This window comes from Micromonospora citrea, assembly GCF_049629545.1.
GTDB classification, from domain to species: Bacteria; Actinomycetota; Actinomycetes; order Mycobacteriales; family Micromonosporaceae; genus Micromonospora; species Micromonospora citrea_A.
In genome coordinates, this window is sequence record NZ_JBNADX010000003.1 from 223619 (window position 1) to 279772 (window position 56154).

49 protein-coding genes, 1 tRNA gene and 3 pseudogenes (2 of these 53 only partly in view) are annotated in these 56154 nt (G+C 73.4%); 32 read left to right on the forward strand and 21 right to left on the reverse strand.

What is annotated here, in order from left to right:
* From ACPFP2_RS05440 to ACPFP2_RS05460, 5 genes and pseudogenes are all read left to right on the forward strand, one after another.
* On the forward strand, positions 1–904 hold the 3' portion of the coding sequence (locus tag ACPFP2_RS05440; RefSeq protein ID WP_424086704.1) for an FAD-dependent oxidoreductase. It extends 338 nt beyond the left edge of the window; 904 of the gene's 1242 nt are visible here — the last part of the coding sequence; its start codon lies beyond the left edge, outside the window; its stop codon occupies positions 902–904.
* Positions 905–1034: 130 nt separating this feature from the next.
* Positions 1035–1108: transfer RNA gene (locus ACPFP2_RS05445), tRNA-Ile, on the forward strand.
* A 278-nt stretch (positions 1109–1386) separates the two neighbouring features.
* A pseudogene (locus ACPFP2_RS05450) lies at positions 1387–1488 on the forward strand (type II toxin-antitoxin system RelE/ParE family toxin); the annotation flags it as partial.
* A 35-nt stretch (positions 1489–1523) separates the two neighbouring features.
* Positions 1524–1799, forward strand: a complete 276-nt coding sequence (locus ACPFP2_RS05455; RefSeq protein WP_424086706.1) for a helix-turn-helix domain-containing protein — start codon at positions 1524–1526, stop codon at positions 1797–1799.
* 246 nt (positions 1800–2045) lie between these two features.
* The gene (locus ACPFP2_RS05460) at positions 2046–2816 is read left to right on the forward strand and encodes an AfsR/SARP family transcriptional regulator (protein ID WP_424086708.1); all 771 of its coding nucleotides are present in this window, start codon (positions 2046–2048) and stop codon (positions 2814–2816) included.
* 12 nt (positions 2817–2828) lie between these two features.
* Here the strand turns inward: ACPFP2_RS05460 and ACPFP2_RS05465 are convergent, their stop codons facing one another.
* Positions 2829–4202 carry an AAA family ATPase gene (locus ACPFP2_RS05465; RefSeq protein WP_424086710.1) on the reverse strand — a complete coding sequence of 458 codons (1374 nt, stop codon included), beginning with the start codon at positions 4200–4202 and terminating at the stop codon, positions 2829–2831.
* 194 nt (positions 4203–4396) lie between these two features.
* On the opposite strand from ACPFP2_RS05465, the gene ACPFP2_RS05470 reads away from it, so the two are divergent.
* From ACPFP2_RS05470 to ACPFP2_RS05490, 5 genes are all read left to right on the forward strand, one after another.
* Positions 4397–4687: a hypothetical protein gene (locus ACPFP2_RS05470; RefSeq protein WP_424086712.1), complete on the forward strand. Its 291-nt coding sequence runs from the start codon at positions 4397–4399 to the stop codon at positions 4685–4687.
* A 49-nt stretch (positions 4688–4736) separates the two neighbouring features.
* On the forward strand, positions 4737–5009 hold the full coding sequence (locus ACPFP2_RS05475) for a hypothetical protein (RefSeq protein ID WP_424086713.1): 273 nt from the start codon (positions 4737–4739) through the stop codon (positions 5007–5009).
* A 64-nt stretch (positions 5010–5073) separates the two neighbouring features.
* Positions 5074–5862, forward strand: coding sequence for an ATP-binding cassette domain-containing protein (locus ACPFP2_RS05480; protein ID WP_424086971.1), 789 nt, complete (start codon positions 5074–5076; stop codon positions 5860–5862).
* Positions 5859–7118: a hypothetical protein gene (locus ACPFP2_RS05485; protein ID WP_424086715.1), complete on the forward strand. Its 1260-nt coding sequence runs from the start codon at positions 5859–5861 to the stop codon at positions 7116–7118. Before ACPFP2_RS05480 ends, ACPFP2_RS05485 begins: the two co-directional genes overlap by 4 nt.
* A complete protein-coding gene (locus tag ACPFP2_RS05490) occupies positions 7111–7794 on the forward strand; it encodes a hypothetical protein (protein WP_424086717.1) in 684 nt (227 codons plus the stop codon). Before ACPFP2_RS05485 ends, ACPFP2_RS05490 begins: the two co-directional genes overlap by 8 nt.
* 104 nt (positions 7795–7898) lie before the next feature.
* On the opposite strand, the gene ACPFP2_RS05495 is transcribed toward ACPFP2_RS05490, so the two are convergent.
* Positions 7899–8084 (reverse strand): hypothetical protein, encoded by a 186-nt coding sequence (locus tag ACPFP2_RS05495; protein ID WP_424086719.1) that lies wholly within the window; start codon positions 8082–8084, stop codon positions 7899–7901.
* A gap of 157 nt (positions 8085–8241) precedes the next feature.
* Here ACPFP2_RS05495 and ACPFP2_RS05500 point away from each other — a divergent pair, with 157 nt between their 5' ends.
* Entirely contained in the window at positions 8242–8805 is a 564-nt protein-coding gene (locus ACPFP2_RS05500; RefSeq protein ID WP_424086721.1) for a DUF402 domain-containing protein, read from the forward strand.
* A 267-nt stretch (positions 8806–9072) separates the two neighbouring features.
* Here ACPFP2_RS05500 and ACPFP2_RS05505 read toward each other — a convergent pair whose 3' ends face one another.
* From ACPFP2_RS05505 to ACPFP2_RS05530, 6 genes and pseudogenes are all read right to left on the reverse strand, one after another.
* On the reverse strand, positions 9073–10245 hold the full coding sequence (locus tag ACPFP2_RS05505; RefSeq protein WP_424086722.1) for a hypothetical protein: 1173 nt from the start codon (positions 10243–10245) through the stop codon (positions 9073–9075).
* A gap of 179 nt (positions 10246–10424) precedes the next feature.
* A complete protein-coding gene (locus ACPFP2_RS05510) occupies positions 10425–10577 on the reverse strand; it encodes a hypothetical protein (protein ID WP_424086987.1) in 153 nt (50 codons plus the stop codon).
* A 187-nt stretch (positions 10578–10764) separates the two neighbouring features.
* Positions 10765–11007: pseudogene (locus ACPFP2_RS05515) on the reverse strand (class I SAM-dependent methyltransferase); the annotation flags it as partial.
* On the reverse strand, positions 10926–11150 hold the full coding sequence (locus tag ACPFP2_RS05520; protein ID WP_424086724.1) for a hypothetical protein: 225 nt from the start codon (positions 11148–11150) through the stop codon (positions 10926–10928). The gene ACPFP2_RS05520 and the pseudogene ACPFP2_RS05515, both read right to left, overlap by 82 nt.
* A gap of 203 nt (positions 11151–11353) precedes the next feature.
* Positions 11354–12058: a Crp/Fnr family transcriptional regulator gene (locus tag ACPFP2_RS05525; RefSeq protein ID WP_424086726.1), complete on the reverse strand. Its 705-nt coding sequence runs from the start codon at positions 12056–12058 to the stop codon at positions 11354–11356.
* A gap of 615 nt (positions 12059–12673) precedes the next feature.
* Entirely contained in the window at positions 12674–13516 is an 843-nt protein-coding gene (locus ACPFP2_RS05530; protein WP_424086728.1) for a hypothetical protein, read from the reverse strand.
* A gap of 842 nt (positions 13517–14358) precedes the next feature.
* Between ACPFP2_RS05530 and ACPFP2_RS05535 the strand changes: the two genes are divergently transcribed.
* Genes ACPFP2_RS05535 through ACPFP2_RS05570 form a run of 8 tightly spaced genes read left to right on the forward strand, consistent with a single transcriptional unit; the run spans position 14359 to position 21889 of the window.
* Complete coding sequence (locus ACPFP2_RS05535) at positions 14359–15297, forward strand: hypothetical protein (protein WP_424086730.1); 939 nt, start codon at positions 14359–14361, stop codon at positions 15295–15297.
* Between the two features lie 28 nt (positions 15298–15325).
* On the forward strand, positions 15326–15577 hold the full coding sequence (locus ACPFP2_RS05540) for a hypothetical protein (RefSeq protein WP_424086732.1): 252 nt from the start codon (positions 15326–15328) through the stop codon (positions 15575–15577).
* Entirely contained in the window at positions 15574–16329 is a 756-nt protein-coding gene (locus tag ACPFP2_RS05545) for a vWA domain-containing protein (protein ID WP_424086734.1), read from the forward strand. Before ACPFP2_RS05540 ends, ACPFP2_RS05545 begins: the two co-directional genes overlap by 4 nt.
* Complete coding sequence (locus ACPFP2_RS05550; RefSeq protein WP_424086736.1) at positions 16326–17105, forward strand: protein phosphatase 2C domain-containing protein; 780 nt, start codon at positions 16326–16328, stop codon at positions 17103–17105. Before ACPFP2_RS05545 ends, ACPFP2_RS05550 begins: the two co-directional genes overlap by 4 nt.
* Positions 17102–18148, forward strand: coding sequence for a hypothetical protein (locus ACPFP2_RS05555; RefSeq protein WP_424086738.1), 1047 nt, complete (start codon positions 17102–17104; stop codon positions 18146–18148). Before ACPFP2_RS05550 ends, ACPFP2_RS05555 begins: the two co-directional genes overlap by 4 nt.
* Positions 18145–18798, forward strand: a complete 654-nt coding sequence (locus ACPFP2_RS05560) for a 4Fe-4S single cluster domain-containing protein (protein ID WP_424086740.1) — start codon at positions 18145–18147, stop codon at positions 18796–18798. The genes ACPFP2_RS05555 and ACPFP2_RS05560 overlap by 4 nt, the downstream gene beginning before the upstream one ends.
* Positions 18795–20021 carry a hypothetical protein gene (locus tag ACPFP2_RS05565; protein ID WP_424086742.1) on the forward strand — a complete coding sequence of 409 codons (1227 nt, stop codon included), beginning with the start codon at positions 18795–18797 and terminating at the stop codon, positions 20019–20021. The genes ACPFP2_RS05560 and ACPFP2_RS05565 overlap by 4 nt, the downstream gene beginning before the upstream one ends.
* The gene (locus ACPFP2_RS05570) at positions 20018–21889 is read left to right on the forward strand and encodes an AAA family ATPase (RefSeq protein ID WP_424086743.1); all 1872 of its coding nucleotides are present in this window, start codon (positions 20018–20020) and stop codon (positions 21887–21889) included. The genes ACPFP2_RS05565 and ACPFP2_RS05570 overlap by 4 nt, the downstream gene beginning before the upstream one ends.
* A 2-nt stretch (positions 21890–21891) precedes the next feature.
* Here ACPFP2_RS05570 and ACPFP2_RS05575 read toward each other — a convergent pair whose 3' ends face one another.
* The 7 genes from ACPFP2_RS05575 to grpE are packed head-to-tail and all read right to left on the reverse strand — an operon-like array spanning position 21892 to position 32362.
* Positions 21892–22158 (reverse strand): hypothetical protein, encoded by a 267-nt coding sequence (locus ACPFP2_RS05575; protein WP_424086745.1) that lies wholly within the window; start codon positions 22156–22158, stop codon positions 21892–21894.
* Positions 22151–23710 carry a TRAFAC clade GTPase domain-containing protein gene (locus ACPFP2_RS05580; RefSeq protein ID WP_424086747.1) on the reverse strand — a complete coding sequence of 520 codons (1560 nt, stop codon included), beginning with the start codon at positions 23708–23710 and terminating at the stop codon, positions 22151–22153. Before ACPFP2_RS05580 ends, ACPFP2_RS05575 begins: the two co-directional genes overlap by 8 nt.
* Positions 23711–23713: 3 nt before the next feature.
* The gene (locus tag ACPFP2_RS05585) at positions 23714–26116 is read right to left on the reverse strand and encodes a GTPase-associated protein 1-related protein (RefSeq protein ID WP_424086749.1); all 2403 of its coding nucleotides are present in this window, start codon (positions 26114–26116) and stop codon (positions 23714–23716) included.
* Entirely contained in the window at positions 26113–27306 is a 1194-nt protein-coding gene (locus tag ACPFP2_RS05590) for a hypothetical protein (RefSeq protein WP_424086751.1), read from the reverse strand. The genes ACPFP2_RS05585 and ACPFP2_RS05590 overlap by 4 nt, the downstream gene beginning before the upstream one ends.
* A gap of 1 nt (position 27307) precedes the next feature.
* Entirely contained in the window at positions 27308–29968 is a 2661-nt protein-coding gene (locus ACPFP2_RS05595) for a hypothetical protein (RefSeq protein WP_424086753.1), read from the reverse strand.
* A 5-nt stretch (positions 29969–29973) separates the two neighbouring features.
* A complete protein-coding gene (locus tag ACPFP2_RS05600) occupies positions 29974–31641 on the reverse strand; it encodes an Hsp70 family protein (RefSeq protein WP_424086755.1) in 1668 nt (555 codons plus the stop codon).
* Between the two features lie 31 nt (positions 31642–31672).
* Positions 31673–32362: a nucleotide exchange factor GrpE gene (grpE, locus tag ACPFP2_RS05605; protein ID WP_424086757.1), complete on the reverse strand. Its 690-nt coding sequence runs from the start codon at positions 32360–32362 to the stop codon at positions 31673–31675.
* Positions 32363–32492: 130 nt separating this feature from the next.
* On the opposite strand from grpE, the gene ACPFP2_RS05610 reads away from it, so the two are divergent.
* The 3 genes and pseudogenes from ACPFP2_RS05610 to ACPFP2_RS05620 all read left to right on the forward strand — a co-directional run.
* Entirely contained in the window at positions 32493–34028 is a 1536-nt protein-coding gene (locus ACPFP2_RS05610; RefSeq protein WP_424086759.1) for a VWA domain-containing protein, read from the forward strand.
* Complete coding sequence (locus ACPFP2_RS05615; protein WP_424086761.1) at positions 34025–35323, forward strand: hypothetical protein; 1299 nt, start codon at positions 34025–34027, stop codon at positions 35321–35323. The genes ACPFP2_RS05610 and ACPFP2_RS05615 overlap by 4 nt, the downstream gene beginning before the upstream one ends.
* Positions 35320–36075: pseudogene (locus ACPFP2_RS05620) on the forward strand (caspase family protein); the annotation flags it as partial. The gene ACPFP2_RS05615 and the pseudogene ACPFP2_RS05620, both read left to right, overlap by 4 nt.
* Before the next feature lie 1215 nt (positions 36076–37290).
* Here the strand turns inward: ACPFP2_RS05620 and ACPFP2_RS05625 are convergent.
* Positions 37291–39327: a hypothetical protein gene (locus ACPFP2_RS05625; RefSeq protein WP_424086763.1), complete on the reverse strand. Its 2037-nt coding sequence runs from the start codon at positions 39325–39327 to the stop codon at positions 37291–37293.
* A gap of 43 nt (positions 39328–39370) precedes the next feature.
* Positions 39371–42103, reverse strand: a complete 2733-nt coding sequence (locus ACPFP2_RS05630) for a CHAT domain-containing protein (protein WP_424086765.1) — start codon at positions 42101–42103, stop codon at positions 39371–39373.
* Positions 42104–42466: 363 nt separating this feature from the next.
* Here ACPFP2_RS05630 and ACPFP2_RS05635 point away from each other — a divergent pair, with 363 nt between their 5' ends.
* The 5 genes from ACPFP2_RS05635 (at position 42467) to ACPFP2_RS05655 (ending at position 46285) form a co-directional block, all read left to right on the forward strand.
* Positions 42467–43204: a lytic polysaccharide monooxygenase gene (locus tag ACPFP2_RS05635; protein WP_424086766.1), complete on the forward strand. Its 738-nt coding sequence runs from the start codon at positions 42467–42469 to the stop codon at positions 43202–43204.
* A 76-nt stretch (positions 43205–43280) separates the two neighbouring features.
* A complete protein-coding gene (locus tag ACPFP2_RS05640; protein WP_424086767.1) occupies positions 43281–43862 on the forward strand; it encodes a DUF305 domain-containing protein in 582 nt (193 codons plus the stop codon).
* Between the two features lie 131 nt (positions 43863–43993).
* Positions 43994–44389: a hypothetical protein gene (locus ACPFP2_RS05645; protein WP_424086769.1), complete on the forward strand. Its 396-nt coding sequence runs from the start codon at positions 43994–43996 to the stop codon at positions 44387–44389.
* A gap of 589 nt (positions 44390–44978) precedes the next feature.
* Complete coding sequence (locus ACPFP2_RS05650) at positions 44979–45248, forward strand: hypothetical protein (RefSeq protein WP_424086770.1); 270 nt, start codon at positions 44979–44981, stop codon at positions 45246–45248.
* Positions 45248–46285, forward strand: coding sequence for a hypothetical protein (locus ACPFP2_RS05655; protein WP_424086772.1), 1038 nt, complete (start codon positions 45248–45250; stop codon positions 46283–46285). Before ACPFP2_RS05650 ends, ACPFP2_RS05655 begins: the two co-directional genes overlap by 1 nt.
* A gap of 260 nt (positions 46286–46545) precedes the next feature.
* Here the strand turns inward: ACPFP2_RS05655 and ACPFP2_RS05660 are convergent, their stop codons facing one another.
* Complete coding sequence (locus ACPFP2_RS05660; protein WP_424086774.1) at positions 46546–47712, reverse strand: acyl-CoA dehydrogenase family protein; 1167 nt, start codon at positions 47710–47712, stop codon at positions 46546–46548.
* Positions 47713–47919: 207 nt separating this feature from the next.
* On the opposite strand from ACPFP2_RS05660, the gene ACPFP2_RS05665 reads away from it, so the two are divergent.
* Genes ACPFP2_RS05665 through ACPFP2_RS05675 form a run of 3 tightly spaced genes read left to right on the forward strand, consistent with a single transcriptional unit; the run spans position 47920 to position 51524 of the window.
* Entirely contained in the window at positions 47920–48612 is a 693-nt protein-coding gene (locus ACPFP2_RS05665; protein ID WP_424086776.1) for a hypothetical protein, read from the forward strand.
* 24 nt (positions 48613–48636) lie between these two features.
* A complete protein-coding gene (locus ACPFP2_RS05670) occupies positions 48637–50874 on the forward strand; it encodes an ATP-binding protein (protein WP_424086778.1) in 2238 nt (745 codons plus the stop codon).
* Positions 50871–51524, forward strand: a complete 654-nt coding sequence (locus ACPFP2_RS05675) for a response regulator (protein ID WP_424086780.1) — start codon at positions 50871–50873, stop codon at positions 51522–51524. Before ACPFP2_RS05670 ends, ACPFP2_RS05675 begins: the two co-directional genes overlap by 4 nt.
* A gap of 51 nt (positions 51525–51575) precedes the next feature.
* Here ACPFP2_RS05675 and ACPFP2_RS05680 read toward each other — a convergent pair whose 3' ends face one another.
* Both ACPFP2_RS05680 and ACPFP2_RS05685 read right to left on the reverse strand, forming a co-directional pair.
* A complete protein-coding gene (locus ACPFP2_RS05680; RefSeq protein ID WP_424086782.1) occupies positions 51576–51866 on the reverse strand; it encodes an ArsR/SmtB family transcription factor in 291 nt (96 codons plus the stop codon).
* A 78-nt stretch (positions 51867–51944) separates the two neighbouring features.
* Positions 51945–54152 carry a carbohydrate-binding module family 20 domain-containing protein gene (locus ACPFP2_RS05685; protein ID WP_424086784.1) on the reverse strand — a complete coding sequence of 736 codons (2208 nt, stop codon included), beginning with the start codon at positions 54150–54152 and terminating at the stop codon, positions 51945–51947.
* A 246-nt stretch (positions 54153–54398) separates the two neighbouring features.
* Between ACPFP2_RS05685 and ACPFP2_RS05690 the strand changes: the two genes are divergently transcribed.
* Complete coding sequence (locus tag ACPFP2_RS05690) at positions 54399–55328, forward strand: LLM class F420-dependent oxidoreductase (protein ID WP_424086786.1); 930 nt, start codon at positions 54399–54401, stop codon at positions 55326–55328.
* A 178-nt stretch (positions 55329–55506) separates the two neighbouring features.
* On the opposite strand, the gene ACPFP2_RS05695 is transcribed toward ACPFP2_RS05690, so the two are convergent.
* Positions 55507–55905, reverse strand: coding sequence for a hypothetical protein (locus ACPFP2_RS05695; RefSeq protein WP_424086788.1), 399 nt, complete (start codon positions 55903–55905; stop codon positions 55507–55509).
* Positions 55906–55942: 37 nt separating this feature from the next.
* Here ACPFP2_RS05695 and ACPFP2_RS05700 point away from each other — a divergent pair, with 37 nt between their 5' ends.
* A protein-coding gene (locus ACPFP2_RS05700; RefSeq protein ID WP_424086790.1) for a hypothetical protein crosses the window boundary here: on the forward strand, positions 55943–56154 show its 5' end (the start). Its footprint extends 550 nt past the window's final position; only the first 212 of its 762 coding nucleotides appear in the window; it begins with the start codon at positions 55943–55945; its stop codon lies off the right edge, out of view.

Sequence of the window (56154 nt, forward strand, 5' to 3'; positions counted from 1 at the left end):
CGTCGGCTCGCTGCTCGACCGGCTGCGCTTCGCCACCCTCGCCGCCGGCTGCGCCACCCTGCCGAAGACCCGGCTGCTCACCGCCCCGGAGACCACCAGCGAAGCCGCGTTGCGCCGGGCCGGGCTCTCCGACGCCATCATCGAGGAACTGCTGCGGCCGTTCCTCTCCGGCGTCCTCATCGACCGGGAGCTGGAGACCTCCAGCCACGTGCTGGCGATGATCCTGCGCTCCTTCGCGCGCGGCCGGATCGGTCTGCCGGCGCGGGGCATGGCCGCGCTGCCCGCCGCCGTCGCCGCCCCGCTGCCGGCCGAACTGATCGCCCTGGACACCCCCGTCGCCGAGGTCGCGCCCCGCCGGGTCCGCACCCAATCCGGTGACATCGCCTGCCGCGCCGTCGTGGTCGCCGTCGACCCGCCGGCGGCGGGCACCCTGCTGCCCACCCTGGCCCGGGTACGCATGCACCGCTACACCACCTACTACCACGCCGCGCCCGAGGCGCCGCTGGACGAGCCGATCCTGCTGCTCGACGGGGACCGCCGGGAACTCGTCGCCAACACCGTGGTCGTCAGCAACGCCGCACCCGGCTACGCGCCCGCCGGACGGCACCTCATCGCCACCTCGGTGGTCGGCATCTCGGCCCCGCCCGAGCCGGTGATCCGGCGTGAGCTGGACCGGCTCTACGGGCGCTCCACTGCGGACTGGGAGCACCTCAGCACCGTCGAGGTCCCCGACGCGCTGCCGGCCGCGCCTCCGCCGCAGGGGCGGCTGCGCAAGCCGGTGGCCCTCGGCGACGGCCTGTTCGTGGCCGGCGACCACCGGGACAGCCCGTCGATCCAGGGCGCGTTGGCCAGCGGCTGGCGTACGGCCGGCGCGGTCCTCGCGCAGTTGCGCGCGCCGGAGTGATCGCGGGGCGTCCCCGGCGGCTGCTGACTGTTATCCTCGCGTAGCCCATCGTGCTGGCACGGGTGATCGTTCGTGCCGATTCGGTGGTGGCCGGTGATCCGTCGCGCGGGTTACGATCCGGCGCGGCATCGGGGCGGTAGCTCAGCCGGTTAGAGCAGGGGACTCATAATCCCTCGGTCGCGGGTTCGAGTCCCGCCCGCCCCACCGCATAACGTGACCTCGCTGTTGACCTGCGCTTCCGTGGTTCGCGGTGACCGAGACTCAGCCTGGTGGGCAAGGGTTTCGCCAGTTTCGCTGGATTGGTCTGACCTGGATCGGTCTGACCGTGGTCGGCTGTGTATAGCCCGAGCTGTAGTTGCCCCGTGACCAACGGGCCAGCCCATCGCTGGGCGGTCAGGACGACAGGTGATGTCCGTGACTGGTTACGGGCCCTGCGTCGGACCGATCCTGCGGCGTACCGGTCCGTGAACGCGGCGATCGACATGCTCGCCGAGACCGGCCCGGGTCTGGGGCGTCCGCTGGTCGATACTCTCCGGGGTTCGAGCATCAGCAACCTCAAGGAACTGCGGCCGAGGTCTGGCCGCGACGTCGCCATCCGGCTTCTGTTCGTCTTTGGCCCTTGGCCGCAGGCGGTGCTGACGCGCTCGATGCGGAACGTGCCCGTACCGAGGCGTGGGTCAGCGCGTTCCGCCTCGCCGAGGAGCGCAAGCGACTCGGTCTCACCCAGCGGCAGGTGGCCGAGCTGACGGGAGTCACGCCCGGCGGGGTGAGCCAGATCGAAAACGGCGACCTGGACGCCAATGAGGTGGCGACCCTCAGCCGATACGCACGAGCACTGGGCGCCCGGATGCGGATCATCTTCGACTACGGCAGCGACCTCCGGCAGATCGCCTGATCTTCGCGAGCCTCAGACGACATGTGGATGGCGAGGCCAGTCGTCCGGCGAAACGCACCGGTCGGCAAGCCGAGGTCATCGAGCACCGTCCGACGCCCGTGATCTGGGCAGATAAGGGCAGCGGATCGCCGGCCGGCCTTGCCCCTGCGCCGGACCGGGGCCCGTGCGGTAGACATCGGGACGTCTCATTTGATGTACTTACGTCACGCTACACGGGGAGCTGCATTGTTTGGCATACTGGGTCCGTTGCTGATTGCGAACGAGGCAGAGCACGCTAAGGTCACTTCTTCAAAAGCTCGCGCCCTCGCTGTCATGCTCCTTCTGGAGACTCGGCAGCAGATTCACCTCGACACATTGACGGAAGCGCTCTGGGACCACGCGATATCCTCCGGTGCTGCGAATTTGCGTAACTATGTCGCCCTGGTTCGACGCGCCCTGAGAAGAGTCGACGAACGATTGGGCGATTCACTATTGACAGTGCCGGGAAACGGCGTGGGGTTGAAAGCGTCCTACCAACTGGATGTCGACCCGGAACTCGTCGATGTGCACAGGTTCCGTTCTCTTGCGGCTCAGGGTCGGCGCGAACTCAACGCGAGAAACGCGAAGGCCGCCATCGAGACACTGGAACGGGCGCTTCGGCTGTGGCGCGGTCCGGCCGGAATCGATGCCGCTGGCTCCAGCCGCCTGCGGCGGCGCCTGGACGCGCTCGACGAACAGCGGATCGGGACCCAGGAATGCCTCATGCTCGCCCAGCTCTCACAGGGCCATGTGTCGTCCATCATCCCCAACGTGCGGGACGTTCTGGCCACTGACCCGCTACGAGAACCGTGCTGGATGCTGCTGATGAAGGCCCTCTACGCAGGAGGCGCCGTCTCCGCGGCGCTCAGTGCCTACCAGCAGGCGAGGAGGGCACTGGGTGAGGAACTCGGCATTGAGCCGTCGTCCGAACTGCAGGAGCTGCACGTCGCTATCCTTCGAGGCGACGAGCCGGCGCCACTGCAATTTGGGATCGCATAGCCGGGGAGACGACTACCCGCGTCTACCGAAAGCCGCTCGGCTGCCGTTCAACTCATCGAGAGCTCGCATGACGTGACCGGCGTCCGCCCGCGCATCTCCGCTCGTGGCAGCCAACAACTCGGCTCGGCGGCCCAACTCAGCGAAGAACGAGGCGGTGACACCGGCGGTTGATTCTACGATCCGGCTGACGTCGGCGTCACTCAGCAGGAGCGATCTTCCGTAGAGGGTCAGCAGGCGGGACCTGCCCGTCTCGTCCGGCGGCGGAACCTCGACCACGAGGTCCACGCGACCAGGGCGCTGCACCAACGCCTCCTCGACCGCCTCCAGCCGGTTGGTGGTCAGCAGGAAGGTGACGTCCGCGTCCTCCGCCACTCCATCCATCATGTTCAAGATCTCGGCCAGGAAAGGGTTGGTCAGCGCCGCGGACGGACGCTCGCGCCCTTGGGCGACCAAGTCCACGTCCTCGAGCACCACGATGGCCGGCGCGAGCGTCCGGGCCATTGTGCACGCCTCACGGATGAACTGCGCGGAGAACCCGGTGACGATCAGGACCGTCGCGGCCGGTGCCCGACCGATCAGGTGTCGCAGCGTGTGCGTCTTGCCGGTGCCTGGCGGCCCGTACAGAACGACGCCCCTCCTGAGCCTGTGACCGGCGGCTTGAAGGCGAGCTCGGTGCTCGGTCGTCCCGACAACGTTTCTGTGCAGGGCTTCCAGCGCACCGGGCGGAAGGATCACGTCGGCCTGGTCGACCTCGGGCCGGTGGTGGAACCGCAGTGGTCCCAGACCGTCGGAGAACTCGTGTGACTCGAAAGAGAGGACCTGGCCACGGAAGATGCTGCGCTCGACCGCCAGGTTGCGGATGGTGTCCAGGAACCGCCTCGCCGCGGTCACGTCGGCGGTGAGCACCTCCAGTTGCACCTGCGGCATACCGGTACGACGCGCCCCGACGCGTAGCAGGACGACGAGGCGGTCGTCCGACGACACGATCAACAGTAGACCGAAGCCGATGCACGTCATGTCCGTTTCGACCCCTACCGGGACCGAAACGTAGTCGACAGCGCCCACATCGAACTGCTGATGACGGCCCGTGGCGTTCACGATGTCCGCCAAGCCGTGGTGCTCGCGGTTGGCGCCGCTTATCCCCAGCAGGTCCGCCCTCCTGCCCCCTTCGTCGAGGTACGCGTCGAGCGCCACCTGGATGTTGGGGTGCTCAAACGCCGGAAACGAATCGGTGACCACCGGGAGTCCATCGGGATCCCTCCCCAGATGCGACTCGAGCCGTCGCCGCAGCGCGGAAGGCTTCTCGGGTGGGGCAAGCCGGGATACCGCGGTCATGAAGGCTCGGAACTGCCGAGCAAAGTCGGCCACGTCGAAGTTGTCCGTCATCACGTGACAGAGGCTACCGGCTGGCTGGACGGAACCGACGGACGCCCATTATCCATCGCTGCCGGACTACGTCACTTTTTGGCGGGTCAAGGGGATGAATCTGAGCTGGATGCCGCCGGGGTGCTCGCCGAATGCGGCCGAAATGCGCGCTGGTGACAGGATTTCTACACCAGCCCCAAGGAACGGAGTCGAGCATGAAGTTACGATCTGTCATCGCGGGAGCGGCGTTGATCGCCGGCGTAGGTATGGCGGCAGCGGCGCCGGCGCAGGCGGCCATCACCCAGAACCAGGACGGCACGACGTGCGTAACCGACCACCGTGAGACCGCCGCATGGACCAACTGCAGCGGTGGAAGTGGGACGTGGAAGATCTACGTCGAGTGCGACTGGCAGGCGGATCACACCGGCGACTGGCACACCGGTGGTGGAAGCGACAGCTACGAGTGCTGGAACGAGGTCCTGGGCGCCAATGTCCGTTGGCGCTGACCACACTTTCGAAGTATCAACCCGACGAGGAGGCACGTTGAAGCGAGCAATGGCACTGGCCAGCATTACCGCAGCCGCATTCCTGTCCTTCGGCGCCCCCGCCGGCGCCGCGGTGACCGAGACGGTCGACGGAACCACCTGCACCAGCGACTATCGGAATACCGCCGGCTGGACGGACTGTCGCGGTGGGGACGGCACGTGGCGCTTGTGGGTCGAGTGCGACTATCAGGGCGACTATACGTCCAGTTGGAAGACCGGCAGCGGGCAGAAGGCCTTCGAGTGCTGGAACAAGGCCACGGGCGCGGGGGTCGACTGGCAGTAGTGTGAACGGATTGAGGTGCGGCCGTTCTCGGTCGCACCTCAATTCAAGACGTCAGCATAAGGAGATCAATCACGTGGCAACGATCGAGACCAGTACGGCCACCATCGAAGCGCGCGAGCTCCGACAAGGGTACGGATCGCGACGCGTCATCGAAGGGCTTGACTTGCAGTTCGGGAAAGGCGTACTGGGTCTGCTCGGTCCGAACGGCGCGGGAAAGACGACTCTCCTGCGGACCTTGGCCACCGTAGTGCCCGCCCAGTCGGGGCAGCTACGCATCTTCGGCTCGACGGTGAATTCCGTTGCGGATGCGCGCCGGGTTCGCCGGGACATCGGCTACCTGCCGCAGGACTTTGGCTACTACGGCTCCTTCACCGTGCGGGAGTTCATCCGATACGCCGCCTGGCTCCGGGAACTGCCCGCTGCGGACACCGCAGCCGCAGTCGATGACGCCCTGGAGATGGTCGACCTCTCCAACCGGGCCACTACCCGCCTCAAGGCGCTCTCCGGCGGCATGTTGCGGCGCTGCGGGATCGCATCGGCCATTGTCGGTACACCGAAGCTCGTGATCCTCGACGAGCCCACCGTCGGCCTGGATCCACTGCAGCGCATGGAGTTCCGCCTCCTGGTCAGGAGGTTGGCCGCCACCTGCGCCGTGGTCGTCAGTACGCATCTGGTCGAGGACGTCGGGATGATGTGCACCGAGGTCGCTGTGATGGTGCAGGGCCGCATCGCCTTCCTCGACACCCCCGACAAGCTCGCCGCAGGCGCGGCTAGTGACGCGGTCGGCGACTCTCCCTTGGAGCGGGGCTACACAACCCTGCTGGCCGCCGCGAACGAGGGGAGCGACCAGTGATCGGAATCCTGCTGATCGAGTTACGTCGGTCGCCGATGCGCTGGTTGGTCGCACCGCTCGTCGTCCTGGGCGCAGCGCTGTTGTTCGGTCTCGACCGGGAGTGGATCGGCGTCTGGCCACAGACGAGTGCCTACGCCCAGCGACCGGTGATGTTCCTCGCGGCCGCGGCCGCAGCCGCAGCCGCGTGGTCGTCAGGTCGCGCCGCTCGTCAGGGGATGACGGACCGCATCTTGACGAGTGCGCGCCGGCCCGAGATGGTGGAGCTGACGCGGATCGCCGCGACTGTGGCGTACGCCATCACCGCCTACGCCGTGGTGGTCCTTGCCGCCATCGTAACCACCGCCCTAGCCACCGACGACATCGTCATCTGGCCGAGCTATCTACTGCTGGGTGCGACGACGATCGTCACCGCGACCGCCATCGGTGATCTGGCTGGCCGCCACCTGCACACCAAGATCGCCGCGCCCATCGCCGGAGCGGGAGTGCTCGTCGCGGTCTTCGCCACCACCTCTCAGCCGGTCTTCTCCTTCGTCGTGCTATCCGGTAAGCCGCAGGTGGAGTTGACTCCGCGCGCACTCGCCGCGCGCACGGTACTGTCGCTCGTCGCCCTGGTCGCCGCCATCTTCTGGTCGCCCGATACACCCATGAGCCGGCAGGGTCGGCCCCGAGCGGCCCGGCGTGTGGGCGCCGCATTCGTCGCGGTGCTCGTCGGTACCCTTGCCGTCGCTGGTGTCGCCGCTGCGGGGCCGGTTTCCCGCCCTCGAGAAGCTCCATCGGAGCCGCGGTGCGCCGGAACCGACGTACGGGTGTGTGTCTGGCCGGAGAACCGCAAGTACCTTCCGCATACCTTGGAACTCGCCGAACGGATCACCGCGGCCACGGCGATGACGCCGAAGCCGGTCACCGCGATCACCTTCGTCGAGGAGGGACTGCACCGCTCGCCCACCGGCCAGGATGACGGGTTCCCGCTCGGCATCACCGACTTCTCGACCGCGTACATGATGACGGTGCAGATGCTCCCGCCGTTCGGGACCTGCAAGTCTTACGACTCGCCACGGACGCAGGCGTGGACGGAAGCGTGGATCCGGGTCATGGATTGGATACTGGTCGGCAGTGCCGGTCCGATCGTCGCGCAGCGCTTGCCTGCCGCCAGATTGGCTGCGGCGACAGACCTGAGAAGCTTGCCCGACGGCCAGCAGAGAGCGACCATCGCGGGGTTCTACCGCACCCTGGAGGGACCATACTGTGATGCCTGACTTGGCGCAGGTCAAGGGCTTCCTAAAGCCTCGTCGGCTCACCATGATCCTGTCCGTGATGGCCGTCGCCGCAGCTCCGGGGGCAATCTGGGGGCAACAGGCTGTTGATGTCCCACAACTGTCGGGCCAGCCCAATGCGCCGCTGCTCGGTGCCCTGCTATTGCCGCTGCCGCTCGCGTGTCTCGTTGTTGCCGCACTGCACAGCGACATGAACGAGATGGAGGTGCGGGCCGCACGCAGCCTGCGTCGTCTCGAGGTCGCACAGATCGTGGCCCTGCTAATGATCGCCAGCACGCTGCTGGTTCTCGCTCTGGCGATCAACGAACAGCATCACGTCGTCCTGTACGCGCTGCGAGGGCTGCTCCTCTGGACGGGAGTCGGGCTTGCGGCGGTGCCGCTCATCGGCCGCCAGGTCGCCTGGGCGGCACCAATGGGGCTCTTCATCGCGATGTCACTGGCTACCCGTGACACGAAGGGCGCTGTCCATATCTGGGCCATCCCCGCCTACCCCGTCGATTCGATCGGGGCGTGGAGCATCTCCATCGCCACCTGCATCATCGGTACCGTTCTCGCAACGGCGGAACCCCACTGGTTGCGGCGTCGGCTTCCAAGGCTGAGCAGAACGCGCCCGACAGAAGCGCAGAGGCGCCCGGTCGCGGCCGAACGGGTGCCATGACGGTGCGCCTGCACCTCCGGGTGGTGAGGACGCGAAGGAGCCGGAACGGGTTGGTCTTTCCGTCCCGCGGACCCGCACCGGCGGATCAGGCGGTCGGATCGGGTTCATCGGGCCCCGCCCGATGCCTGTGGGCTGAACAGACTCAGCGGCAGCGGGTCGCCGGCGATCGTGGCGGTGTGGTTCGCATGGTGGTTGACCTCGGTCACCGACTCCGCCACCAGCAGCCGGCGCTTCATCCGGTCCATTCGCACCCGAAGCGCGGCGACCCCGTGGGTCTGGTCAATGGTCATCGACGTCGCGGGCCAGGCGCTCGACGACCGCCTCTGATCGGTCACCGAGGGGCAGCGGGCACAGCGAACCTGTCATCCGTCGACTGATGCGCGACACTCATCCGCCAACTGATCTGCGACACCTCGGTACGTTGGTCGCGGCAGGTGTGGAAGAACCATGGAGCGGCCAGGTAGCGGCCGAATCCGTGCTGCCCCTAGCGTGCCCCCTGTGGACGAGGGTCAGAACAGCCGGAGCATACGTCTATTCAAGATCAAACGCCCCGGAGGCATCTTCTGGTTCGACCTGGAGCCCGTCCGTCAGGACCGTGACGGGACCTGGCTGCGAGGCCCGGCTGGTTCACGATGGGGTGCTCCGCATGACAGTGGCACTCTTCCGATACCGGTCGTGGTCCTCCTCGGCGCGGGTCGACCCTGGGTGGCGTGGTGGGTCGGCGATCCCGCCGATCGGCGGCTTGAGATCGACGTATGCCTCCCGCCGGAGCGGACCGAAGCAGGCTGGCGGTACATCGATCTCGAACTGGACCCGGTGCTCCACGAGCGAGATTCGCGTGTCGAGATCGAAGACTGGGACGAATACGAGCAGGCGTTCCGCGACGGCTGGATGAGCGTGGATGACGCCGAGCTCGCACGGTCCACAGCCGAAGATCGGGCCGAGGCGCTCCGGCGTCGGGACGAGCCCTGGCAGGAGCGCGGATGGCAGTTGCTCCGTCAACAGCCGTGAGGCGCTCTCGGGCACCGCCAGACTGGTCGCCGTGTGCCGCAGCTCGTGCGGTGTCACGCCGGCGAGGCCGATCGACATCGCAGCGCGGCCGAAGATGCGGCGACGGAAGTGGTTGTTGCCCAGCACCTCGCCGGCCGGTCGTGGTTCCGTCCCTGGTCAGGCCGGAGCCCGCGTTCCGGCTCCTCGCGGCCCTCTGGATCGTCGGCCCGGCGGTCGGGGTCCTGAAGGGCCAGCTGCCTGCCGCCGGCACCGGTCACCCGTCGAGGGTCACCGGATCGCCCGGCGCCGTCGGGTCAGGAGCAGCAGTACGCCGCCAACCACCAGCATGGCGAGACCGGTCCCGGCGGTCAGCCCGGCCTGGGACCCGGTGATCGGCAAGCTGCCGCCACCACCAGCGCCACCACCGTCACCGGGGTCGCCGCCGCTGCCTCCGCCGCTGCTCCTCGCGGCCACCACGACCGCGAACCCGTCCTGGTTGTCGCTGTCGTCCACGTCGACCGCCCGTACGGCGACGGCGTTCGTGGGAAGGTCGCTCCGCGCCGGGCCGGAACGGTCCGACCGCGGGTCGCTCAGGCCCTCCACCCGGACGGTCCCGTTCCGCAACGTGACCGGCGCCTTCGTGGCGGCCGACACCGTCACCAGGTGGTACAGCTCGACGGCGGAGTGGAGTTGGTCGTTCGGGTCGGTGTCCTGGTCGACAGGAACGAGGGCCAGCCGGTCGTAGGTGCAGACCGCCGTACGCCCGGCGTCACCGAGGACGCATTCACCCGGCGGCCTGGTGAACGTCGCGCCCGCGGGCAGGCGCAGCTCGACCTTGACGCCATCGACCGGCTTCCGCCCCTGGTTGGCGATCGTGTAGCGCACCGCGCCCGTCTCGCCCGGATTCAACGTGCCGGTGGATGCGAGGCTGCCGTCGGCAGCGATCCGCACCGACTGCGTCACGTCCGGCGCGATCACCGAGAGGTCGGCTTCAGGGTTGTCCACCACCTCGATCGAGAACCACTTCGTGTTGTCGACCGGATTCGTGTCTTCCGGTCTGACCTCGACCGTCACCTTGATCCGGCCCGCGAGGGGCTCTTCGGCCTGGACGGTGGCGAGGATGGGAAGCTCCACCGTCTCGCCCGGCCCCGGAAGCTGATCCGGCAGCAGTTCGCAGTACCAGCCGGAGGAATCGCCGTCGCAGTCACGCGGCCCGCCGGTCGGCCAGAGCATGATCCTGAAATCGAACCGGTCCAGATCCGACGCGTCGACCCGGACGACGACCCGGGTCGGGGTCGTGTCGCCCCGGTTGCTGATCTTCAGATGGAGCGTCTTCTTCGTGACCCCCAGCGGAATCGTCCCGCCGGCCAGGTCGGCAGTAAGGTCCGCCCCCGCCGGAGCCGCCGAGGCGGACGCGGCGGGCACGCCGACCCCTCCGAGAAGAAGCAGCACGGTGGCCACCGTTCGGGGCAGCCACGGAAGTCCGAACCTCATGACGGAGCCCTCCGGATGTACGGGCGGTGCGATTCTCGGACACTATCGGCACCCGGCCGGGTTCGGTATCCCCGCGTGACCCGTGTCGGAGGGCGCGACCAGTGCCGTATCAGGCTACGTGCGCCCGGTCGTTGCGCGCTGTCGCACTAGGCAGCCTCGAGGACGAAGAACAGGAAGCACAGGATGTACCCCGAGGGGGAGGTCACGAGGTCGGGGAACGCCTCGCGGGCACCGGGGGCGGGAGGTGGTTCGCTCACGACGGCGATCCGGAAGCCGGCTGCGGTGAACTCGTTGGTCATCGCGTGCAGTGGTCGGTGCCAGGCCGTCAGCACGGCGGGCTGGCGTGTACTCGTCGGTCCACTGTTCGGTGGCGAAGTAGTCGCCTTCGGGCCTGATCAGGTGGTAGACGAAGGGATGGTTGACGGCCCCGATGAGCCGGCCGCCGGGTACGAGCACGCGCCGCAACTCGGCGAGCGGTGCCGTCCAGGCCTCGAGGTAGTGAAGGACGAGGCACGCGATGGCATCGTCGAACGCGGCGTCGGGGAACGGCAGCCGATCGGCGCCCGGACCGCCCTGATGCAGGGCCGTGCCGTCGCCGAGCCGCTGCCGGGCCAGGTCCAGCATCTTGACGCTGGGATCGATGCCGGTCACGAGGGCGCCGCGATCGCGTAGTGCCGCGAGCAGGGGGCCGGCTCCGCAGCCCACGTCGAGGATCCGCCGTCCGGCCACGTCTCCGGACAGGTCCAGGACCGCGAGTAGCCGTTGACGAGGTTGGACTCGGTCTCGATGGCGTACGCCTCGGCGAAGCTGTCGTAGTCGTTGGCCAGAGTCGGGCCGGCAGGCCGGGAGGAGTGGTCAAGGTCAGGAGACATGCGGCCAGTCCTGGCAGTTCCGATCGCCTTGCGGGCCGACAGTAATCTTGATCTTTTGCGAAGGCAAGGGCTGGCGAACTGACCACCTCGTGGCAGCGAGCAGTTCGCATCGCGGGTTCGAGTCCCGCCCGCCCCACCGACCGCACCGTCGTGCGAACCGGTGGCTACGCCCACCGTCGCTCGTGCCAGCTCCCGGCGTCGGGTCAGTGCCGATCGCCGTGGGCCGCGAGCGCGCGGAGCCCGGCCAGGTCGAGCACCGCGATCTGACGGTATCCGGTGCGGATCAGTCGCTCCGCGCGCAGGACGCGCAGCGCCCGCTGAGTGGTGTCCGTCGCCGCACCGACCAGGGTGGCCAGTTCCGTGTGGTTCAGCGCCACCCCGATGACGATCTCGTCGTCGGTGATCCGCCCGCAGCTGGCCGCGATCTCGGCCAGCACCCGGGCCAGCCGGACATGCACCGGATAGGCGAACTCCGCCCGCCGTTCGTTCGCGCACCGTAGCCGTTCGCCGACCACCGCGGTGACCTGGGCCGCGACGGCGGAGCGACGGTCGAGCAGGCGGAGGAAGTCCACCTGCCGGATCACGGTGGACACCAGGTCACCGCAGGCCGTCACGGTGGCCGAGCGCCCCTGCCCGGTGATCGCGCCGAACTCTCCCACGAGGTCACCGGGTACGCGGATCGCCAGCAGCCGGTCCACGCCGTCCACCATCGCGGTGACCTTGGCGAAACCACGCCGGAGCACCTCGACGTGGGTGTCCCGCGCGCCCTCGGTGAACAGTCGCCGGCCGGACGACACCGTGCGGGTGACCCCGAGAGCGAGCAACTCCTGACGGTCGGCGGGCGCGATCCGGTCCAGGAACGAACCCTCCGCCCAGGCCTCGTCACCATCCAGCGGTACGGCAGACATGCAGGTGCCTCCTCGACGAGCGACCGGGCGGGATCCCGTCCTTTCCCGGAATACCGCTCACCGGACCGGGGTGCAATGCCCGTACAGGCCGGTTCGATTGACTGACGAGGGGAGGCGACGTGGAGTCCCATCGGAGAAAGTCGTACCGCTGACGCCCTCCCAGGGGTCGCCCACCCGCCGGCCATCGGTACACCCGGTCGGTCGGCGGGCAGCGGTCGCGCCGACCGCCCGTCCGTCAGATGAGGGACGGATGACACGTATGGTGTGCGGCGCGGATCGGAGGCATCATGGCTGGCCGGGACCAACCCGTCGAACAACCATGATCGGCAGCGGCGACCGACCTCGGGCCGCGCCACGTCCGGCCCGGCCGGCGACGCGGCGACGTCCGTCGCGATTCCGTCGCGCGCCGGGCGGCGGCCGCCGCCCGGCGGCGGAGCAGTGAACAACCCGTCGGCCGCCCCGGGACCGACACCGAGGGAGCTCTCCCCGGCGCAGCGGGCCCGCATCCGGCGACTCCTCGAACGGGAGTTCACCGAGGCCTGGCGCGCCGCCCTGGCGGCCGGGGCCGACCCGGTCGCCCTGGTGGACGCCACCGAACGGGTAGGGGCGACGTGCTCACGGACGGATGTCGGCGATGATCCGGAGCACCTCGTCGACGATCCGCCGGACGGCCACGTCGTCGGCGAGCAGGACTGACACCCGCTCCTCGGTGGCGGCCGCTCCGCCAGGCGTGCGGTCGATCTCTTCGCCGCCGGTGTCGGCGCCGAAGACCGCGCCGAGCACCTCGACCACCGTGTCGTACGGGTCGGCCCCACCGCGCAGGCCACGGCTGATCGCCTCCACGGCGGCGGACGCGAGGTCGGCGAGCCGGGCCTCGTCCCGTTCCTGCGACCCGACCGGCACCAGCGGCCGGGGGTCGGCCACCCCGTCCCCGGGCACGGCGAGGACGGGGGCGTGTTTGCGGCCGAGCGGCCGCTCCACGTAGTCGGCGTACCACCGGGGGCGTCGTCGCATGGCGGCCAGCACCCTTTCGATCTCACGGGGGAGGGCTCGACCGTCGCCACCGGTCGGGTCGCCGGTCACGGCCTCGCGGCGCTGCACCCAACTGTCCAGGGGCCAGAGCTCGATGCCGGCGGTGGCCGGGACGCCGACCCAGGTGAGGATCTGTACCGCCAGTTCGGTGAGCCACGGGTCGTCGCCGAGTTCCGTGGCCAGCCAGGCCGGGACTCGGGGCCGTTGCAGCGCGCCCCGGCCGCCGCGCCGACGGCGGTGACCGTCGACGGTGGCGGCGGTGAGCCGGGCGGAGAGCCAGCGTTCGACGTCGACGATCGGCACCCTGGCGTTGGCGAGCAGGTCCAGCACGACCGCCTCCACGTCGTCGTGGTGCCGGTCGAGACAGTCGTCGGCGAGCATCCGGATGGAGGTGGCGCAGGCCCAGTGCCCGCGTCGGCGTTCCATCGGCCGCGTCACCCTGGCGAAGACTATCGGCCAGGCGATCGCGTACGCGGCGCCGGTCAGTCGGGTGCGGACCCCCTGTGCCGCGGTCGCCGCGGCGGCGGCAAGTTCGCCGCGGTGGGCCAGGTCGCGCAGTTCGTCCTCGGCGGACCGGAGGCGCGAATTCTCCGATCGGTCGAGTGTCGCAAAATTGACAGAGCTGGTCAGGAAAGGTCGGGAGGTCGAATCATCCGCGTTCCTCATGACGCCCCCTCCAATTCGTGGAATGAGTCACCGTCTCGAATCTGCAAATTGCGTGCGAAGAGGTGTCGTGGTCGAGCAGTAACAATGTCTCCAATGGACGGCGGAGGCGAGCCCCGGCCCGGCGAACGAGCGGTTCGCGGTACTTCGATGACGGAATCGCCGGGCCGCAGGGCCGATACGGCGACACCGCGGGCGGATCCGCCGAAGCGCGCCGGACCACGCGTCGGGCCGGACAGGTCCGTCAGGGCAGCCGACGCCCGTTCCCCATTCGACCGATCGGCGGCTCCGCACACCGACCGGCATGTGCTATGACCATCCACTGTGTTCGACCACATGACGGCGGTACGGTCCCGTCCCCCCAAGAATGCGACGTGAGCGGGTCCATTTTCGCGCTCACGAGCCATCGACACTGGCCAGACAATGGCCCATTTTCTGGCCAGCATGTGGTCGCGCCCGGCACGGCCGGCGATCAACGGGGCCGCGAGCGCGGCGCGGTGGCGGTAGCCTCCGCACCGTCCTGACGGACCACCCACGGAAGGGAGAGCACCCTGCCTGCCGGGATCGAACCCCGTCCCGCCTACGAGGCCGGACTCCGCCAGGAGTTGCTGGACCTCCGCCGTGGCGCGGGCCTGCAGCGCAGCCCGCTGCGCAGCCGACTCGGCCCACGGCTGGCCGACCTCTGCGGCGCCTCACCGACGGAGCCGGAGGCGGTGACCCGGTCGAAGGTGCGGGCCACCCTGCTCGCCCTCGCCGCCGACATGCCCCGCGAGCTGCACCGGGCCGTCGAGCTGGCGTACGCCCTCGATCCCGCCCACGCCTACCTCCGGCTGGACCGCCGCACCGACCGGCTCGCCGCGGAGCTCTCGGTCCAGCAGCGCACCGCCCGCCGCCGGATCGACGAGGCGGTCGCCCGGCTGGTCCGCGCCGCCGTCCCGGAGAACCCGGTCGAGGAGTCCGAGCCCGGTCCCGCCTGGCACGTGCACGCGATGAACGCGCTGCTGCGGCTCGACACACCGACTCCCGAGCTCTACGAGACGCGGGATGTCGTGGCGATCCGGCCGATCGACCGGATCACCGTGCAGTTCAGCCTGCCGCGCCGACCCGGTGACGACGCCCCGGGGCACGACGTGCGACCCGACGTCCTGTACGGAGCGCGGATCCGCGAGCTGACCCGGCACCACGCCGGCCAGGTCTTCCGGCTCACCCTCGCTCTGCCCCGGATCCTGGCACCGGGGGAGCGGCACCAGATCTGCGTGCACTACCGGGTACCCGAGGGGCAGGCCGTCCGGGAGCACTACGTCTTCCAGCCGCTGACACCGTGCGCGCACTGCACCGTCCGGCTGCGCTTCCCGCAGGACCGGGGGCCGGTGACCGCGTGGCGGCTCGACGGCGTCCCACCCCGTGCCGTGGACGACCGGAGCCCGGGCCCGGATCGGTTGCATCCCGACGCGGTGGGTGAGGTGACCTCGGCCTTCGACGGGTTGCAGCAGGGTTACGCATACGGCGTGGGGTGGTCCTTTCCCGACGGTGCGGGCAGCTGAGCCGGGCGGCGGTCCGTCAGGTAGGGACGTGGCGAGTTTCTCCGCCCGGCTCCGGGCCGGCGTCTCCCGGGCCGGGCACGCGGCCCGGCGGCCCTCGCCGTCCGGCGACGAACTCGGCAGCGTGCACGCCACGTTGAAGCCGCGCGGGCTCGTCGAGACCGGCGGGGTGGTCATCGCCGCCTGGTGGGTCGGCGACGGACCGGCGCCCCCGCCGGGCGCGGTCGTCCGCCGGCGCCCCGACCCGGGCGACCGCTGGCTGGCCGAGCGGGTCCTGCCGTGAACCCCTTCGCGCTGTTCGAGGACGGGCCGGACGAGTCGGACGGGATCCCGTTCGTCACCGACACCCACCGGCGGCGGTTCGTGGCGCTCCTGATCGACACCTCCTGGTCGATGGCGGCCACCCAGAGCAACGGTGTGCGCGCGATCGATGCGCTCAACCAGGAGCTGGCCCGTTGGCTGCCCGCCGTGCGCGCCGAGGGCCGCGGACCGCTGCGGGACGTCGAGTTCGTGGTCGTCACGTTCGGCGCGGGCGGGGTACAGGTGGCCTCCGGCCAAGGAACGGCCTCGGCCGAGGACGGCGCTGCCTTCGTACCCGCGGCGCGGCTCGACCTGCCGGCCCTGGTCGCGGGCGGCGCGACCCCGATGGTTCCGGCAGTGGAGTTGGCCCTCGACCTCGTCGAGCAGCGCCGCCAGCACGTACAGACGGTGCACGCCCAGCAGACCGGCGGGCCTCGGCTGATCCTGGTCAGCGACGGCACCCCCACCGACGAGGAGGGCAACCCCACCGACGACTGGCGGCCGCTCGCCCGGCGGTTGGAGCAGTGGCGGTCGACGCGGCGGATGCAGCTGTTCGCGTTCGGCGTGCCCGGAGTCGACGACGAGGTGATGCGGGCCCTCGCCACCCCCAGCGGCTACTTCCCGTTGGCGGACCTCGACCTGCGCAAGCTGCTCGACCTGATCCTCGTGGCCACCTCCGACCATGTCGACTTCGACCGGGTGCGCAGCCAGGTCTACGGGGACGATCTCCCATGACGGCGCGTTGGTCGGTGCTGGGCGGCAGCGTGGCGGGCGGGGCGCACGCCCGCGCCGGAGTCAGCGGCCAGGACGCCTACGCGATGCGGGAGGTCGACGGCACTCTGCTGCTGGTCGCCGCCGACGGCGCCGGCAGCCGGCGGTGCGCCGCGACCGGGGCGTCCCTGGTGGTCACCCTCGCCGTGCGGGTGTTCGTCGCCCTCGCCGCCGACGGGCCACCGACCACCGCCGCCGACTGGTCCCGACTGCTCGACGTCGCCTGGGACCGGCTGTCTCGCCGGTTCCGCCGTGCCGCCCGGGCGCTGGCCCGGGCCGCGGGTGACCTCGACCCGGAGGACCTGGCGACCACGGTGACCGTCGTGGTGGCCCGTCCACCCTGGGTGGCCGTGCTCGCGGTGGGGGACGGCGCCGTCGTGGTCCGGGCCGCCGACGGCAACCTCGACCTGCTGCTCGCCCCGCCGGGCGGCGCGGACCAGCCGCCCGGCGTGACGACCCTGTTGCCCGCCGCCCGGGCCCGCCGGCGCGCCCGACGGCTGGTCGCCCGGCTGCCCGATCTCACCGGGCTCGCGGTGTGCACCGACGGCCTGGACAACCTCCTCGTCGAGTACGACGGCAGCCAGCCCCGCCAGGCCGCCGCAGCGGCGTTCGCCCAGCTGTTCGCGCTGGTCGAGGCCGCTGATCCCGACCCGACGGCACTGACCCGGGTGCTCGGCGGCCGGCGGGTCGGCGCCCTCACCGACGACGACCGGACCCTGCTGCTGGCGGTGCCGCGATGACCCTCGACGTGTGGCTGGTCGGCCGGGACGGCAGTCGGACGGCCGACAGCCTGGCCGCGCCGGTCGGCTCGGTCGGCTCCCAGGGCCGGGTCTTCCGGCTGCGGAACCGGCCCGACACCGTGGCGAAGGTGCTGCACCGCGTGGACCCGGCGGAGCTGGCCACCCGGATCCGGGTGCTGCTCGCCGAACCGACCGGCTGGACCGGGCGGGCCGGCCGCCCGGTGGTGGCCTGGCCGTCCGCCGCCGTACACCGGCGGGCCGACGACCGCCTCGTCGGATACGCCGCCCCGCGGCTCGCGCCACCCGGGTTCGCCCCGCTGCCGCTGCTGTTCAACCCGGTCGCCCGGGCCCGGATGCTGCCGGGCGTCACCTGGGTCTGGTGGCTCACCGTGGCGGAGGAGCTGGCCCGGGTCGTGGAGGCGGTGCACCAGCGCGGGCACGTCGTCGGCGACCTCGCCCCGGCCAACGTCTTCGTCACCGCCGCCGGCGGCGTCTGCCTCATCGACGTCGACGGCTGGCAGCTGCACGACCCGACGACCGGGACGGACCTGCCGTGCCCGTTCTCCCGTCCCGAGTACACCGCCCCGGAGGATCTCGGCGCGGCGGGGCACCGGCGGGACCGGTCCGGTGACGACTGGGCGCTGGCCGTGCTCACCGCTCAACTCGCCTGCCTCGGCTTCCACCCCTACGGCGGGGTGCCGCCCGACGCAACCGGCCCGGTCGAGGAGGTCGACAACGTCCGGACGCGCCGCTGCCGGCTGCTCGGCGCCGACGTCCGGGCACCGGCCGCCGCCGTACCGCCGGACGTGCTGCCCGACGTGCTGCGGCGCCGGCTGGGCGAGGCCCTCGACTCCGGCTTCGACGCGCCGGCGGCCCGGCCCGGCCCGCGCTCCTGGGCGGCCGCGCTGGCGTACGCGCGGGACCGGCTGGTCGGGTGCCCCGCCGTGCCGACCCACGTGTACCCGCGTGGGCGCCGTGACTGCCCGTGGTGCGCGATGGTCGCCGCCGGGGCGTCCGATCCCTTTCCACGAGGTGGACGATGACCACGACGCTGGAGATCAGCCGGGTCGCCGACCGGACGACCGTGCTCGGGCCGGGCCTGCGCGCGGTGATCTGGGTACGGGGTTGTCCGCTGCGCTGCCCCGGCTGCGTGGCCCCGGAGGACCTGCCGTTCACCGGCGGCACCACCCGTAGCGTCGACGACCTGGCCGGATGGCTCGGCGGCCTGTCACCCGAGATCACCGGGGTGACCTTCTCCGGCGGTGAGCCGATGGCGCAGGCCGCCGGACTCAGCGCACTGGTCACCCGGATCCGGGCCGACCGCGAGTGGTCGGTGATGTCGTTCAGCGGGTGGACCGTCGAACATCTCCGGCGGCAGGGCGACCCCGACCAGCTCCGCCTGCTGGGCCAGCTCGACATCCTGGTGGACGGCCCGTACGTGGCCGCCCGCCACGCCGATCTGCGCTGGCGCGGCTCGGCGAACCAACGCCTGCACTTCCTCACCGACCGGCATGCGCCGCCGCCCGAGGACACCTCCGCCGGCATCGAGCTGCGGCTGGCCGACGACGGGGTGCAGTGGATCGGGGTTCCGCCGGTGCCCGACTTCCGCGCCGGATTCGAGACCGCCATGCGGGCCCAGGGGATCACGATCGACCCGGCCACCGCCCCCTCCGACGACGAGAAAGGCCGATGATGTCCGGCAGCCCCAAGTACACGACCGTCGACTTCGACGCGGCCCGCCGCGCCGAGCTGGAGGCCGCGCGGCGGCGGCGCCAGGAGGAACGCCGACGACGCCGGGAGGAGCAGCGCCAACAGCGTCTCGCAGCCGGCGTACGGGCGGCGGACGTCCGCCGTGACGCGCTGGCCACCCGCCTTCGCCAGCTCGCCGACACCTCGCGGGGACTGCCCCAGCATGCCCGGGTCACCGTGGAGGCGGACCGGGTGGCCGGCCTGCGCCGCCCCACCGACGAGGCGGGACTGAGCCGGCTCGGCCGGGAGCTGCGTGGCGCCGAACGGCGCGCCGACGAGCTCACCGCCGAGGTTTCCCAGGAGCTGACCCGCCAGGAACAGGGCCGGGCGGTGGAGCTGGCCGTCGCGCCACTGCGTGGGCTGGCCGACGCGGAACAGCTCGACCCGGTGGGGCACCGCACCATCGCGGTGCTGCTGGACGAGACCCGGCGGCGGGCGGGCGACCCACGCGGCTTCGCCGACCTGCATCGCCGGCTCGGCGAGGCGGTCGGGGCGCACCTGGAGACGGTCCGCGACCGCCAGGCCCACCTGCTGCGCCTGGCCACCGAGACAGACGAGCTGTCGGCCCAGCTCTCGGCCGTGCTGGCCGACGCGGAAGCGGCCGGTGTCGCGGTGGACGGGGAGGCCGAGCTGCGCGCCGAGGTCACCGGTCTGCGGCGGGAGGCCGCCGGCGGCAACGCCGACCGCTGGGAGCGGCGCGTCGCGGACCTGCGCGGTCGGGTCGAGGCGGTGACCGCGGCGACCGACGCCCGACTCGACCAGCTGGAACGGGTGGCACTCATCGTGGAGGCGGCCAGCGCGGCGCTGCCCGCCGCCGGCCTCCGAGTCGTGCCGGACAGCCTGACCGAGCGGCCCGACGCCGTGGTCTTCCTCGCCGAACGTGCCGACGGCTCGGCCATCGAGCTCACCGTGCACGCCGGGGACGGCGACGGCAACCGGCTGGAGTACCGCACCGACGGCTCCGACACGGTCGTCGAGCGCACGGTGGACGGCCGGACCTCCCGTTGCGACCTGACCGAGGAGCTGCTCGAACGCTTCCACGTCGAGCTCGCCGGTCAGGGGGTGGAGGCCGACGGCCTGCACTGGGAGGGCAAGCCCGGTGAACCCCGCCCGCCGGCCCGGCAGGCGCTGACCCGGCCCGTCCACGACGACCGGAGCCGGTCGTGACCGACGGGGCGGCGGGCCGGCCCACCGCGCCACCGGCAGCGGCCTGGTTGGAGCGGGTCACCGCCGAGATCGCCCGCGGCCGGCACGTCGTCATCCATGGCAACGTCCGCGACCTGGTCCGCTGGGACCGCTCGTTCCACCCGCTGCGCACCGCGGTCACCGGCCTGCTGTCGATCTTCGGCTACCAACTGACCGGCTACTACGACCCGGTCGACGGGCTGACTTTCGCCAGCCACGACGACCAGCGGGAGTTCGATCGGCTGGCCGGGGGCGGCACCGGGGCGGCCTCCGGTCAGCCGTCCGCCGCCACCGACCGGGCCGGAGCCACCCGGGGCAGGTTCGCCGCCGCGTTGCGCGACGCGCCCCCGCCGACCCTCACCAACCCGTACGACGCGATGGCCGCGGTCCGGCGGGTGCTGCGGCAGCCCACCACCTCGTCGGCGTTCCTCGTCGACCAGGCCGACCTGCTGCTGTCGCCACCCGACCGGGGCGGCGACGCCGAACGGCGCCTGCTGGGCACCGTGGCGAAGGCGATGACCGAGGCGGCCCAGAGCGGCACCCTGCGCAACCTGCTCGTGCTGGTCGCCGACGACCTGGCGGCGCTGCCGGCGTGGCTCTACCGGGACCGCCCGTACGTGCAGGTCGTCGAGGCGGCCCTGCCCACCTTCGACGAACGACACGTCTACCTCCACCAGCAGGCCCGTCACTTCCACGAGGCGGCCACCGCCCGCAAGGTCCCCGAGGACCTGCGGGTGCTGGCCAACCTGAGCGAGGGGATGGCGATCACCGAGCTGGACGGTCTGTGGCGGATGAGCAACCTGCAGAAGGTCCCGCTCGACGAACCGCGGACGCTGATGAAGCGCACCCTGTTCGGTCCGCGGCAGGACCCCTGGCGTCGGGTCCGCGACCGGCTCGACCGGTTCGGCCCCGCCGTCGGCGGGCGCGTCATCGGCCAACCCGTCGCGGTCGACCGGGTCCGCCGGGCGCTGACCTCGGCCACCGTCGGCATCGACTTCGTGGCCGACCCGCACAACGCCGAGTCCCGACCCAAGGGGATCTTCTTCTTCGTCGGGCCGACCGGCGTGGGCAAGACGGAGCTGGCCCGGGCGCTGAGCGAATTCGTCTTCGACGACGAGACCGCGCTGGCCCGGTTCGACATGTCGACCTTCGCCGAGGCGCACTCCGCGGAGCGGCTCACCGGCGCGCCGCCCGGGTACGTCGGGCACGAGCGCGGCGGCGAGCTGACCAACCGGGTGAGTCAGCGGCCGTTCAGCGTGCTGCTCTTCGACGAGATCGAGAAGGCGCACGCGTCGGTGTTCGACAAGTTCCTCCAGGTCCTCGACGACGGGCGGCTCACCGACGCGCTGGGCAACACGGCGTACTTCTCCGAGACCATCATCATCTTCACCTCGAACCTGGGTGCGGCGGAGACGTACGGCTGGCTCGACGGCGGCGAACTGCCCGACTACGAGAAGGTCACCGCGCACTTCGAACGCGCCGTTCGGGAGCACTTCACCGCCACCCTGGGCCGCCCCGAGCTGCTCGGCCGGCTCGGCGGCGGCATCACCGTCTTCGACATCCTGCGGCCGGAGTTCGTCGACCGGATCGTCCGCAAGCTGCTGGCGCAGCTTGTCGCCAGCGCCGCACGGCAAGGGGTGCGGCTCACCGTCGACGAGCGGGCCGTGGTGGCACGAGTGCAGGAGCTGATGCGCCGGCCCGAGGCGTTGCGGCTGGGGGTGCGCAGCATCCGCGACGCCCTGGACCGGCTGGTGCGGGAACCCCTGGTCGAGCACGTCTTCGCCCATCCGGTCCAGGCGGCCCTGCACCTGTCGGTCGGGCCGCACGGCACCGTCATCCGCGCCGGCTGACCTCAGCGGGTCCGGCTGGGCGTCGGCTTCGGCTTCGGTCTGGCCGGCGTGGGTGTCGGCGTGGTCGGGGGCACCGGTTCGGCCCCGCCCCGCAGCGGCGCCAGGAAGTACGCGACGACCTGCGCGGCCTGGTCCCAGGTGCCCCGGGCGAGGCCGGCCATGGCGGGCGCGGCGACGCCGGCGGCCAACGCGGCCAGCAACGCGCCGAGGATCACCAGCCGGGCCGCCCGGTGGCCGGGCGGCACCCATCCCTTCCCCTGCTCAGCCAAGATCGCTCCACTCTCTGCCGAGGATCCAGTTCGCCGGCCCGAAGCCGCCGTCCGGGCCGGCGTCCCGCCCGGAGACCAGGAAGAAGCGCACCTCCCGGAAGTCGCGTTCGGCGGACAGCACGAGGTTGCGTAGCCCGTTCTCCCGCAACCACGCCGGGACCCCGCCGGGGCCCCCCGGACCGGCGGACATCTTCTCGAGCAGGTCGGCCTTGGACACCACGAAGGCGAGTCGCCGACGGTCGGTGCGCACGCCGTACTCCTGCAACCGCTGCACGGTCGCGTTGTAGGCGTCCTCCGGGTCGTAGGTCGCCGGGTTCGCCGCGGCGAAGACCTCCGGTGCGCCGCTCTCGAACCCGTCGCGCACCCGGCGGATCGAGAACGGGTCGAGGACGTAGATCAGCGAACGCGCGTGGTCCAGATAGGCGAGCCGGGCGTTCTGCTCCCGGTCGACCAGGTTCTCGCCGGCCGCGTCGAAGAGATGCACCAGCGCCACCCGTGGCCCCCGGGCCAAGCGGAGGGTGACGGCCACCGGTGGCCCGGACGCCTCGGTCTTGGCCGGCGACGCACCCTCGCGCATGAGCCGCGCGTACACCTCGTGCCGCTGCCGGCTGTGCTCGTCGGCCAGGGACACCTCGACTCCGGCCTGCTTCGCGGCCCGCTCCAGGCCGGCCAGCGCCGACATGATGAGCTGCGTCTTGCCCGCCGACGCGGCGCCGAACACCGGCAGCCGGACGTCGGTGACCACCCCGGCACCGGGCAGCAGCAGCTCCCCGCAGCTCGGGCAGCACGCCTCCAACCGGCGACTGAACGCGGCGCGCAGGACGGTGGTGGGCAGCAGCTCGCCGCAGCCGCAGCGTCGCCAGAGCACGCCGAGCCGCCCGGGGCGCAGGTCCCGGTGCAGGTCCGCGCCGGTCAACCGGTGGCCGGGCGGGTGCGGGCCACGACAGCGGTACGTGGGAACGGCCGCGAGCTGGTGGCAGTGCCGGCAGCTGGCCCGGGCGCCCAGCGCTCTCTGCCAGCCCGCGTCCACCCCGCGCAGCAGCAGGACCACCGGCACGCCGACGAGCCAGGCGACCGCCGAGACCCCGACGGTGACCAGCCCGGCGCCCAGCACCCCGGCCACCACACCCAGCGTCGCCCCGGCCTGCACGGCGAGGACCGGCACGTAGAACGGCCACCAGAGCCGCACCCGGTGGGCCCGGGCCCACCGGCGCGGCCGGACCCAGACCTGGCGGGTGATCAGCCGTACGCGCTCCACCGACGCCCGGGCGTCGAGCAGCACCTGGACGGCGAAGTACTGCGGCCAGGCCCGGTCACGCCGGACGAAGGCCGGCGCCACCCGACCCGCCAGCGCGCCGCCGTGCACGTCGTCGGGAGTGCGTACCCGGACCCAGGGGGCGCGGCCGACCAGGACGACACCGGCGACCCCGAGCACCACCGCGATTCCCGCGGCCAGGCCGGCGACGGCGGTGAGGTAGGCCAGCGGCAGGGCGACGGAGAACAGCAGGCCGAGGCTGACGGCGAAGTGGAGGAGACGCCCGATGAACCGCACGGGTCACCGGTCCCGGAACGGGTGGGCGAGGCGGTACCTGCGGCGCCGCCCGCTGTAACTGTCGACGTACCGCTGCCAACCCGTGCGCCAGGCCTCGTCGAGCTGGGCGTAGTGGTGGCCGGCGCGTTCGAGTGGGCCGTCCGGGGACCGGGTCAACCACTGCCCGAGCGCCTGGGTGAGGCGCTTGATCTGCGGTTCGGTGGGTGTGGTCGAGCTGGCGACCAGGTAGTAGGCGAGCACCGCGGGCACCTCGCCGTCCTCGGTCGTCAACGCGGTGACGAGCCGGTCGACGAAGGGCGCACGCAGGGCCGGATGCCGGTCCAACACCCCGTCGAGATTGAGGAAGGCCACCACCCGGCTCAGCGCCACGACGACCTCGGGTTGCCGCATCTCGACCAGCCGCGCGGGGCAGTCGCGCAGCTGGCGGAGGAGGGCCGCCCTGCGACGCTGGTCGGGGCCGCGGCCCAGTGCGGCGATGGTGTCGATCAGTTTCGCGTCCTCGGCCAGTTCGGCGGCGAGCCGCGGGGTGGGTGCCATCAGGTCGCGGGCGACCAGCCGGTGACAGAGGTCGAACAGGCGCCGGTCCGCCGTACGGCCGCTGGTCCATTCCTCGTTGACCTTCCGGAAGACCCGGCCGGGCAGGCGCGCGCCGTCCGGGGCGAGGTCGAGCAGCAGTTCCAGCTCCGGCGTCGTCGGCGCGGACTGGCTCCACAGTGCCCCTGCCAGCTCGGAGAAGCCACGCGGATCGTCCCGGCTGCCGGTCAGGTACCGCTTGATCAGCGAGTCCCGCTCGTCGCCGTGCCGCACCGCCGCGCCCAACGCCGCCTCCGCGAGCGGAGAGGGCAGTCTCTCGACCCGGGGCAGCAGCTGCCGCCACCAGCCGTCGCCGACCTCCGCCCGCTCCTTCGCGCCGCGCCGGGCGCGATCCTCCAGCGCCGCCAGGAGCCGCTTTTCCAGCTCGTCCCGGCAGGCGAGCCCGCGGGCGCGGACACCTCGGGGGTGGTCGGCCCAGTAATCGACGAAATCCTCGGCGGCCCGGGCGATGTCCGGCCACCGTACGTCCACGTCGAATCGGGTCGCCACCCACAGCAGCGCCGCGAACCGGTCCGGCGTCACGCCGGAGGTGAGCGCCTCGGTGAGCAACTGCCGGGCCTGCTCGCCGTGGTCGGGGCGCCACTCGCCGGCCGGCAGCGGAGGCAGCCGACGGTCGGTCACCACGCCGTGCACACGGGCGTCCTCCACCTCGCTGATGATGAGCGCGAGTCGGACGTCCGCCGCCTTGCCGGGCAACAGGCCGTCGCAGCCGACCTCGTCGAGCAGTACCAGCACCCGCTGCTCCCAGCGTTCGGGAGTCTCGGCGAAGAGGTCCGCCACGTCGGCGCCGTACGCCCGGCGCATCCCCTCCGGCCCGGTGCGCAACCAGCCCACGATGGCTTCGGCGTGCCGGGGGTCCGGTAGGCGGTGCAGGATCGCGGCCAGGCCGAGCGCGGCGGCGGCCTCCTCCGCCGCGTCGTCGCCGGTCAGCCCGGACGCCGTCGCGACTCCCAGGGCGTCCACCACGTCCCGCGGATCCTCGGTCAGGAAGAGGTCGACCCACCGGCGGGCGGACGCGGTCGGCTCCACCGGGGTGTGCTGGTGGCGGTGCAGGTCGAACACGGCGTAGCCGAGCGGGTTGTCGATCCGGCCGGCCGGGCCGGCGAACTCCGGCAGGACCGCGACGACCGGCAGCGCCGAGCGCGCCGGATCGGTCGAGTAGATCTTGAAGCCCAGCTCCAACGCCCGCTCGCGGGGCAGCAGGAGGGTGCCGGCGACCAGCCACGCCACGATCGAGGCGATGTCGTCGCCGACGAAGAGCACCCGCGACCGCCCGGGCCGGCCGGCCTCGGCGAGCGCGGAGACCAGCGCCAGCAACGTCTCCCGGCCGTTCGGTTGACCGAGGACGAAGGCCTGCGCCCGTACGGGGGAGTGGTCGGCCCCCACCCCGTCGTCGAGCCGCACCGGATCGGACCGGGTGGTGGGCGCCGGCTCGGTCGACCAGAACCTGGCCTGAAACAGCTGGGCCGGTCGCAGGTCGCCGTAGCTGGCCGGGTCGGTGGTGACGACGGCGTGGGTGAGCTGGTTGCCCTCCCGGCTGCCGTTCGCCTCCCGGCCCAGGTAGAGCCCGGCCGCCGTGGCCAGCACACCGTCGGAGCTGATGTGCGCGAACGAGGGCGGGTACTGCGCGACGGGTCGCCGGTCGGCCATCCACCGCGACGGCGGCTCGTAGAGCAGGTGGTTCCTGACCAGGGCCTCCGCCGCCGCGGTGGAGTCCGCCGACCGGGCCTGGAACTGCAGGCCCGCATTGCCCTTGAGCCCCTGACCCGGCCGGCAGTCGGTGTAGATCAGCGTCTCGAAGTGACCGCTCATCGGGCCGCCTGGCGGCGCGGCACCACGTTGAACTCGCTGAGCAGCCAGAGCAGCGGCTCGTCGACCCGGAACGGCTGGACCCCGCGCGTGTCGACCGTGTTGGCGTCGTAGTCCGGTTCAGAGCCGAGGGCGGAGACCGCGAAGTAGCGGAATTTCTTGTAGTTGTGGGTGAGGTGGGTGTCGATGTCGTCCGCGCCCCAGTCGTGCAGCAGTGCGCGGACGTGTTCGTGGGTCTCCCGGCCGGCCTGCTCGTCGTAGTGGGGTCCGGGCTCCGGGCGGCGGACCAGGGGATGGTCGGCGCCGAGCACGTCGAAGAAGGCGTCGATCTTCGCGAAGGCGACCGCCACCGGGATGGGGATGTTCCTGCGGCCACCGAGACGGTGGCTGATCCGCAGGTTCTCGGTCACCCGGTTGACCACGTCGATGGTGTTGGCGTGTTTGTCGATCGCGGAGTCCGGCAGCCGGATCCGGTCCCGTGCCTGTGGGATCATGAACGGGTCGAGCAGCAGGATGAGCGCGTCGGCCGCCCCGAGGTAACCGAGGTTGTCGACCGTCTCCTGGTCGAGCAGGTCCTCACCGGCGGTGTCGAAGAAGGACAGGAAGGTCGTGTCGTAGCCGGTGATCCGCCGGTTCTGCCGCCAGGCGAACACGATCGGCTCGCGTCGCCCACTCTGCGCCTGATTCGTCCGCTGGTACAGGCCACCATCGGGAAACAGCTCACCGGACGGGTCGAGGAAGTCGGTGCCGCCACCGGTCTCCTCCTGGAACTGCCGGTCACCGGCGAGCCGCACGTCGGCCCCGAAACGCTGGCCCATGCCATGGCGGAGCTGGTGCGACAGCACCTTGAGGTACACGCTCTTGCCGGTGTGCCGGGCCCCGGCCATGGCGATCAGCGGGCTGCGCCCCTCGCCGAACGCCGCCGGCAACCGGCTGTGGCAGTTCGGGCAGACCTTGACCGCGGACTCGGTCCCGCAGTGCGGGCAGGGCGCGGCGTTCACCGGCCGCAGGGCGCGTCGGGGTCCGGCGAACGACGGCAGCACCAGCTCCTTGATGCCGAGTTCCCGCTCCCGCGCCTCGTCCCACTGCGGCTTGCAGGGCTCCTTCCCCGGCGACCGCCGCCCGGTGCACCGGAACCACGGCCCGCGGGGGTCGATCTTCCCGTAGCAGTACGGGCAGGAGAGGCTCGTCATGTCAGGACACCTTCATCTCGTCGATCGGATCGGTGACCCGCGCCCCGGGCGGCCGGATCACGAAACAGCGCAGCCAGTACGGCTTGGCCAGCCCGGTGGGCAGGGTGAACGGCAGCTGCCACGGCACGTCCGGATGCAGCGAGAGCCCGGTCACCCGGCTCACCACGCTGCCCCGCTCGGGTCGAGCCGGCATCGCGACCCCGGAGGCGGCCACCAGGAGCAGCTCCACCCCGTCGCACGGCTGGTCGACCTCGACGCTCAGCAGCCGCTTGCGACTGAACAGGCCGCCGTCCCGCCGGATGTGGTAGCCGAACGCGACGGGCATCCCGTCCACCGGCACCGACTCCGTGGCGGAGTACGTCTCCCCGCCGGCGCCGCGCTCCACCGCCCGGACCGACACCCGACCCCCGCCGGCACCCACCCGCAGCCGGCAGCCCGACTCGGTGAACTGCCCACGGGTGAGCCGCCGTACGGTCGGCGCGCCCTGCGGCGGGGTGAACGTGACCTCGGCCAGGTTGACCGAGGGCGGCCACACCCACGCCACGTTCACCTCGTCGCCGGTGCGGCGGGCGACGAGTTGACGGACCGGCTCGGTCACCCCGAGCAGGAGCGGTTCGCCCACCACCGCCGTGTCCGTCGCCCGGTCCACGGTGAACGGGACGTACACGAACCGGCCACTGGGCACGGACACCTCGAGCAGGGTCTCCGCCTCCTGCACGATCCGGTCGCTGACCAGCGCCTCGCCGTACCCCTCCATCTCGTCGCGGCGGATCCGGGTGCCCGCCGTCCACGTCGGGCGCAGCTCCGACCGGCGGATCGACACCGTGCCCGTGGCCGGGGTGAGCCAGACGAAGCTGGCCGTCGCGGTCCGCGCGTCACGCGCGGTGACGTGCGCCCGCAGCCGCTCGACGTACGGCGGCGGCGCGTCGCGCAGGGTGGCGCGGGCCACCACCAGCGGCGCCTCGACCTCGGTGCCGTGCTCGTCCCGGTAGACCGCGACGATGCCGTAGTAGCGGTCGGTGCTGCCGTCCCCGATGTCGTCGGAGAGCCCGGTGCGGCTGGCGCTCACCGGCTCCCCGTCCTCGGCGGAGGCCGGTGGCCGGCCCAGCGTGCGGCGTACCCGGACGCTCTCGGTGGCCGGGTGCGTCCGCCAGGAGCAGGACACCTCCTCCGGGCGGACCGACACCCGCACGCCCAACACCGGGGGCACGGTGCGGGTCTCGACGGCGGCGGGGCGCGACCAGTCCCCACCGAGGCTCGCGAAGACGCCGTAGTGCAGCGGTCGGGCCGGCGGTGCGGCCAGGTCGGTCGCCTCCGTCAGGGAGCTCTCGGCGACGGTCTCGCCGTCGGTGGCCGAGCGGGGTGGCCGGTCCGACCGGACCACCCGGTAGCGCACCTCCGTCCCCTGCCCGGGTGGCGCGCTCCAGGTGAGCCGGACGCCGGTCTCCACCGCCCGTACCGCCAGGTCACGCGGGGGCGGTGGCGGGAGCGCGGCCAGCCGTTCGGCGAGGTCCTCGTCGTCGGCGGCGATCCGCAGGGCCTTGCGGAGCAGCCGGGCCGCCTCCTCCTCGCGTTCCGAGCGGACCGCCTCGTCGGTGGCCCGCCGCAGCGACTCGACCTCGCCCAGCAGAACGTCGACCTGGCCACGCAACTCGTCGCGCTCCGGGGCGTCGGCGGGCAGCACCACGAGGGCCTGCCGGGCCGCGTGCAGCTGACCGTCGGCGACCAGCTCACGGATCCGGTCGGCCGGGCCGGTCTCCCGGTCGGTGTCGAGTGGCAGGTTGGCCACCACCGACCGGGCGTCGGACTGCTCCAGCCCGGCGTCGGTGGCGATCCGGACCAGCATGCCGTCCGCGAGCCCTCTGGTCCGCCCCGACCGGAGCCGGTCGACCACCTGGAACAGCGCGAGCGCCCGCAGGTCCACCCCCGTGCCGGCGGCCCGTTCCAGCAGGCCGAGGGCCTCCTTGCGGTGCCGCACGGCGGCGGCGTCGGCGAGCCGGTTCGCCTCCTCCGTCCGGGCTCGCACGGTGGCCAGGTCGAGCGGCACCGCGTCCGCGCCGAACAGCCGGAACGGCGCGGCGTCCGGGTGCACCAGCTGGACGACGGTGGGCGCGCCGAGCAGCTCCTGGAGTCGGAGCAGCGACCGGTAGCCGGTGCGTTCCATGCCCGGCTCGGTCGGCAGCTCCACGGGATCGACCACGGCCAGGCCGGCGCGCCGGACCGCTGCGGCGATCTGGTCGGCGTCCAGCCCCGGCCAGTGTCCGGCGATCTCCTTGAGCTGCGCCCGGGTGATCCGGCCCAGCGCGCCGTACGCCTGGGCCAGGTCCCGGGCGAACCGCTCGGACTCCGCCCGGGCCCCCTGGTCGTGCTCCTCGATCCGCTTCTCCCACCACGACGGCTCGAACATGGCCTCGCCGTGCTCGGCGCGCAGCAGCTCGTCCCGACTGAACAGCTGCGCGCAGACGCGGGCGGCCGAGTCGACGCCGCTCGAGCGTTGGTTCCACAGTCGCCGGACCGCCGCCAGGTGCTCGCGCAGCTCGGCCGTGGACATCTGCGGGGTGACCGCGTAGTGCCGGGCGAGATCGGTGGGCGACAGGCCGCCCGGCCGGTCGCGCAGCGGACCGATCACGTCGCGGAGGTACGCGCGCTGGTCGAACACCATGATCGTCAGCCCCGGACCGTGATCCCCGCGACGACCTCCCGGGCCTGCTCGACCTCCTCCTCGCTGAGCACGCTGACCTGCACCTCGATGACGAGGTCCTTGCCGCTGCCCGGCTCGACGGCGTGCAGCTTCAGCTCACCACCGCTGCTGACGTCCATGGTGATGTGGATCGGCGACTGCCGGGGGAGCGGCGGCAGTCCACTGATCAGCCCCTTGCCCTGGTCCACCGACTTGTTCGCCGACAGCTCCGGGCTCTCCGCGGCGCCGGCCTGCTCGTAGATCTCGATCTCGACGGCGGTCTGCCCCTCGACCACGGTCTGGGCGCCGAGCTCACGCTGGATCGGCAACGACTCGTTCGCGTGTACCAGGTGCTCGACGTAGAGCCGTTCCGGCTGGGTCTCCCAGTCGGGCGCCGAGGTGTCCCGGAGCTTCACCCCGAAGGACTTCGGCAGGACGGTGACGATCCGCTTGTCGGCGCTGGCCGCCAGCGCCTCCTCGTTCAGTCCGATGGCCAGCGCCATGGCCTCGGCCCGCTCCCGCCGCTCCTCCTGGGTGGGGCCCTCGCCCTCGCCGTCCCACGCCCACAGCGCCCGGCTCAGCGCGTAGCGGGCGGCGCCCTTGGCCACCGCCAGGTCGGGGTCGTGCAGCCGCGGCCTCCAACCCCACTTCTCGGTCAACCGCCTCGCCACCGCCGGCATCTTGCTGGAACCGCCGACGAGCAGCACCTCGTCGATGGCGGCGGCCGGGTCGTCCGTGCCCAGCTTGTCGCCGAGCGTGCGCAGGGTGCGCTCGGTGTACTCGACGGTCCGGCCGAGCAGGTCCCCGGTGATCTCCTCGAACGTGTCCCGGGTGACCTCCACCGAGGCGGACGCGCCCGCGTACCGCATCGGCACCTTGCGCGACGTCACCGTCGACAGCTGCCGCTTGACCTCCTCGGCGGTCAGCGCGAGGTCCTGCATGAACTCCTCGTCCCGGGTCGGGTCCTCGGCGGGCTCGGCACGGGCCACGAACTCGTCGACCAGGTACTGGACCAGGCGGGCGTCCCAGTCGGCGCCACCGAGCTTCTGGTCACCGTCGGTGCAGAGCACCTCGACCGCGTCCGGGCCGATCCGGATGACCGTGGTGTCGAAGGTGCCGCCGCCGAGGTCGTAGACGAGCACCGTCCGGGTGGCGTCGCCGCCCACCTCGTACTGGAGGGCGGCCGCGACCGGTTCCGGCACCACCTCGACCACGTCCAGCCCGGCGATCCGGCCGGCGTTGCGGGTGGCGTCCCGTTCCAGGAGGCCGAAGTACGCGGGCACGGTGATCACGACCTGGCGGACCGGACGCTGCGTGTAGTACTCGGCGTCCTGCGCCAGCTGCTTGAGGATCAGTGCGGAGATCGACTCAGGGGTGTACGTCGTCCCGTCGAACTCCCACTGCGCCTCCTTGCCCATGCTCCGCTTGACCCGCTCCACCACCCGCGACGGGTACAGCCGGGACACGTTCTTGGCGGCCTCGCCGACCACCACCTCAGCGGTGTCCTGCTCGAAGTAGACGACCGAGGGGGTGGTCTCGTTGTTGGTGATGACGTTGCGGACGACCGCGGGCCGTCCGGTCTCGTCGATGTACGACACGACCGAGTACGTGGTACCCAGGTCGATGCCGTAGAAGGTCAGGTTCTCGTCCGACATCGTGCTCCTGTCCCGCCGATCCGATCGGCTGTCACGGGGTGTGCGTGGGTTGCGTGCCGATCTCCGGCTGTGGTGCGGGGTCGACCGCGTCGGGCTCCGGGTCGACCGTCCAGCTGTGGACCCGGACCGCGGCGGGCACCACGGTGCGTCCCGCCTCGACGTCGTGGTAGCCGTCCAGGACGACGTCGGCGACCGTGCCGTCCCGGCCCGGGTCGCCCGTCGGCACCGTCCCGGTGGCCCGCTGGGTCGACGGGTCGAAGGCGGCGCCGACCGTGGGGGCCACCACGGTGATGCCACCCCGCTCCAGCGTCAGTTCGAGGTTGGCGGCGTAACTGCGCAGCATGTCCGCGGCGGCCACGGCGTCGAACGTCGCGGGCAGCCCGGCGGCGGTGCGCAGCAGATCGTGGCGCAGCCGTTGCAGGTCGGTCAGGAGCGGGCGGAGCAGCAGCAGCCGCTCACCGGCCCGCAGCCGTTGGTTCTCCTCGTGCAGCCGGTCGATGACCTGCTCGCGGGCTCTTGCCCGGTCCTGCGTCCGGGCGAACTCGGCGCGCAGCCCGGCGAGCTCGCCGCCGAGCCGTTCCGCGACGCCGGTCAGCTCGCCGCCGAGGCGCTCGACCATCCCGGTCAGCCCGTCACCCTGCCGCTGTGGCGGCACCTCGGCCACCGGCCCCGCCGTGTCGGCGGCCTCCTCATCCTCGGGACCGTGCGCTTCGTCGTGCACCGGGCGCTCCCTCCTCTGATCCATTCGGCAGCCGCGGTGGGCGTCTCGGCCTTCTCTGACGGACAGCTCCGGCCGCGGTCCGCCGTCCGTCAGGGACAGACGACGGACGGCAGGGCGGAGGGCGATCAGCATGGTTCGGCGTTTGGTGGCGACCGTCGCGGCGGCGCTCACGGCGGTGGTGGTGTCCTGCCTGCCCGCCGCGCCCGTGGCGGGCGCGCCGGCGGACAGCGACCAGGTCTACGCGGCGCTCGACGTCAACCAGGTGGTGGCCGACTACGTGGTGCTGGTCGACGTGTCCCGGTCGATGCGCGACGGCGGGCGGTACGAGCAGACGAAGCGGGGGCTGCGGACGTTCCTGGCCGCACTCGCCCCGGACGACCGGGTCGCCCTGGTCACCTTCGCCGACTCGGCGCGGCTGGTCCACGACGGACCGGCCGGCCGCGCCCCCGATCAACTGGTGGCGAAGTTGCCGAGGACCGCGGACGGGCGGCACACCGACATCGGTGCGGCCATCGAATCCAGCCTCCGGCTGGTGGGGCGCAGGGGCGCGGCGCCGATCGCCACCGTCCTCCTGCTCACCGACGGGCGACACGACCCACCCGCCGGCAGCGCCTACCCGTTCGAGCAGGGCTATTCCTGGAACCAACTGGTCCGGACCGCCCGGGCGCTGCGGAAGACCTCACTGACCGCGTACGCGGTGCCGCTCACCGGGTCGACGGGGGCGCCACTGCTGGCCCGGGTCTACCCCGGCGCCCGTGTCCTCGCGCCCACGTCGATCGACCGGCTCGGCGCCCAGCTGGAGCAGCCGAAGGCCGCCGCTCGCGCGGCGAAGGCGCGCAGTGTCCTCGGCGACGACGCCTCCCGTGGGGTCCGGGTGAGCTGGCCGGCCGGCATCGGGCGGATCGGGGCCGGCCGGACCCGGCTGGAGGTCCGGCTCACCTCGACCACCACGAAGATCCCGCTGACCGTCGACCACCTCGTCGTACGCAGCGACCGGCCGGAGGTGCGGGTGTCCGTACCGGCCGGGCCGGTGGAGCTGCCCGCCGGCGGCACCGTGACCGTCCCGGTGACGGTCGACTGGGACGCCGGCCCCCGGCGGGTGGCGCCGCTGGCCCGGGTCACCGGGGACGCGACGTTCACCCTCGAGGGCGAGGTCGGCTCCCCGTGGGCGGAGGTGCTGACCGGTGAGCTGGGTGCGGACTTCGCGCCCCGGCTGGACGGCGGTCCGACCCTGGGCACCCTCTCCGCCCAGCGCGGCAGCATCGGCTGGTGGTGCCTGGGCGCCGCCCTGATGGTCGCCCTGGCCGCCGCCGGGTGGTGGGGGCGGGGCCGGCGGCTGCACCCGGCCCCCGCCGGCACGGTGCGCCTCCGCGACGCGGCGGGTGGCGAACGCGACCTGGTGCTCACCGGCCGCCGGACCGCGATCACCGCGGACTCGACCGGGCTGCCCGGGTACGGCGAGGTGACCGCCCGCCGGCCCTCGCTCGGCGCGTCGGAGGTCCACCTGGTGATCGCCTACTCCCGGGACGGTTCGGTGACCGCCCGCGAGGTCGGCAGCTGCCGCCCGGGGGAGACGGTTGAACTGGGCGGTGTCGACTTCACCTGGCGCACCGCGACGCCGGCCAGATCGGGCCTGGTCGGCGGCGTCACCGGGTCGGCGCGGTGACCGCCGGCCCCGCCGGGGAGTCGGTCGAGCTGCTGGGCGACGCCGATCTGCTCGCGCTCGGCGAACTCGTCCCGGCCGGCGGCCGGCGGCCCGGGGAGGACGTCCCGGCCGAGCCGATCGGAGTACGGTGCGGGCGACCGCTGTTGTATCCGTTGCCCGCCGAGGACCTCCCGGTGCACCTGCGCCGCCGCGCCGCCGCCACCGGCGGCCGGTACGTCGGCGCGCTGTTCGCCTTCGACCTCGACGCCCCGCCCCGACGGCAGCGGTACACGGCCGCCCGGATCGAGGTGACGCTCGCCGACCCGGCGGCCCTCGCGGCCCGGCTCGACGGCGACGGCGGTGCGCTCGGGCTGAGCTGGCCGGAGGCGCTCCCCGAGCCGACGTCCACGACGGCGGTGCACACCGTGGCGGCGTCCCGGACCCGACCGGGCTGGCTGGCCCGGCTGGCCAGCCGGGCGGGCACACCGCGTGCCCACGTCTTCGGCATCCACCGCAACGAGTTCGGCTGGGTGTACGAGGACCCGCGGGGGACGTTGTTGGTGCCCCGGGTGTACGGCACACACGCCCTGCTGGAGCTGCCTGCCGGTACGACCCGGGTGGCCGGCACCCTAGACGTGCGGGTACGTGTGGCGGGCGGACGTGATCCGTACAGCGCGGGGCTGCGCGAGTCGGTGACGTTCGACGAGCCGCTCGGGACCGGCGCGGCGGTGGAGGGCGCGGCGGTCCGGCTCTGCATGGCCGTCGACGTCACCGGCTACAGCCGGCGCCGCACCGCCGACACCGAGCGGGTTCAGCGCGACCTGGTGGACCTGTTGTCCCGGGTACGGCGGGGAGCCGGCGTCCCGGACTCCGCCGTCCGCCCCCAGCCGCAGGGCGACGGACAGTTCACCGTGCTGCCGGCCGGGATCGACGAGTCGATGGTGATTCCCCGCCTGGTCGGCGGGCTGGGCGGGCACCTGCGCGCGCTCAACGCCGACCGGCCGGCGCAGGAGCGGCTCCGGATGCGGGTGGCCCTGCACCGAGGGCTGGTCAAACCGGCTGCGAACGGCTGGGTGGGGTCGTCGGCGATCGCGGTGCACCGGATCCTCGACAGCGCTCCGCTGCGGGACGCGCTGACCGAGCGCCCGGCCGTGGACTTCGTCCTCGGCCTGCCCGACGTGCTCTTCCAGGACGTCATCCGGCACGCCACCGAGCCGCCGCTGCCGGCGGACTTCGCCCCGGTCACCGTCGAGCTGCCCGCGAAGGGCTTCGTCGAGCACGGCTGGCTGCACATCGGACCCGAGGAGACGGCATGAGCACCCTGTACGCCCTGCTGGTGGGCATCGACGCGTACCGGGCGCCGGCGGTGCCGGACCTGGCCGGGTGCCGGACCGACGCGACGGAGGCGCGGGCCTTCCTGGAGACCCGCCTGGCACCCGGCGTCGCTCTCTCGGCGCTGTCGCTGCACGACGGGGAGGCGACGCGGGCGGCGGTGGTCGAGGCGTTCCGGTCCCATCTCGGGCAGGCCGGCCCGGCGGACACGGCGTTCTTCTGGTTCAGCGGCCACGGCTCCGAGGCGCCCGCCCCGGCCTGGTGGCACGTGGAACCGACGGGCATGCTGCAGACCCTGGTCTGCGCGGACAGTCGGGACGGCGGGGTGCCAGACCTGTTGGACAAGGAGTTGTCCGTGCTGCTCGACGAGGTCACCCGGCGGGCCGGGCACGTGGCGGTGGTCCTCGACTGCTGCCACTCGGCGGGCGGCACCCGGGAGCTGCCGGGCACCCGTGCCCGGATGGTGGCTCCGATGGCCGCCGCGCCGGCCCGGGAGCTGCTCCTGCCGGAACTCGGGAACGCGGTGCCCGGTGGGCCGCCGGCCCCGGAGCACGTCGCGCTCGCCGCCTGCCGCTCCCACGAGCTGGCCCGGGAGATGACGCTGGGCGGCCGGCGGCGGGGGCTGTTCAGCTGGGCCCTGCTGAAGGCCCTCGGTCGGCTCGGGCCGGCGGCGACGTACCGGGATCTGCTGATCGCCGCGCAGACGGAGGTGGAGCAGAACGCCGAGCGGCAGGTACCGCAGGTGACGCCGGCCGCCCGGGGGATCGCCGACCGTCCCTTCCTCGGCGGCCGCCTGGCCCCACCCGCCGCAGGCCTGGTGCTGCGGTACGCCCGCCAGGGCTGGGAGGTCAACGCCGGCAGCTGTCACGGCCTGGTCTCCGACGCCGCCGCGGACGAGATCCGGATGGCCGTGGTGGGCGAGCTGCCGGTGCGGGAGGTCCGGGTGGTCCAGGTGCTGCCGGAGCGGAGCCTGGTCGAGCCGTGCGGTTGGCAGCCCGAAACGGACCGTCAGTACCGGCTGGTGCTCAGCCAGGCACCGCTGCCCGCCACGACGGTGGTGGTGGGGGGACCGGGCGAGGACGACGCCACCGCCGAGACCGTGGTCGCCGCGCTGCGGTCGGCCGGTCCACGAGGCGGGCCGTCGCCGCACCTGCGCCTGGTCGATCCGGCGCACGTCGACATGGTTCCGGAGCTGCGGGTGCACGTTCCCCGCCGTGGGGTGGCCACTGTGCTGGACCGGTACGGCGCCCGGCTGACCGGGGAGCTGACCGACGTCGACCGGGACGGGGCGCGGCAGACCGTCGAGGTCCTGGAGCACATCGCCCGGTGGCGCCAGATCCGTGAGCTGAACAATCCGGTGACCGGCTTGGCCGGCGCGGTGACGGTGGATGTGGTGGCGGCGCGGCCGGGGGAACACCTGGCGCCGTTCGACCGGCCGCCCGTCGAGGCCGACGCCGACGGCGTGGTACGGCTGCGCTACGGGCGGGGGCCGGGGGGGTGGACGCCCCCGACCGTCTTCGTCCGGTTGCACAACCGGGGGGACCGGAAGCTGTTCTGCGTCCTGCTGGATTTGACCGAGCGGTTCCGGGTGCACGCCGAGCTGTTTGCGGGGGACTTCGTCGCTGCGGGTGGGCGTACCGCGGCCCTGCGCGGACGCCGGGTCGTGGCCGCCCTGCCGTCCGGCACGGTCCCCGAGCCGGGGGCCCGGGTGCGGGACTGGCTCAAGCTGGTGGTGGCCGAGGAACAGTTCAGCGCGGAACCGTTCGAGATGCCGGCGCTGGGCGCGCCGCGCGGCATGGACCGGGGACCGCTGGCGGTGCGGGGGTTCCTCGACCGCGTCGGGCGTGCCGTCCAGCACCGCGACCTGGCGGCGTCCGCCGACGACGGCGTGTACGACTGGATGACGGTCACCGTCCCGCTGGTGGTGGAGGTGCCCCGGGCCTGAGCGGGCTCAGAGCCCCCGCAGCACCAGCGCGGCCCGGTACGCCGGGTCGGTGAGGTCCAGGTCGGTGCGGCGCGCGAGGGCGGGCGGCAGCTGGGCGGGGGCGATCCGCGCGGGGTCCCGCAGCCGTCGGCCCAGGGCCCGGACGGCGGCGGCCGGACGCAGCCCGCCCCGGACCAGTTCGGTGTGCAGCAGGGTCAGCATCAGCGCGGCGACCGGGCGGGGTACCGGCCGGACCCAGTCCACCACCGCGGTGAAACCGGCGGTGAGCAGCGCGTCGGCGAGCGGCCCGGATCCCGGGCCGACGGGTGGCAGCACGGCCAGCCCACCCTCGGGTCCGGCGCGGCCGGCCCGACCGGCGATCGCCGCGGGCGTCAGCTCGGCCGGCCCGGCGAGCGCCAGCGACCCGCCGGTGTCGACGTCGCAGTCCAGGTGCAGCATCGACGCGCCGAGGTGGGCGAGGACCTCGTCCGGGGTGCCGGTGCCGTCGGCGTCCGGCCCGACCCGGCCGAGGACGACCGACCGTGGGTAGAGGCGGCGGAGCCGCTCCACGTCGGCCGCGCCCCGGTCGCCGCGCGGATCGGCGACGAGCACCGGCGCCTCGGTGACCCGCATCGGCATCCGGGCGGCCAGTTCGGCCGCCTGCCGGGCCGAGCTGACGAGCGAGAAGACCACCGCGTCGTCGTCCGGCAGCGGGCCGGTGCCCACGACCACGACCCGGTCCGGCAGGGTACGGCCGGCGGGGACGCGGTCGAACCGGCCACTCTCGGCGTGCAGCAGCAGCGTGCCGTCCGGCCGGGGCCAGGCCAGCGCGGCGACCCGGACGGCGCGCAGCGCCTCCGCAACCGAGGCAAAGCGGGCGTGTACGGCGTCACGCACCGGGGCACCGAGACGTTCCGCCAGCTCCCCGGCGAGCGGGACGACGCCGGAGCGGTCGGCCGGCAGGGCGTCGGCGACGGCCAGCAGGTGCGCGGCGGCCGATCGGGTGTCGTCGTCGGCGTCGTCCCAGCCGTCGTCGGCGTCGTCCGTGCCGCGCAGGTACAACGCCACGGCCAGGGTGACCCGGTCGGCGGCGGTGGCCGCGGCGCCCGCCGCGTGGACGACCGAGGTGGCCAGCCCCACCAGGTCGTCCACCAGACCGGCCGCCGGCGTCGGGGCGCCGGGGCGCAGCAGGGCCGCGAGGGCGGCGTACGGGTCGTCGCCGCCGACCCGCTCACGGAGGGCGCGGCGCAGCGCCGCCAGGTCGGGCGGCGCCGCCGCCGGTCGTGTCGTGGGGACGGAGTCGTCCTCCGCCGGGTCGGGCCGGGTCACGACGGTGACCGGGCGGTCCAACGGGTCGGCGGTGGCCGTGGTCGACAGGTCGAACAGAGAGGGCATCGCGAACCCGGCGAGGCCGCCGCTGCTCATCCGCTGTTGCATCTCCTGCAGCGTGGTCATGAGTCGCATCAGGGGCGCGAGGTCGAACGGGGCCGCGCCGGCCCGGGCGGTGCGGCGCAGGAGGTCGCGTACCGCCTCGGCGAGCTCCAGCATGACCTTGGTGGCCTCGGCCAGCTCGGCGCCCAGCTGGTCACCGGCGATCACCTGGCGGAAACAGTCCACCGCCCGGTCGGCGTCGGCCACCGCGCCGGGGTCCGGCGCGGCGCCGGTCAGCACCCCCGCGACGCCCTGGCTGCCGAGGTCGCGGACCAACCTGGTCAGGTAGAGCTGGCCGAGGGCGAACCGGGCGATGATCGAGAGGACCGGTGGCGCCCCTACCGCCGCGACGGCCTCCTCCAGCAGCCCGACGGCCTTCTGCCGGTCGATGTCCGGGCCGCCGTGCGCGACGTGCCGCGCGCTCAACAGCCAGCCCAACTGGGCGGCGAGCTGCGCGCGTAGCGGGTCGGCGGCGTCGAACAGGTCGTACGCCTCGGTCAGGCAGTCGATCGCGTCGTCGAGCACCGGTAACGCGGTCGCCTGCCCGGGGCCGATCCGCCAGTAGCGGTCCGTCAACTGCTGGGCGCGCTCCATCAGGAGCCGGATCCTGGCCGGGCCGGTTCGCTCGTTCACGATCGGTTCCTCTCCTGCTCGTACGATGCCGGGCGTCGGTTGGTCACTGTCCCCAGTGGACGAACCCGGCCCAGGCGGTGACGTGGGAGAGCTCGTCGTGGGCCAGGTGCCGGCGCAGCGGCGCCGGCATGCCGTCGGGAACGGACCGCCGCGGGTCGAGCATCCAGTTCTGCGCCCGCCGCAGCGCCTCCCACGCGGGCAGCCCCTCCGCGATCAGATGGTGGTGGAACATGTACATCAGCGCCGAGGTGGCTCGGTCGGGGATCGCCCACTGGGTCGAGAGCACCGACCGGACGCCGCCGGCGAGGAAGGCGGTGCCCAGGCTGTACGCCTCGTCGTAGCCGTTGATCGCCAGGCCCGTCCGGCAGGCGGCGAGCACGATCAGCCCGACGGTCCGCTCCGGGCAGCGTGCCGTCAGCTCGACCAACTCCTCCACGCTCAGCCGCCCGCCGCCGGCCAACAGGAGGTAGGAGGTGGCCACCGTCGGGTCGGTGTTGATGACGCCGTGACAGGCGAGGTGCAGCACCGTGCCGGCACCGGGACCGGCGTCGGTCAGCCAGGCCCGCACCTGCTCGACGCTGCCGGGTCCGGACCTGCTCGGCGACCCGTCGACCCGGCGGCCCACGTACCGGCCGCCGGGATAGAACGAGCGGTGGATCGCGTACGCCTCGAGGCGGGCCGCGGCCAGGTTCGGCGCCTCGCCGCCCGGGTCCGGATCCCCGACCACCAGGCCCACCGGGGTCGGCGGTACCGCGGGCAGGGCCGCCGAGTGGCACAGCATGCGGGCCGAGGCGGCCTGTGAGATCGCCGCCAGTTGCACCGCGTACGTGCCGTCGGGCCGGCGGGCCGCCTGCCACGGGATCCGGGCGAGCTCCCCCATCGGGACCAGCACCATCCGGGGCAGTCGCCTCGAGTCCGGACGGGGAAGGCCGGACAGGTACCGCTGCACCAGCGGGCCGATCGCCGCCCGCCATGCCCAGTCGCACACCGTGTCCAGGCTGCCGGCGAAGTCCGCCGGGTCGTCGAGGGCGGTCAGGTCCCGGTGCGGGTCCGCGATCAGCGTGTCCCGTCGGCCCAGGGCCTTCAGGTATCGCTCCACGTCCACGTCGTCGAGGAGGTGGAGGTTGGGCAGGGCCATGTACGCGGGCGGACCCTGCGCCGGCGCCATTACCGCGTACCCGGGCACCGCTCCCGCCGCCGGCACCAGGTAGACCAGCGCGTCCGCGTCGAGGGTGTGCAACGCGGCCCTGATCTCGCCGAGCGTCGGCGCGTCGAGCAGGGCTCCCGCGTTGCTGTGTTCGGTGAGCACCGTCAGCACCTCGCGCCGCAGGTCGATCGGGACCTCGGCGGCGGCGCCGGCCGCGGTGGCCGTCCGCCAGCGGGACGCCAGTTCGGGCCGGCCCGCCGCATCGAGGCGGCCGGGGATCTGGCGGTTCTCGGTCGCCGCGTAGAGGGCCAGGCCCCGACCGGAGTCGAGTGCGCGGATGGCGCTGGCCGGATCGTGGAACACCAGGCACTGCCGCGCCACGTCGACGGCCTCCTGGGCCGCCCGGCGCGCGGCGGTGTTCGCCGCCCTCAGGTCGGTCTGGAGCAGCACCCGCCAGGCGTGCTCGCGCAGGCCCTCCAGGGCGACGGTGTGCGGGTCATTCGTGCCGGCGTGCCGCCGCCGCACCTGACCGAGCATCTCGTTGATGACCGACCACAGGGTATGTCCCGGCCCGCCGGCCAGCCGCTTCGCCCGTTCCAGCACCTCGTCGGCCTCGACGGCGTCCGCCACCGAGCCTGTCAGCTCGCCGCGGTGGACCAGCCCCAGGGCCAGGCCGACCAGGTGCGAGGGGAGTCGGGGGTCGTCGTGCGGGGCCACGGCCGCCGACGTCCGGAGGTGCTCGAGGGCCTCTTCGACACGGGCCAGGTCGCCCTCCTCGCCGAGGGAGAGCAGCGCGCCGCCGATCGCCGAGTGATACATGGCGCGGTCCCCGGGGGAGAGGTCGGGCCGTCGCACCAGGGCGGTCATGGCGGCGAGTTGCTCGGCCGTGGCGGGGGTCACCGGCCCGTCCGGACCCCCGCTCCGCATCGTCGCCAGCGGTGCCAGCAGCGCGTCGAGATCCGTCACGGACTCCCGGATCGGGCTCCCCGGCGGCAGCCGCCGCACGGCCTCGCGGAGCACGTCGAGGGCGGGTCGTGGGTCGTCGCCCCGGTGGTTCGCCGCCATGAGGTCGGCCAGGCTGGCGAAGGCGTCGGCGAGCGGGCCCCCCGTCGGGTCGTCGGCCAGTGTCTCGCGCAGCCGTTGCGCATCCCGGGGCAGCCGCTCCAGGGTGGCCTCGTCGCCGTCGTCGATCGCCCGCAGCGCGTCGAGCATGGCCCGCATCGCGTCCCGCAGCGGCGCGACCTTGTCGTCGCCCCCGCCCGGCACCACGGCGAGGAAGGACTCCAGCTCCGCGAGCGCGGCCCGCGGGTCCGACACCTCCCCCTCGGCCCCGGCACGCAGCAACGCCAACGTCCGGGCCGCCGCCCGCACCTGCGGCCACTCCGGAGTGTCGGGTGGCTGGGCGTCGGCGATCTCCAGGAGGACGTCGAGTTGCCGTAGCCGGCGGGGTTCCACGGTCCGGTCACTGCGCACCAGCGCGTCGAGCAGGTCGGCCGCGAGGACGCCCCGGACCGGCAGGTCGGCCGGGAGCCGGTGCAGGTCCTCTACCGCCGCGTCCAGGTCGCCCCGGCCGAAGGCCGCCCGGCTGATCGCCACGCACCGCCCGGTGATGTCGGCCGCCCCGTCCACCCGCGCCCCCTCCCGCGTACCCCTTTTCCTACCCAACCTGACGGACGGCAGCGGACCGCGTCCGGCCGGGGGGCGACGTCGTCGACCAGGCGACAGCCGTGACGGCCCGAGACGAGGCGGTCGTCTCCGACCGCCTGCGGCCGACCAGGCAGTGTCGTAGAGGCGCTCCAGCGGCATCGGGCTGGTCTGACTGCCATGTCGCTCCGTTGTGGACGCGCAGGCTCGCGCGGAAGTCCGGCGGCATGGTCCGCTTCAGGGCGGCCTCCCCGTCTTTATAGATAGGAGTCTTTACTGTTAACAAGGTTTAATTTATGTTGGTGGGCATCCCCCATAGCCGTCCGCCCCCCGGAGGAGCCACCCACCATGCGTCGAAGGATCACCATCCCGCTCGTGACGACCGGCGTCGTCGCGTCCACCCTGGCCGTCGCCGCGCCCGCCCAGGCGCACGGCTACGTCTCGTCACCGCCCAGCCGGCAGGCGCTCTGCGCCCAGAACCGGGTGCCCGACTGCGGCCAGATCAAGTACGAGCCGCAGAGCGTCGAAGGCCCCAAGGGCCTGCGCAGCTGCCACGCCGGGATCCCCCAGTTCGCCGTGCTCAACGACGACAGCCGGGGCTGGCCGGCAACCTCCGTCGGCAGTTCGGTCACCTTCACCTGGGTCAACACCGCCCGCCACGCCACCAGCAACTGGGAGTACTGGATCGGCGGCACCCGGGTCGCGGTCGTCAACGGCGGCGGGCAGCAGCCCGGCGCGACCGTCTCGCACACCGTCAACCTGGGCGCTTACTCCGGTCGGCAGAAGCTTCTCGCGATCTGGAACATCGCCGACACCGCCAACGCCTTCTACTCCTGCGTGGACCTCCAGATCGGTGGCGGCGGCCCGACGCCCACGCCGACCCCGACCAGCCCGTCACCCGGCCCGACCCCGACGGCGACCCCGACCAGCACGCCGGCGCCCGGCGGCACCTGGACCGCGGGCCGGTCCTACCAGGTCGGCGACCAGGTCACCTACAACGGCCTGACGTACCGCTGCCGGCAGGCGCACACCGCCATCGCCGGCTGGGAGCCGCCGAACGTGCCGGCCCTCTGGACCCAGGTCTGACCGTCCGGGTGCGGCCCACTCTCCCGGTGCGCCGCACCCGGACCCGATCCCGGCTCCCACCGCGACGGAGGACGGCATGCCCCGCCTGATCGCCACCGCCCTGACCGTGGCCCTGCTCGCCGCCGCCGGCTGCGCGGGCGAGCCCGCGCCCTCGCCGCCGGCCGCGACCGCCCCGGCCTCCACCCCGGCCGGGGAGGTCCCGAGCAGCGGCATCGACGTGCTGTTCCTCAGCATGATGGTGGCGCACACGGCCGAGACGCTGGAGATCGTCCGGCTCGGTCGGGCCCGGGCCACGGACGCCGAGCTGCGGACCCTGGTCGCCGCGATCGAGGTGACCGAGGCCGACGAGCTGGCCACCATGCGGCGCTGGCTGTCCGACGCCGGTCCCTCGGCGCTGGCCGCCGCCGCCCGGCACGACCACTCCGGGCACAGCGACGCTCCGTCCGGACTGGCCCGGCTCCGCGCGGCCCCGGCCGACCAGGTGGACCGGGTGCTGCGCGACGTGCTCGGCGCGCACCAACGGACGGCGGCGGACCTGGCCCGGGCGCAGGTCCGCGCCGGCGTCAGCGAACGCGTGCGGGACCTGGCCCGCCGGATCGAGCGGTCGCGGACCGCCGAGGTCGAGCTGATGGCGACGCCGCCGGCCGCCCGGCGCTGAGCCCCGGCGGGCATCGGGCCGGGCTCGAATGCGGTTCGAGGAGAGCCGGTCGGCGTGGTGGACGCCGACCTCCGCCGGTCGTGAGTACGGGTGCTCAACCGTCCGGCGGCCGTGACGGGAAGGATCGGGGCGTGAACGACACCCCGCGTACCCGTACCCTCCTCGATGGCCTGATCCTCGCGGCCGTGACGGTCGCGACCTGGGCGGCCTGGCTGAGCTGGGACACCGGCTACACGACCGACCCGGAGACCGGCGCGACCAGCGGCCCGTACTCGTGGTGGCAGGTGGCCGGCTGCGTGCTCACCCTGGCCGTGGTCGCCGCCGTCGCCGGCTGGCGGCTCGGTCCGTGGCTGGTGGTCCCGGTGATGACGGTGGCGTTCACCAGCGCCTGGGCGGGGCACGCCGCGGCCACCGACGACAGCGGGCTCTGGGCGGTGGGGGCGGTGCTCGTCCTCATCGGAACGGCCACCGGGACCGCCCTGGTGAGCGTCCTCGCCCGGCTGGCACGCCGACGCCGGGCCGGCTGACCTCGTACCGGGCCCTCGCGGTCGTCGACACCCTCGACATCGAGATCACCCTCGAGGACGGCATCGGCGACCGGCACACCCTCCACCTCCGCTCGACGGCGCGACTGCCCTCGAAGGCGGTGGCCGTCGTCGACGCGACCCGCGCCGCCGCCGCGCCCGCCGAGGGCTGACGGCCCCCCGACCCGGGGGCCTCGCGGCGCAACCAGCTGGGCGACAGTCCGGCGGACGGATGGCCGACAGGACGTCGTACCTTCTCCCGGAGCATTGTTTATGCAGGTGGAGAGGCTGCGACGGCGGGCCACGTCCCATCCCTCCGGCCCCGGTGGCGGCCCCCGTGCCGCCGCCGGACGCCGCACCGCCGAGCCCGGCCCCGACGCCGCGCGCGGACCCGGTCCCCGCCGGTCCGACCGCGTCCGCGCCCCGGTCGTGCCCGGCCGACGCCGCCCGGCACCTGTGACGGCGTCAGCCCGCCAGGACACCGACGTCATCCCACCTCCGGTCGACGCCGTACCGACGGCGGTCCCTGCGGGGACGACCGGGCGCGCCGGCGGCTGCCCGCCGCGCACGAGCAAGGAAGGAGGGGGCGGAGATGGCCGCTCCCACCGTCAGCGCCAGCCTCAACGCCTCGACCTACTCCCCGGGCGATGCGATGACGCTCACCGTCACCTACGGCGACCCGGACACCCGGCCCGTCACCGTCACGATCGTGGTGACCGACGCCCAGGGCAACAGCAGCGCCCCGGTCAGCGTCACCGCCGTCATCGACCCGCTCACCGTCACCGTCACCGACGACTCCGGCCGGGCCTGGACCCGGATCTCCGACACCGGTGCGGTGGCCGTCTACCGGGCGGTGGCGTGATGCCCCGGGTCACCGTCACCGTCCGCGACTCCGGTGGGCGGACCGCGACAGCCGCCGCCGACTACGCCATCGCCCCGCCGGTGCTGGGCGGCTACTACCTCTCCGGCAACGGCGACCCGACGGCCGACATGGCCGGCGGCAACTTCCGCTCGCTCACCCAGTACCGCAGCTTCGCCGACGGCTACCTCTTCCCCGGCTGGAACAAGCCCTGGCTGCTCACCCTGGGGCGCAACGGGTTCGCGATCAACATGGTGCTGGAGCTGAAGCACTACGGCGCCGCCAACACCGGTCCGCAGACCTTCACCGTGGACGGCGTCAGCTACACCGTCCCGGCGCCCGCGATGACCATCCAGCAGCGCCCGGGGACGACCTGGCCCAGGGCGTACGGGTACGGCCAGGTGCTCGCCGGGCTCTGCGACGGGCTGTTCGCCCGGGCGCTGTCGCAGTACCGCACCATGGGCTTCCCGGTGACCGTCCAGCTCGCCTCCGAGTTGGACACCGACCACGAGTTCGGCACCACCGAGTCGGGGGTGGCCTACGACTGGGCGGAGTCCGACGCCCGGGCGGTGCAGGCGATGACCTACATCGTCAACTGGTTCAGGGCCCGCGCGCTGCCGGCCGGCACCACCTTCTCCGTCGGCTCGGGCGGCTTCGACCGGGCCTGCTTCCGGCGTACCCACCCGGAGTCGTTGATGTCCCGGCTGGACTTCCTGCAGTGGAACGTCTACGCCATCGACCCGGGCCACACCGCGCTGGGCCGGTTCCGCCGGACGAAGGACTGGGCGGTCGCCGACCTCGGGCCGGTGGCGCTCTCCCGCCCGGTGATCGTCGCCGAGTGGGGGGTGCGGGTCGCCGAGTTCCCCGACCAGGCCGCCTGGATCGCCACGGTGCCCCCGGCGATCGCCCGGCTCAACGCCGAGCGGGGTCCCCGGATCGTGCGGACCAACTACTTCAACTCCGGCTGGGGGACCCTGTCGCCGAAGGCGATCGGGCTGGCCGCGCTGCGGGCGGCGTACGGGACGCGGCCGTACGTCTGAGCGGCGACGCCGCGACCCGGCCCGCCCGACGCACCCGCGCCGGGCGGGCCCGGCCGGGCTGCGGCCCCCCGCCGCAGCCCGGCCGCCTCACCGGCGTCCGGCCCCCCGCCGGATCCCGGTGTCGCCGGCCGCCGGCCCCCGGATATCGCCGGCCCCACCGGCGCTCGGTTGTCGCCGCCCCTCGCCGGCCTCCGGTGTCGCCGGGCTCCTGGACCCGCCCGCCGGCCGCCCGGAGGAGACGGTGACCGGCGGGCGGGAGGTCAATACGCCAGTTCCACCGGGCGGCCGAGCAGCCGGGCGCCGTTGTTGCCCAGCCAGCCCTCGGCCGCCGCCGCGTGCTGGGCGAAGGTGTGGATGTCCCGGAAGCGCCGCTGCACCGGGGATTCGTCCCGGGCCGCCCCGCCACCGGCCGCCCGGTAGCAGGTGTCCACCGCCGCGGCACAGACCTCGGTCACCCAGGGCAGCGACGCGGAGACGGTCGGGTGCAGCGCGGCGACGGCGGCCGGATCGTCCGCGCAGGCCGTCCAGAGGTCGTCGGCGAGCGCGTGCAGCAGCGCCCGGGCGGCCCGCACGTTCAGGTCGGCCCGGCCCAGCCGCTCCCGCACGGCCGGCGAGTCGGCCAGCGGGGCACGGGCGTAGAGCCGCTGCCGGCCGTCGGCGAGCAACGCGGTCGTGTCGTCCAGCGCGCCCCGGGCGATCCCCACCGCCACCGCGCCGAGGTGCAGGACGAAGTGGACCAGCGGCGCCACGAACCCCGGTCCCGGTACGCACGGCACGCCGGTGAACAGGTCGAAGCTCTCCTCGGCCGGGCAGAACAGCCCGTCGATGGCCACGTCGTGGCTGCCGGTGCCGCGCAGCCCCAGCACGTGCCAGGTGTCGTGCACGGTGACCCGGCCGGCGGGGAAGAGCATCGACCGGGTCTCCGGCGGCCGGCCGACCGGACCCGGCAGCGGCTGCCCGTCGGCGGTGAGCAGGCAGTTGCCGAAGATCCAGTCGGCGTGCCGGGCCCCGCTGGCGAACGCCCACCGCCCGTCGACCAGGTAACCGCCGTCGGCCAGCTCCGCCCGCCCCTGCGGGGCGAAGCCACCGGCCACGATCACGTCCGGGCCGTCGGCGTAGAGCTTGTCGAACCGGTCCCGGGCGAGCATCGCCAGCAGGTGCGGGGTCTCCGCGCCGATCATCACGGTCCAGCCGGTGGATCCGTCGGCCCGGGCGAGGGTCTCCAGCACGGTCAGCCCGGTGCGCAGGTCCACCTCGTACCCGCCGTGGCTGCGGGGGACGAACATCCGGAAACAGCCGGCTGTGCGGAGCCGGTCGAGCAGGTCGGCGGGGAGTTCCCGGGCCGCCTCGATCTCCCCGGACCGGGCGGTCAGCTCGGGCGTCAGGTCGCGTACGGCGCGGATCAGCTCGGCGCTTCGGTCGTCCATCTCGGGGGACCTCCTGCTCGGTGACGGGGTGCGGTCTCCACGGTGGAGGTCGGGGCGTCCCGACGGCCAGGGACATCGGCACCGACCGGTCGGGACGACCACGGCTGCCCGGCCGGTCGGGACGTCCCGCCCCATGCGCCCGGGACGCCGGGACGGCGACGCTGCGTCGGGGCGACCACCCCGACCCGTACGTCACCAGGAGGAACCATGTCCGCGCCGATCTCGCTCGACGCCGTCACCGCCGCCGACCCGCCGGCCGTCCGCTCCGGCCGGGGCTGGGCGCTCGCCGGCGCCGTCGGCGGCCTGGTGGGGCTTGCCCTGTTCCAGTTCAACCCGGCCCTGACGGACGTGGACAGCTCGCTGCTGGCCGACAACGCCCGCTTCGTGCCGGCGATGGCCGGCCGGGAGGCGTACGTCTGGGTCTTCCAGGGGATGACCGTCCTCGCCGCCGGCTGCCTGGCGGTCTTCGCGGCCGGGCTGCGGCGGCGGCTCGCCGCGCGGGAGCCGGCCGGCGGGCTGCTGCCCGACGTCGCCGCCGGCGGGCTGCTGCTGGTCGCGACGATGTTGCTGGTCGGGGGTGGGGTCGCCACCGAGCTGTACTGGGACCTGCGACACGTCGCGGAGACCGACCCGGACACCGTCGCCGCCCTGGCCACCGGCTACGGCACCTTCGCCTGGGTCTGGGCCGGCGCCGCGCTCAGCGCCGGGGCGCTCGCCGTGGCCGGGCTGCGCCGCCGCTCGGTGAGCCGGTGGCTGGCGGTGTTCAGCCTGTTCATGGCGCTGCTGATCGTGGTGGTCCAGGCGGTGCCGTTGCAGTACCTGGCGTTGCTGCCGGCCGCGCTCTGGGCCACTGTCGCGGGACTGACACTCGCCGTCGAGCGCCGGCCTCTCGGCAACTGATCCGCCGCCTGCCAGGATCTGGTCATGCCCCTCGTGCAGACCCCGCCGGCCGGCCGCGCGGTGGCCGCCGACCACCGCCGGCCGGTCGCCGCGTGGTCCGTCGCCGCCGTCTGCGCGCTGCTCTTCACGGGTACGGCGGTCTGCTGGCTGCTCGCCCGCCGGCCCTGGGGCCTGTCCCAGCTCTACTTCCTGGTCGACTTCACCGACTGCCTGGTCTACGGCGTGGTCGCCGCCCTGGTGCTGCTGCGCCGCGGCCACCCCGTCGCCTGGCTGCTCGCCGCCACCGGGATCGGCGGCGGCCTGTCGGCGTTCAGCTCCGTCTGGGTCGACCTGCTGCGGGTGCACCCCGGGCTGCCCGACCCGGTGTGGCTCACCTCGGCCCGGGCCTGGGCGTGGGCACCGGGGATGCTCTCGCTCATCGTGGTGCTGCCCTGGCTGGTACGGGAGGGGCGGCTGCCCCGACCGGTCCGGCTGGCGGTGGGCGCGGGCGCGCTGGTGGTCGCCGCGATCGAGGTGTCCGCGTTGACCTGGCCCGGCACCCCGACCCGCCCGTCCGGCGCGCCGCTGCCGATCCGCAGCGCCGCCTGGGCGGAGCTGGTCCTGCGCGCCGAGCCCTGGCTGTTCGCGGCGGTGCCGGTGCTCGGGCTGGTCACCGCCGCCGCGCTGGCCCGCCGGTGGCGTACCGGGCCGGTGGGGGAGCGGGTGGGGCTGGGCTGGCTGGCGGTCGGCACCGTCCTGCTGGCGTTGAGCTTCGCGCCGGTCGGCTTTCCTGCCGACTGGGCCCGGCACGTCCCGGACTGGCTCGCGCCCACCGCCATGCTCGCCTCGCAGGCGTTCTTCCCCGCGGCGGTGCTGGCCGTGGTGCTCCGGCAGCGGCTCTGGGGCATCGAGATCGCCGTCCGCCGCACGCTGGTCTGGTTCCTGCTGACCTTCCTGCTGGTCGCCGCGTACGTGGTCGGGGTGACCGTGCTGGACGCCGTGCTGCCCGCCCCGCCCGCAGTGCCCGGCGCGCTGGTCACCGCGCTGGTCGCGATCACCGTCCATCCGGTGCGGGCCCGGGTGCAGCGCGGGGTGGACCGGCTTATCCACGGTGAGGCGGCCGAGCCGCTCGGGGTGGTCCGCGGCGTCGGGCACCGGCTCAGCGCCGCCGAGGACGCGGTGGACGCGCTGACCGGGGTGGCCCGCAGCCTCACCGACCTGCTCCGGCTCGGCGCCTGCGGGATCGAGGTGGACGTCCCCGAGAAGTGCCGCACCCACTGCGCCTCCGCCGGGCCGGCGGGCGAACCTCTGGTGCTGCCGCTGCGCCGGGGTGGCCGGGAGATCGGCCGGCTGGTGGCCTGGGCGCGGGCCGGGGAACGGCTGGACGGGCGTACCCGGGCCGCCCTGGTGGACCTGGTGCCGCTGGTGTCGTCCGCCGCCGACCTCGCCGCCACCGGCCGGGCGCTGGCCGGGTCGCGGGCCCGGCTCGCCGAGGCGCGCGACGAGGAGCGGCGGACGCTGCGCCGGGACCTGCACGACGGGTTGGGGCCCACGCTGGCCGGTGTGTCGCTGGGCCTGCAGGCCGCGTGCAACCTGCTCGCGGTGGACCCGGCGGCCGCCGGGCGGCTGCTGGACCGGCTGCGTGAGGAGACCGACCAGGGCGTCGAGCAGGTACGCGACCTGGCCCGGGCGCTGCTGCCGCCGGTGCTCGGCGAGCGCGGCCTGGCCCCGGCGCTGCACGACCTGGCCCGCCGGTACGACGGATCGGGGCTGGCGGTACGGGTCGAGGCGGCCCCGTTGCCGCTGCCCGAGCCGGTCGCCACCGCCGTCTACGGCATCGTCGCCGAGGCGGTCCGCAACGCGCACCGGCACTCCGGGTCGACGCTGTGCCGGGTCGAGGTGGCGCGTGACGGCGACGGTCTCACCGTGCGGGTGACCGACGCGGGCCGGGGCGTCCCGCCCGACGCGCCGGCCGGCGTGGGGATGCTCTCCATGCGGGAACGGGCCGAGGGGATCGGTGGGCAGTGCCGGGTCGAGCCGGCCGACGGCGGTGGCACCCGGGTGACCGTACGGGTGCCGGCCGACCGCCTGCCGGCACCGGACGCCGGGCGACCCGTCCCGGCGGGGCCGGCCGACGTGCTGTCCGCCCCGGCGGGTCCGGATCCGGCGGTGCCGGCGGCGCGGAGCGCGCCCGGCGGGGTCGGGCCGGGCACGGCCGCCGCCGTGCCGGCCGGGGAGCGGATCGTCGCGGACGAGGGCCGCCCGGTGGCGGTGGGCTCGTGACGGGGGAGGTGATCCGGGTGGCCGTGGTGGACGACCACCCGGTGTTCCGGCTGGGGATGACCGCGTTGCTGGCCTCCATCCCCGGCCTGTCGGTGGTCGGCGAGGCCGCGGACGCCGAGGGCGCGTTGCGGGTGACCGACCTGCACCGGCCGGACGTGGTGGTCATGGACCTGCACCTGCCCGGCCGCTCCGGCGTCGAGGCCACCCGGGAGATCGTGGCCCGGCACCCGGGCACGGGGGTGCTGGTGGTGACCATGCTGGACGACGACGACTGGGTCTTCGCCGCGCTGCGCGCCGGCGCTCGGGGCTACCTGCTCAAGGGCGCCGCCCCGGCCGAGGTCGACCGGGCGGTCCGGGCGGTCGCCAACGGGGAGGTGCTGCTCGGCCCGGTGGTCGCCGCTCGGGCGGTCAGTTTCCTCTCCGGCGCGCGCGCCGGGTCGGCCCCACCCTTCCCCGAGTTGACCGACCGGGAGCGGGAGGTGCTCGACCTGGTGGCCCAGGGACTGAGCAACGTGGTCATCGCGCGCCGGCTGACGCTCAGCCCGAAGACGGTCCGCAACCACCTGTCCAACGTGCTCACCAAGCTCCAGGTCACCGATCGGAGCCAGGCGATCGTCCGGGCCCGGGAGGCGGGGCTGGGGCAGCCCTGAGCCGGCCGTCCGGGGTCAGGACGCCTCGGCGCCGGCGGGCGCAGCGGAGCCTCACTCCTGGTCGAGATGGTGTCCCGTCCACAGCTCACGGTACGGCTCCAGCCAGCCGTCCACGGCCTGGAACGGGCGTACGTCGATGCGGTAGATGCGCTGCTGTGCCGCCGTGCGGCAGGAGACGAAGCCGGCCTCGCGGAGCACCTTGAGGTGCTTGGAGACGGCCGGTTGGCTCATGCCCAGCGCGTCGACGAGTTCACCGACGCTGTGCTCCGTGCGGCGGAGCGTGTCGAGGATCCGCCGCCGGGTCGGTTCGGCCAGGACGGCGAAGGCGTCGACGGACACCATCACAATATGCCTCGTTGTTCATATGCCTGCCAAGGGATGAAGGGGCGGCCCCGTGCGGGACCGCCCCCTCGTGGTCGCTCAGCGCCAGGTGTCGGTGAGCGTCACCGCGCCGGTGGCGGTGACCGTGCGGTTCGCCCCGGACTCCCAGACGACCGTGCCGTCGTCGGCGCGCTTGACGTACTTGTAGGAGAAGGCGGTGCCGGCCGGCAGGGTCAGGCTCCCCGTCCAGGTCGGGTAGCTCGCCGCCGACAGCGGCAAACCGCGGGCCGGGTCCCAGCCACCCAGGGCGGGGATGTCACCGACCACGAAGACGTTCTGCCCGGGCACGGTCTGCGCGGTGGCCCGGAAGCTCACCGGCGCGGTGGCCGGGGTGTTCGTGGTCCGCTGGTTCCAGGTGGCGTCGAGCGCCGTGCCGCCCGAGCCGCTGCGGTTCGGGTCGTTCTCCCAGACCACGCCGCCGTTGCCGACCTTCACCAGCTTCCACTCGAACGCGGCTCCGGTGGGCAGGTCCACCGAGCCGGTCCACGAGGGGTAGCCGGCGGCGGTGGTGGAGAGCCGCACCCCGTCGGCCGGGTTCCAGGCGCCGAGCTGCGGCAGCGAGCCGACCACGTACACCTCCTGGCCGGGCTCGGTCTGCACGGTGGCGGTGATGCGGGTCTGCCCGGCCGGCGCGGTCGTCGTCGGGGTCGGGGTCGGGGTCTCGTTCGGGTTCGGCGAGGGCGACCCGCTGGGCGACGGCGAGGCGGTCGGCGACGGCGAGGCGCCGCCGACCCGGGCGTCGACGTGCAGCGCCACCGCGCGGTCGGCGGGGATGCTGGTGGTGAAGGCGCCGCCGGAGACGGTCACCGTGCCGCCGGTGCAGGCGCCGGTGGTCCGGTCGAAGGTGCCACGGGCCACGTTGCAGTAGGTGCCGTTCGGCAGGGCGGTGGTGAAGGTAAGGCTCCACGCGCTGCCGGTGGCGTTGAACGCGGCGTACCCCTTGTCGCCCCGGGCGAAGGCGAGCCGGCCGGAGCCGTCGGTCACCACGGTGCCGATGCCGGTGCCGGCCACCGCGTTGCGGAACGAGGGCATCCCGGCGACCTGCTCGTCGCGGTGCTCGCAGATCCACTCGGCGCGGGCGCAGTCGGTGGCGTTCGTGGTGCCGTCGGCGCTGCTCGGCGGCCCCTGCGCGGTGACGGAGCCGAACGCGTAGCTGGACATCAGCTGCGGCCGGCCGTACGGGTGGGCCAGCATGAACGCGTCGGCCAGGTAGTAGCGGGCGCCGTTCTTGTAGGTCAGCGTCGGGGTGGCCCGCTGGGTGTCGTGGTTGTCGATGAAGGTGATCGACTGTGCGCCGGTCAGCCCGCCGTAGTTCGGCATCGAGGCCAGCCCGGAGATGGTGCCGTTGCGGAAGGCCGAGGCGACCGACTGCTGGTAGTCGAAGTTGGTCACCGCGCCGAGGCCCGCGTACGAGGTGTAGGGGGTGGTGGCGTCGCCGTACACCTCCTGGAAGATGTCCGGCCGGCCGCCGAAGCCGGGCACGTCGTGCAGCCGCTGGTAGATGTCGGCCAGCTCCGGCTCGGCCACGTGCTTGGCCGCGTCCACCCGGAAGCCGGCCACGCCGAGGTCGATCACCGCGTTCATGTACTTGGCGATCTTGCGACGTACCTCGGGGTTGGCGGTGTCCAGGTCGGCGAGGTCGAGCAGTTCGCAGTCCTGCACCTCGTTCTTGCTGCCCCAGTTGCTGATCCGCCGGTAGCAGGAGCCGAAGTCGCCGTAGCCGTAGCTGTCGCCGGAGTTGTCGCCGAAGAGGTTGGGGTAGCTGTACTTCGAATACACGGTGCCGGCGCTGCCGGGGCCCTGGCCGACCGAGCCGCTGCCGCTCATGTGGTTGAGCACCATGTCGACGTAGACCTTGACGCCCTGGTCCCGACACCGCTCGACCATGTCGACGAAGTCGGCCCTCGTGCCGCGGCGGGTCTTGTCCAGCCGGTACGACACCGGTTGGTAGTCCTGCCACCAGGGGTGGGTCGCGCCCTCGGCGTTGGCGATCACCACGTGCTCCTGCGGCGGCGAGACCTGCACGCCGCCCCAGCCGTCGGGGCCGAGGGTGGACTCGCACTCGTCGGCGATGGAGTCCCACCGCCATTGGAACAGGTGCACGATGGCGTCGCCGTTGGCGCGGACGGTGGGGGCGGCGGCGGCCGGCTGCGGGTCGGCCGCCGCGACGGTGGTGAGGGTGGCCGCGGCGAGACCGACGGCCAGCGCGGCCGCCGGTACGGCGGCACGCGATCGGGGGAACCTCATGGAGCTCTCCTCGGGGACGGAGTGGGAGCGTTGCCACGCGGGGGTGAAGTTTCCTGCAAGTTACGCAAGAAGTTTCGGATTCCCGAGACGGTAACAGTGACGAGGCTGATTGTGAACCGTAGATTTCCCCGCCTACGCTTGGCGTAAAGTCCCCTGTGGGCATATGAAATGCGTGCAAGACTTTTCGGATCCGGACGCCCCGACGGTCCGGAAGTGACGGAGCCGTCCACTCCATATGCTCGAACCATGGAACTGCGGATCTTCACCGAACCCCAGCAGGGTGCCGGCTACGACCAGCTGCTCGCCGTGGCCCGTGCCGCCGAGGACGCCGGGTACGGAGCCTTCTTCCGCTCCGACCACTACCTGAAGATGGGCGCGGTGAGCGGGGAGCCGGGGCCGACCGACGCCTGGACCACGCTGGCCGGGCTGGCCCGGGACACCTCCCGGATCCGCCTCGGCACGCTCATGACGGCGGCCACCTTCCGCCTGCCCGGCCCGCTCGCCATCACCGTGGCGCAGGTCGACCAGATGAGCGGCGGCCGGGTCGAACTCGGCATCGGCACCGGCTGGTACGCCGAGGAGCACACCGCGTACGGCATCCCGTTCCCGTCGTTGGGGGAGCGGTTCGCCCGGCTGGAGGAGCAGCTCGCGGTCATCACCGGGCTCTGGGAGACCCCGGCGGGCAGGACGTTCGACTTCGACGGCAGGTACTACCCGGTGGCCGACTCGCCCGCGCTGCCCAAGCCGGTGCAGCAGCCCCGCCCGCCGATCCTGCTCGGCGGCATGGGCCCGAAGCGCACCCCGCGGCTGGCCGCCCGCTACGCCGACGAGTTCAACCTCCCCTTCGTCTCCCTCGACGACACCGTGGCCCAGTTCGGTCGGGTCCGCGAGGCGTGCGCGGAGATCGGCCGTGACCCGGCCACGATGCGCTGGTCCAACGCGCTGGTGCTGTGCTGCGGCCGGGACGAGGCCGAGATCTCCCGCCGGGCCGCGGCGATCGGCCGGGAACCCGCCGAGCTGCGCGAGAACGGCCTGGCCGGCACCCCCGCCGAGCTGGTCGACAAGATCGGCCGGTACGCGCAGGCGGGCAGCGAGCGGATCTACCTCCAGCTGCTCGACCTGGCCGACCTGGACCACCTGGAGCTGGTCGCCACCGAGGTCATGCCGCAGCTCTGACCCGCCCGGGGCACGCGCTGGGCAGTCGGGTGGGCACTGTGGCGGCGATCCTGCGGTATCCGGCTGGCCCGGATACCGCCGTCTCGCCGACCTGGAGTCGATCAAGACGCCCGGAGTCGATCAAGACGCTCCGGGGCGGCCGGCCCTCATGCCCGGGCATCGGTCCGGTCCGTGGCGGTCAGCGGGAGGGGGCCGCGGCCCCCGGCTCGCGCAGCACGGTGTCCAGCCGGCCGTCCCGGTCGCTGTCCAGGTAGGTGATGTCCGGGACGCCGTCGCCGTCCAGGTCGAACTGGACCACGTCGGCGATGCCGTCGCCGTCCAGGTCCGTGACCACCTGCGTCGACCCGTCCAGGTGGTGGGTGACGATCGAGAGCGAGCCGGGGTCGGTCGCGCGCGGGGCCGGCTTGGGCCCCGGCGTCGGGGGCTCCGGCTCGGGCGTGGGGGCCGGCGTCGGCGCGGTCGCCGGGTACGCCGCCGACGGCGCGTCCTCCGGCTCCAGGCCGACGCCGGTCGGGTCCATCTCCTCCTCGGAGGGGTAGACGTCGCCGTGCAGGATGGGATCGCGGTAGCTGCTCATCGGTCCATGGTGCCCCGTGGACGGCGCGGACAACCGCGTGTCGGATGATGCAGCGGACGGACGGGGGTACGACGTGGAGCTGCACCGGCGACCGGGCCGGCTGGTGCTGCCGCTGATCTGTGTCCTGGCCGGCGTCGTGCTGCTGACGATCGGCCACGGGCTGCTGCGGACGCTGGTGGCCCTTGGCGGCATCGCGCTCGGCGGCACGGTGCTCGCCGGCGCCCTGCGCCCCTTCCGCTTCGTCGTCGA

Excerpts from the sequence above, each read along its gene's own strand:
- ACPFP2_RS05680 (WP_424086782.1), bottom strand. The coding sequence starts at position 51,866 with ATGGTGTCCGTCGACGCCTTCGCCGTCCTGGCCGAACCGACCCGGCGG.
- ACPFP2_RS05560 (WP_424086740.1), top strand. The coding sequence starts at position 18,145 with ATGACCACGACGCTGGAGATCAGCCGGGTCGCCGACCGGACGACCGTG.
- ACPFP2_RS05520 (WP_424086724.1), bottom strand. The coding sequence starts at position 11,150 with ATGTCTCCTGACCTTGACCACTCCTCCCGGCCTGCCGGCCCGACTCTG.
- ACPFP2_RS05695 (WP_424086788.1), bottom strand. The coding sequence starts at position 55,905 with ATGAGCAGCTACCGCGATCCCATCCTGCACGGCGACGTCTACCCCTCC.
- ACPFP2_RS05685 (WP_424086784.1), bottom strand. The coding sequence starts at position 54,152 with ATGAGGTTCCCCCGATCGCGTGCCGCCGTACCGGCGGCCGCGCTGGCC.
- ACPFP2_RS05500 (WP_424086721.1), top strand. The coding sequence starts at position 8,242 with ATGGAGCGGCCAGGTAGCGGCCGAATCCGTGCTGCCCCTAGCGTGCCC.
- ACPFP2_RS05510 (WP_424086987.1), bottom strand. The coding sequence starts at position 10,577 with ATGACCAACGAGTTCACCGCAGCCGGCTTCCGGATCGCCGTCGTGAGC.
- ACPFP2_RS05670 (WP_424086778.1), top strand. The coding sequence starts at position 48,637 with ATGCCCCTCGTGCAGACCCCGCCGGCCGGCCGCGCGGTGGCCGCCGAC.
- ACPFP2_RS05465 (WP_424086710.1), bottom strand. The coding sequence starts at position 4,202 with ATGACGGACAACTTCGACGTGGCCGACTTTGCTCGGCAGTTCCGAGCC.
- ACPFP2_RS05650 (WP_424086770.1), top strand. The coding sequence starts at position 44,979 with ATGGCCGCTCCCACCGTCAGCGCCAGCCTCAACGCCTCGACCTACTCC.
- ACPFP2_RS05665 (WP_424086776.1), top strand. The coding sequence starts at position 47,920 with ATGTCCGCGCCGATCTCGCTCGACGCCGTCACCGCCGCCGACCCGCCG.
- ACPFP2_RS05655 (WP_424086772.1), top strand. The coding sequence starts at position 45,248 with ATGCCCCGGGTCACCGTCACCGTCCGCGACTCCGGTGGGCGGACCGCG.
- ACPFP2_RS05585 (WP_424086749.1), bottom strand. The coding sequence starts at position 26,116 with ATGAGCGGTCACTTCGAGACGCTGATCTACACCGACTGCCGGCCGGGT.
- ACPFP2_RS05525 (WP_424086726.1), bottom strand. The coding sequence starts at position 12,058 with ATGTCTGCCGTACCGCTGGATGGTGACGAGGCCTGGGCGGAGGGTTCG.
- ACPFP2_RS05530 (WP_424086728.1), bottom strand. The coding sequence starts at position 13,516 with ATGGAACGCCGACGCGGGCACTGGGCCTGCGCCACCTCCATCCGGATG.
- ACPFP2_RS05690 (WP_424086786.1), top strand. The coding sequence starts at position 54,399 with ATGGAACTGCGGATCTTCACCGAACCCCAGCAGGGTGCCGGCTACGAC.
- ACPFP2_RS05555 (WP_424086738.1), top strand. The coding sequence starts at position 17,102 with ATGACCCTCGACGTGTGGCTGGTCGGCCGGGACGGCAGTCGGACGGCC.
- ACPFP2_RS05475 (WP_424086713.1), top strand. The coding sequence starts at position 4,737 with ATGGCACTGGCCAGCATTACCGCAGCCGCATTCCTGTCCTTCGGCGCC.
- ACPFP2_RS05610 (WP_424086759.1), top strand. The coding sequence starts at position 32,493 with ATGGTTCGGCGTTTGGTGGCGACCGTCGCGGCGGCGCTCACGGCGGTG.
- ACPFP2_RS05565 (WP_424086742.1), top strand. The coding sequence starts at position 18,795 with ATGATGTCCGGCAGCCCCAAGTACACGACCGTCGACTTCGACGCGGCC.
- ACPFP2_RS05550 (WP_424086736.1), top strand. The coding sequence starts at position 16,326 with ATGACGGCGCGTTGGTCGGTGCTGGGCGGCAGCGTGGCGGGCGGGGCG.
- ACPFP2_RS05495 (WP_424086719.1), bottom strand. The coding sequence starts at position 8,084 with ATGACCATTGACCAGACCCACGGGGTCGCCGCGCTTCGGGTGCGAATG.
- ACPFP2_RS05590 (WP_424086751.1), bottom strand. The coding sequence starts at position 27,306 with ATGACGAGCCTCTCCTGCCCGTACTGCTACGGGAAGATCGACCCCCGC.
- ACPFP2_RS05595 (WP_424086753.1), bottom strand. The coding sequence starts at position 29,968 with ATGGTGTTCGACCAGCGCGCGTACCTCCGCGACGTGATCGGTCCGCTG.
- ACPFP2_RS05640 (WP_424086767.1), top strand. The coding sequence starts at position 43,281 with ATGCCCCGCCTGATCGCCACCGCCCTGACCGTGGCCCTGCTCGCCGCC.
- ACPFP2_RS05490 (WP_424086717.1), top strand. The coding sequence starts at position 7,111 with ATGCCTGACTTGGCGCAGGTCAAGGGCTTCCTAAAGCCTCGTCGGCTC.
- ACPFP2_RS05600 (WP_424086755.1), bottom strand. The coding sequence starts at position 31,641 with ATGTCGGACGAGAACCTGACCTTCTACGGCATCGACCTGGGTACCACG.
- ACPFP2_RS05470 (WP_424086712.1), top strand. The coding sequence starts at position 4,397 with ATGAAGTTACGATCTGTCATCGCGGGAGCGGCGTTGATCGCCGGCGTA.
- ACPFP2_RS05635 (WP_424086766.1), top strand. The coding sequence starts at position 42,467 with ATGCGTCGAAGGATCACCATCCCGCTCGTGACGACCGGCGTCGTCGCG.
- ACPFP2_RS05660 (WP_424086774.1), bottom strand. The coding sequence starts at position 47,712 with ATGGACGACCGAAGCGCCGAGCTGATCCGCGCCGTACGCGACCTGACG.